Annotated in this window: 51 protein-coding genes and 1 pseudogene (1 of these 52 cut by a window edge); 27 read left to right on the forward strand and 25 right to left on the reverse strand. The window is 67.6% G+C overall.

Annotated features, from left to right (window positions below):
• Window positions 1-223 precede the first annotated feature (223 nt).
• Window positions 224-3415, reverse strand: a complete 3192-nt coding sequence (locus AC1RRV_RS20155; protein ID WP_492861438.1) for a TonB-dependent receptor — start codon at window positions 3413-3415, stop codon at window positions 224-226.
• Between the two features lie 601 nt (window positions 3416-4016).
• Here AC1RRV_RS20155 and AC1RRV_RS20160 point away from each other — a divergent pair.
• Entirely contained in the window at window positions 4017-4424 is a 408-nt protein-coding gene (locus AC1RRV_RS20160; RefSeq protein ID WP_492861439.1) for a TIGR01244 family sulfur transferase, read from the forward strand.
• A gap of 12 nt (window positions 4425-4436) precedes the next feature.
• On the opposite strand, the gene AC1RRV_RS20165 is transcribed toward AC1RRV_RS20160, so the two are convergent.
• Window positions 4437-4583 carry a hypothetical protein gene (locus AC1RRV_RS20165; protein WP_492861440.1) on the reverse strand — a complete coding sequence of 49 codons (147 nt, stop codon included), beginning with the start codon at window positions 4581-4583 and terminating at the stop codon, window positions 4437-4439.
• A 105-nt stretch (window positions 4584-4688) separates the two neighbouring features.
• Between AC1RRV_RS20165 and AC1RRV_RS20170 the strand changes: the two genes are divergently transcribed.
• The gene (locus AC1RRV_RS20170) at window positions 4689-5582 is read left to right on the forward strand and encodes an MBL fold metallo-hydrolase (RefSeq protein WP_492861441.1); all 894 of its coding nucleotides are present in this window, start codon (window positions 4689-4691) and stop codon (window positions 5580-5582) included.
• Between the two features lie 3 nt (window positions 5583-5585).
• Here AC1RRV_RS20170 and AC1RRV_RS20175 read toward each other — a convergent pair whose 3' ends face one another.
• Window positions 5586-8492, reverse strand: coding sequence for a long-chain-fatty-acid--CoA ligase (locus tag AC1RRV_RS20175; RefSeq protein ID WP_492861442.1), 2907 nt, complete (start codon window positions 8490-8492; stop codon window positions 5586-5588).
• Window positions 8493-8718: 226 nt separating this feature from the next.
• Here AC1RRV_RS20175 and AC1RRV_RS20180 point away from each other — a divergent pair, with 226 nt between their 5' ends.
• A complete protein-coding gene (locus tag AC1RRV_RS20180) occupies window positions 8719-10476 on the forward strand; it encodes a response regulator (protein WP_492861443.1) in 1758 nt (585 codons plus the stop codon).
• On the opposite strand, the gene AC1RRV_RS20185 is transcribed toward AC1RRV_RS20180, so the two are convergent.
• A complete protein-coding gene (locus tag AC1RRV_RS20185) occupies window positions 10473-11972 on the reverse strand; it encodes a bifunctional aminoglycoside phosphotransferase/ATP-binding protein (RefSeq protein WP_492861444.1) in 1500 nt (499 codons plus the stop codon). The genes AC1RRV_RS20180 and AC1RRV_RS20185 overlap by 4 nt on opposite strands.
• A 144-nt stretch (window positions 11973-12116) precedes the next feature.
• Between AC1RRV_RS20185 and AC1RRV_RS20190 the strand changes: the two genes are divergently transcribed.
• On the forward strand, window positions 12117-12743 hold the full coding sequence (locus AC1RRV_RS20190) for a TetR/AcrR family transcriptional regulator (protein WP_492861445.1): 627 nt from the start codon (window positions 12117-12119) through the stop codon (window positions 12741-12743).
• 150 nt (window positions 12744-12893) lie between these two features.
• Complete coding sequence (locus tag AC1RRV_RS20195; RefSeq protein ID WP_492861446.1) at window positions 12894-13832, forward strand: hypothetical protein; 939 nt, start codon at window positions 12894-12896, stop codon at window positions 13830-13832.
• A 69-nt stretch (window positions 13833-13901) separates the two neighbouring features.
• Here AC1RRV_RS20195 and AC1RRV_RS20200 read toward each other — a convergent pair whose 3' ends face one another.
• The 4 genes from AC1RRV_RS20200 to pdxH all read right to left on the reverse strand — a co-directional run bounded on the left by AC1RRV_RS20200 (window position 13902) and on the right by pdxH (window position 17508).
• A complete protein-coding gene (locus tag AC1RRV_RS20200; RefSeq protein ID WP_492861447.1) occupies window positions 13902-14606 on the reverse strand; it encodes a hypothetical protein in 705 nt (234 codons plus the stop codon).
• 29 nt (window positions 14607-14635) lie between these two features.
• Entirely contained in the window at window positions 14636-15907 is a 1272-nt protein-coding gene (locus AC1RRV_RS20205; protein ID WP_492861448.1) for a M24 family metallopeptidase, read from the reverse strand.
• A gap of 107 nt (window positions 15908-16014) precedes the next feature.
• Complete coding sequence (locus AC1RRV_RS20210; protein ID WP_492861449.1) at window positions 16015-16677, reverse strand: peroxiredoxin; 663 nt, start codon at window positions 16675-16677, stop codon at window positions 16015-16017.
• 162 nt (window positions 16678-16839) lie between these two features.
• Window positions 16840-17508 (reverse strand): pyridoxamine 5'-phosphate oxidase, encoded by a 669-nt coding sequence (pdxH, locus tag AC1RRV_RS20215; RefSeq protein WP_492861674.1) that lies wholly within the window; start codon window positions 17506-17508, stop codon window positions 16840-16842.
• Window positions 17509-17601: 93 nt separating this feature from the next.
• Here pdxH and AC1RRV_RS20220 point away from each other — a divergent pair, with 93 nt between their 5' ends.
• From AC1RRV_RS20220 to AC1RRV_RS20240, 5 genes are all read left to right on the forward strand, one after another.
• Window positions 17602-17943 (forward strand): hypothetical protein, encoded by a 342-nt coding sequence (locus AC1RRV_RS20220; protein WP_492861450.1) that lies wholly within the window; start codon window positions 17602-17604, stop codon window positions 17941-17943.
• Between the two features lie 47 nt (window positions 17944-17990).
• On the forward strand, window positions 17991-18692 hold the full coding sequence (locus AC1RRV_RS20225) for a DnaJ domain-containing protein (RefSeq protein WP_492861451.1): 702 nt from the start codon (window positions 17991-17993) through the stop codon (window positions 18690-18692).
• 224 nt (window positions 18693-18916) lie between these two features.
• Window positions 18917-19333, forward strand: coding sequence for an organic hydroperoxide resistance protein (locus AC1RRV_RS20230; RefSeq protein WP_047410442.1), 417 nt, complete (start codon window positions 18917-18919; stop codon window positions 19331-19333).
• Between the two features lie 11 nt (window positions 19334-19344).
• On the forward strand, window positions 19345-19794 hold the full coding sequence (locus tag AC1RRV_RS20235; protein ID WP_492861452.1) for a MarR family winged helix-turn-helix transcriptional regulator: 450 nt from the start codon (window positions 19345-19347) through the stop codon (window positions 19792-19794).
• A 106-nt stretch (window positions 19795-19900) separates the two neighbouring features.
• Window positions 19901-20845, forward strand: a complete 945-nt coding sequence (locus tag AC1RRV_RS20240) for a WcbI family polysaccharide biosynthesis putative acetyltransferase (protein WP_492861453.1) — start codon at window positions 19901-19903, stop codon at window positions 20843-20845.
• On the opposite strand, the gene AC1RRV_RS20245 is transcribed toward AC1RRV_RS20240, so the two are convergent.
• Window positions 20842-21255: a DUF4282 domain-containing protein gene (locus AC1RRV_RS20245; protein ID WP_492861454.1), complete on the reverse strand. Its 414-nt coding sequence runs from the start codon at window positions 21253-21255 to the stop codon at window positions 20842-20844. The two genes, AC1RRV_RS20240 and AC1RRV_RS20245, sit on opposite strands and share 4 nt — an antisense overlap.
• A gap of 100 nt (window positions 21256-21355) precedes the next feature.
• Window positions 21356-21916, reverse strand: coding sequence for a hypothetical protein (locus AC1RRV_RS20250; protein WP_492861455.1), 561 nt, complete (start codon window positions 21914-21916; stop codon window positions 21356-21358).
• A 153-nt stretch (window positions 21917-22069) separates the two neighbouring features.
• Between AC1RRV_RS20250 and AC1RRV_RS20255 the strand changes: the two genes are divergently transcribed.
• A complete protein-coding gene (locus AC1RRV_RS20255; protein ID WP_492861456.1) occupies window positions 22070-23395 on the forward strand; it encodes an oxygenase MpaB family protein in 1326 nt (441 codons plus the stop codon).
• 13 nt (window positions 23396-23408) lie between these two features.
• Here AC1RRV_RS20255 and flhA read toward each other — a convergent pair whose 3' ends face one another.
• The 10 genes from flhA to AC1RRV_RS20305 all read right to left on the reverse strand — a co-directional run bounded on the left by flhA (window position 23409) and on the right by AC1RRV_RS20305 (window position 36160).
• A complete protein-coding gene (gene flhA / locus AC1RRV_RS20260; RefSeq protein ID WP_492861457.1) occupies window positions 23409-25511 on the reverse strand; it encodes a flagellar biosynthesis protein FlhA in 2103 nt (700 codons plus the stop codon).
• A 138-nt stretch (window positions 25512-25649) separates the two neighbouring features.
• Window positions 25650-27023, reverse strand: coding sequence for a sigma-54-dependent transcriptional regulator FlbD (gene flbD, locus AC1RRV_RS20265; RefSeq protein ID WP_492861458.1), 1374 nt, complete (start codon window positions 27021-27023; stop codon window positions 25650-25652).
• 26 nt (window positions 27024-27049) lie between these two features.
• Window positions 27050-27382, reverse strand: coding sequence for a flagellar motor switch protein FliN (gene fliN, locus AC1RRV_RS20270; RefSeq protein WP_492861459.1), 333 nt, complete (start codon window positions 27380-27382; stop codon window positions 27050-27052).
• A 28-nt stretch (window positions 27383-27410) separates the two neighbouring features.
• Complete coding sequence (locus AC1RRV_RS20275) at window positions 27411-28046, reverse strand: FliH/SctL family protein (protein ID WP_492861460.1); 636 nt, start codon at window positions 28044-28046, stop codon at window positions 27411-27413.
• Window positions 28047-28056: 10 nt separating this feature from the next.
• Window positions 28057-29079 (reverse strand): flagellar motor switch protein FliG, encoded by a 1023-nt coding sequence (gene fliG / locus AC1RRV_RS20280; RefSeq protein ID WP_492861461.1) that lies wholly within the window; start codon window positions 29077-29079, stop codon window positions 28057-28059.
• The gene (gene fliF, locus AC1RRV_RS20285; protein ID WP_492861462.1) at window positions 29079-30731 is read right to left on the reverse strand and encodes a flagellar basal-body MS-ring/collar protein FliF; all 1653 of its coding nucleotides are present in this window, start codon (window positions 30729-30731) and stop codon (window positions 29079-29081) included. The genes fliG and fliF overlap by 1 nt, the downstream gene beginning before the upstream one ends.
• 265 nt (window positions 30732-30996) lie before the next feature.
• Complete coding sequence (sciP, locus tag AC1RRV_RS20290) at window positions 30997-31278, reverse strand: CtrA inhibitor SciP (protein ID WP_492861463.1); 282 nt, start codon at window positions 31276-31278, stop codon at window positions 30997-30999.
• A 168-nt stretch (window positions 31279-31446) separates the two neighbouring features.
• Complete coding sequence (gene flgE, locus AC1RRV_RS20295) at window positions 31447-33219, reverse strand: flagellar hook protein FlgE (RefSeq protein ID WP_492861464.1); 1773 nt, start codon at window positions 33217-33219, stop codon at window positions 31447-31449.
• Window positions 33220-33338: 119 nt separating this feature from the next.
• Complete coding sequence (locus AC1RRV_RS20300; protein WP_492861465.1) at window positions 33339-34055, reverse strand: flagellar hook assembly protein FlgD; 717 nt, start codon at window positions 34053-34055, stop codon at window positions 33339-33341.
• A 14-nt stretch (window positions 34056-34069) separates the two neighbouring features.
• Window positions 34070-36160, reverse strand: coding sequence for a flagellar hook-length control protein FliK (locus AC1RRV_RS20305; RefSeq protein WP_492861466.1), 2091 nt, complete (start codon window positions 36158-36160; stop codon window positions 34070-34072).
• A gap of 402 nt (window positions 36161-36562) precedes the next feature.
• Here AC1RRV_RS20305 and flgK point away from each other — a divergent pair, with 402 nt between their 5' ends.
• From flgK to AC1RRV_RS20335, 6 genes are all read left to right on the forward strand, one after another.
• Entirely contained in the window at window positions 36563-38674 is a 2112-nt protein-coding gene (flgK, locus tag AC1RRV_RS20310) for a flagellar hook-associated protein FlgK (RefSeq protein WP_492861467.1), read from the forward strand.
• Between the two features lie 3 nt (window positions 38675-38677).
• Window positions 38678-39601 carry a flagellin gene (locus AC1RRV_RS20315; RefSeq protein WP_492861468.1) on the forward strand — a complete coding sequence of 308 codons (924 nt, stop codon included), beginning with the start codon at window positions 38678-38680 and terminating at the stop codon, window positions 39599-39601.
• A 75-nt stretch (window positions 39602-39676) separates the two neighbouring features.
• Complete coding sequence (mnmA, locus tag AC1RRV_RS20320) at window positions 39677-40891, forward strand: tRNA 2-thiouridine(34) synthase MnmA (protein ID WP_492861469.1); 1215 nt, start codon at window positions 39677-39679, stop codon at window positions 40889-40891.
• A gap of 9 nt (window positions 40892-40900) precedes the next feature.
• Complete coding sequence (locus tag AC1RRV_RS20325; protein WP_492861470.1) at window positions 40901-41242, forward strand: gamma-glutamylcyclotransferase family protein; 342 nt, start codon at window positions 40901-40903, stop codon at window positions 41240-41242.
• A gap of 60 nt (window positions 41243-41302) precedes the next feature.
• Window positions 41303-41758: a DUF4126 family protein gene (locus AC1RRV_RS20330; RefSeq protein WP_492861471.1), complete on the forward strand. Its 456-nt coding sequence runs from the start codon at window positions 41303-41305 to the stop codon at window positions 41756-41758.
• Between the two features lie 10 nt (window positions 41759-41768).
• Window positions 41769-41912, forward strand: coding sequence for a hypothetical protein (locus AC1RRV_RS20335; RefSeq protein WP_492861472.1), 144 nt, complete (start codon window positions 41769-41771; stop codon window positions 41910-41912).
• Window positions 41913-41933: 21 nt separating this feature from the next.
• Here AC1RRV_RS20335 and AC1RRV_RS20340 read toward each other — a convergent pair whose 3' ends face one another.
• On the reverse strand, window positions 41934-42434 hold the full coding sequence (locus AC1RRV_RS20340; RefSeq protein ID WP_492861473.1) for a winged helix-turn-helix transcriptional regulator: 501 nt from the start codon (window positions 42432-42434) through the stop codon (window positions 41934-41936).
• Between the two features lie 303 nt (window positions 42435-42737).
• On the opposite strand from AC1RRV_RS20340, the gene AC1RRV_RS20345 reads away from it, so the two are divergent.
• Window positions 42738-43922, forward strand: a complete 1185-nt coding sequence (locus AC1RRV_RS20345; protein ID WP_492861474.1) for an acetyl-CoA C-acyltransferase — start codon at window positions 42738-42740, stop codon at window positions 43920-43922.
• 173 nt (window positions 43923-44095) lie between these two features.
• Entirely contained in the window at window positions 44096-44365 is a 270-nt protein-coding gene (locus AC1RRV_RS20350; RefSeq protein WP_492861475.1) for a GNAT family N-acetyltransferase, read from the forward strand.
• Here AC1RRV_RS20350 and AC1RRV_RS20355 read toward each other — a convergent pair.
• Window positions 44366-44458, reverse strand: a pseudogene (locus AC1RRV_RS20355) (hypothetical protein); the annotation flags it as partial. It lies immediately after the preceding gene.
• On the reverse strand, window positions 44459-44971 hold the full coding sequence (locus AC1RRV_RS20360) for a winged helix-turn-helix transcriptional regulator (RefSeq protein ID WP_492861476.1): 513 nt from the start codon (window positions 44969-44971) through the stop codon (window positions 44459-44461).
• Window positions 44972-45073: 102 nt separating this feature from the next.
• Between AC1RRV_RS20360 and AC1RRV_RS20365 the strand changes: the two genes are divergently transcribed.
• The gene (locus AC1RRV_RS20365; RefSeq protein WP_492861477.1) at window positions 45074-45871 is read left to right on the forward strand and encodes an SDR family NAD(P)-dependent oxidoreductase; all 798 of its coding nucleotides are present in this window, start codon (window positions 45074-45076) and stop codon (window positions 45869-45871) included.
• Between the two features lie 117 nt (window positions 45872-45988).
• Here the strand turns inward: AC1RRV_RS20365 and AC1RRV_RS20370 are convergent, their stop codons facing one another.
• Both AC1RRV_RS20370 and AC1RRV_RS20375 read right to left on the reverse strand, forming a co-directional pair.
• Window positions 45989-46558: an OmpA family protein gene (locus AC1RRV_RS20370; protein ID WP_492861478.1), complete on the reverse strand. Its 570-nt coding sequence runs from the start codon at window positions 46556-46558 to the stop codon at window positions 45989-45991.
• Between the two features lie 186 nt (window positions 46559-46744).
• Window positions 46745-47614 (reverse strand): LysR family transcriptional regulator, encoded by an 870-nt coding sequence (locus AC1RRV_RS20375; protein ID WP_492861479.1) that lies wholly within the window; start codon window positions 47612-47614, stop codon window positions 46745-46747.
• A gap of 98 nt (window positions 47615-47712) precedes the next feature.
• Here AC1RRV_RS20375 and bla point away from each other — a divergent pair, with 98 nt between their 5' ends.
• The 7 genes from bla to AC1RRV_RS20410 all read left to right on the forward strand — a co-directional run.
• Complete coding sequence (bla, locus tag AC1RRV_RS20380; protein ID WP_492861480.1) at window positions 47713-48615, forward strand: class A beta-lactamase; 903 nt, start codon at window positions 47713-47715, stop codon at window positions 48613-48615.
• Between the two features lie 155 nt (window positions 48616-48770).
• Window positions 48771-50420: a sensor histidine kinase gene (locus AC1RRV_RS20385; RefSeq protein WP_492861481.1), complete on the forward strand. Its 1650-nt coding sequence runs from the start codon at window positions 48771-48773 to the stop codon at window positions 50418-50420.
• Between the two features lie 183 nt (window positions 50421-50603).
• A complete protein-coding gene (locus tag AC1RRV_RS20390; RefSeq protein ID WP_492861482.1) occupies window positions 50604-52841 on the forward strand; it encodes a hypothetical protein in 2238 nt (745 codons plus the stop codon).
• A gap of 71 nt (window positions 52842-52912) precedes the next feature.
• A complete protein-coding gene (locus AC1RRV_RS20395; protein ID WP_492861483.1) occupies window positions 52913-55129 on the forward strand; it encodes a hypothetical protein in 2217 nt (738 codons plus the stop codon).
• Window positions 55130-55241: 112 nt separating this feature from the next.
• The gene (locus AC1RRV_RS20400; protein ID WP_492861484.1) at window positions 55242-55571 is read left to right on the forward strand and encodes an ArsR/SmtB family transcription factor; all 330 of its coding nucleotides are present in this window, start codon (window positions 55242-55244) and stop codon (window positions 55569-55571) included.
• Window positions 55568-56053 carry an SRPBCC family protein gene (locus AC1RRV_RS20405; RefSeq protein ID WP_492861485.1) on the forward strand — a complete coding sequence of 162 codons (486 nt, stop codon included), beginning with the start codon at window positions 55568-55570 and terminating at the stop codon, window positions 56051-56053. The genes AC1RRV_RS20400 and AC1RRV_RS20405 overlap by 4 nt, the downstream gene beginning before the upstream one ends.
• A gap of 74 nt (window positions 56054-56127) precedes the next feature.
• On the forward strand, window positions 56128-56515 hold the 5' portion of the coding sequence (locus AC1RRV_RS20410; protein WP_492861486.1) for a GFA family protein. The gene runs 32 nt beyond the window's last position; only the first 388 of its 420 coding nucleotides appear in the window; it begins with the start codon at window positions 56128-56130; its stop codon lies off the right edge, out of view.

The following is a 56515-nucleotide window of genomic DNA, read 5'->3' on the forward strand; positions in this document are numbered from 1 at the left end:
AGCTCGGCATAGGCCGCATAGCCCCCTCAGTCGCTCCGCGACAGCTCCCCCAGAGGGGGAGCATCCGACTTCCGACTGGGGTCGGAAGCCGACGGCACTCGCTCCAAGTTCCGGGCGGGGACCTCATCCCGGCCCGACCACCTTCCACGGCAATCCATCGCTCAAAGAAAAACGGCGGGCTCTTGCGAGCCCGCCGTCATCCGTTCGATCCGTTTTAAGCGGATTAGAACTGCAGATCGAAGCCGAAGCGGATCGAGCGCGGCGGCTGGTAGGCCATCGGCGACTGGTAGTCCAGACGCGCGGTGCCCGTAGCCGTTTCGCCGAATTCGTTACGCTCGGCGATGTTCTTCAGGTTGAACACGTTGAACACGTCGGCGCGCAGGACCAGCGAGCTGTCTTCCGAACCGATCAGCGGCAGCGACGGCACGAACTTCGCCGGGACCGTATAGCGGACCGACATGTCGAAGCGCGTGATCCAGTCACCGTCGAAGGCCGTGCCGCGGTTGACCAGCTTGCCGCCGCAGAAGCGCGAAGCCGCGCCGTAGCTGTCGTTGGCGATGCTGGCGTCCGGCGTCGAACCGGCCGGAGCCGTGCCGATGCAGCCGTACTTACGCGGCGAGATGACCGAGAGGTTGCCACCGAACAGCAGGTTGTCGGTCAAGGCGTACGAGCCGAACAGCTTCAGCTGGTGGCCACGGTGGTTCGGCAGCAGGCCGTACGAGCCCGGCACGAAGGCCAGGTGGTCGAAGTCGACGGTGATGCCGGCGTCGGTCTGACCGTTGTCCGAACGCGCTTGGCCTTCGAAGTTACCCTTCGATTCCGAGAGCACGTACGAACCTTGCAGGCCCCACTTGCCGTCGAAGGCGCGCTCGAAGTTGAACTCGAGGCCGACGTATTCGCGCTTCACCTTCGGGAAGCCCATTTGGGCCGCCGTCACGGTGATCGTGCGGATCTGGGTCTCACCCGGCAGCGGATCGAACAGGGTGATGACCGCGTCCTTGCCCGGGTTGATGATCAGATACTGGTGCTCACCGAACCAGGTCTGAGCGCAGCCCGTGCCGGCGGCGTTGTTCAGCGCGTAGCCGTTAGCCGAGCACCAGTTGCGGACGCCGTAGTCGAGCAGGGCGTCTTCCGACACGCGGCCCAGGGTGCGGTAGGTCAGGTTGACACCGGCTTTCCACAGCGGACCGAAGCGGTGCTCGTAGCCGATGATGTACTCGTCCTGGAACGTCGAACCCAGGTTGTGGGCCGCGACGGCGTCCGGATCGGGCGAGGTGCCGGCGTTACGGGTGACGCAAGCCCACGAACCGGCCGCGGCGATCGAGCCAACGGCGGCGGCGCACTGGTTCAGCGTGCCGTGAGCAGCGGCCGTACCGATGATCTGCGCGCCGAGGCCCGCGGTCGGCAGACCCGTGATGGGGCTCAGACCCGTGAAGGTCGTCGCGCCGCCGGCGGGCAGGAAGAACTGCGAGTTGTCGATGGCCGGCGAAGCCGCGCGGAACGCGGTGTTCGAAGCCACCGGCACGTACGTACGACCGTACGACCCGTAGAGCTTGTCGTTGCGGTCGCCGAAGATGTCGTAGGCGAAGCCCATCCGCAGGCCGATTTCATTGCTGAAGCTCGAGAAGACCTGACCGTTCGGGTCGGCCACCGAGAACTGGTCCTTACGCACGCCCAGGTTCAGGGTCAGGCGATCGGTCAGGTCCCAGGCGTCCTGGATGTAGTAGGCCTTGTTGACGCCGTCGAAGCCGCCGCCCGTCTGGAACTTGCGGAGTTCGACATACTGCTGACCAGCGGCGACGAGGCCGCCCAGGTTGCTGGTCGCCGTGGCCTGGCGGTAGATGTAGTTGTAGCCGCCGTTACGCACGGTGAACTCGGTCAGGGTGGTGTTTTCCTGATCGTAGCCGCCGCGGACGTGGTGCGAGCCGAACAGCTTGAAGTAGATGTCGACGTCGCCGCGATAGAATTCACGTTCGGCGAGGAACGGGAAGGTGCTGGCGGCCACGGTCTGACGGCTCAGCGTGGTGGTGGAGCCGCGGGCGTCCTGGACCAGCGGTTCGCCGATCAGGTTGCCGACGTTGGCGTTGTCGACTTCGCTGCGGCCGTAGGCGGCCGAGATGGTCAGCCAGTCGGTGAAGCTGCCGGTATAGCGAGCGACGTAGTTTTCACCGCCCTGGTACAGGGTGTTGGCGGCCGTGCGATTGCCGACGACTTGGTCGTTGTCGAGCGAGTAACGGAAGACGTCGCTCTTTTGCTTACGGCTGCTGTCGAAGTAGGTGAATTCCAGGTGCTGGCGGTCGGTGATGTAGGCGTCCAGCTTGAAGGCGTAGAACGGATCCGCCGTGCGGAAGCGCGTCAGGTTGTTCTGGGCGCCGGCCGCCGGGTTGAACGTGTTGGCCGCGGTCTGGGTCTTCAGGCTGTTGAACGAGGCCAGGCCGTAGAAGAACAGGTGGTCCGGGATGATCGGGCCGCCGGCTTCGACGATCAGGCTCTTGTCCGTGCGCTTGGAGACCGAGTTGCGGGTGGTCAGGGCGTTCGGCGGCTGCTCACGCAGCGAGTTCGGCTCATAGTTGCCGTGCAGGGCGAACGTGAAGTCGTTCGAGCCCGACTTGGTCACGGCGTTGATCATGGCGCCGGTGCCGCGGCCGAATTCGGCCGGGAAACCGCCGGTCTTCACTTCGACCGACTTGTAGAACTCGAACGGGACGGTGGTGCCACCGATGCCGTTGACGAAGTTCGTGATGTTCAGGCCGTTCACGTAGAAGACGTTTTCACCGATCGACGAACCGCCGATGGCGGCTTGCGATTGGCCCTGCTGAACGAAGGTCGCGGCCGTGTCGCCGGGGATGGCCGAGGGGGCCAGCAGCGTCAGGGCGGTCACGTTCCGGGCGATCGGAACTTGCTTCGACAGGGTTTCGACGTCGACGACCAGGCCGGTCGTGGTGTTGGCGAAGTCGAGCTGCGGGTTGGCGGTGCCGGTGATGACGACTTCCGAAACGGTCTCGCCTTCGGCGGCCAGGGTAAAGCCGTAGTTCGACGCCGCGCCGGTGCGGACGCTGACGTTGCCGTCGCTAGCCGCGACGAAGCCGGCCTTGTTGATCGAGACCGAATAGCCGCCGGTCGGAATCAGGGCCGCGCGGAAGCCACCCGACGAGTCGGTGGTCAGGTTACGCTCGAAGCCTTGAGCCAGCGACTTCACGACGACGGTCGCGCCGGCGATCGGGGCGCCCGAGGTGTCGGTGACGGTGCCGATCAGGGTGCCGCTCGAATAGTCCTGAGCGCTGGCCACGGTCGGCGCGACCATGGCGATCGTACCGATCGCCGCGGGCACGGCGATCGTCGCGAGCCCGGCGAGCAGCGTCGACGTCAGCAGGCGCGCGCGCGCGCTGCCCTTGTGGGTGGTTTTCATGCTCATCAATATCCCCTCTGCCATGGCGCATCGAACTAAGGCCGGGCAAGAACCCCTCAAGAAACTTTGCCCGACCCCGGCGGAATTCCGTCTGACGGCGCCACGAGATCACTGGTGTCCCGGAAACATTTTCCCGGTTGGGGCGACGTTAGGAGCCGGTCACGCCAGGGGTCAATTGTCATTGCAGAATTGTAATCCACATCGCGACCCCCTGTCGCATAAACGCCACAGGGTGGCCGCTTTTCGAAAGATCACCGCTCCACGGGGATACCCGCCCCCCATGTCGTGAGGGAGAATCTTAACCACTCGATTGTTTTCCTGGGGTTATTTCGTCCGCGAAGAACACGGTTTCCGAAATTCTCCTTTCGAAGAATTTTTCGCGACAATCCACCCCACCCCGATTGACATCGAGGAAATCATCCCCGCGATCGGCGCAATTATGCTAAAAGTTTTTTAATCTTCGCTACAATATCGGCACAATCTCCCCGAGTTAGCCTTTTGCCTGAGCACGGGCGTAGACACCGGTGACCATTGCCTAGGCGCCTCTCGGCCGCGAAGATGCGGCGGCGGCGGACCGCGCCGCGCGATCTTCTCTTTCGGCGAGCCCATGAGCGATTTCCGACGTGTAACCGAGTCTCTGTCCGTCAGCCCGCAGGTTACTGAGGCCGACATGGCCCGGGCGGCGGCGGAGGGATTCGTGCTGGTGATCAACAATCGCCCCGACGGCGAGGACCCCAGCCAACCGCCGGGCGCGGCCATCGAAGCCGCGGCGAGGGCCGCCGGCCTGGACTATCTGTACGTGCCGGTGCGCGGCGGGCCGACGCCCGACCAGGTCGACGCGGTGCGCGCGGCGGTCGAGGCGGCGGATGGGGCCGTGCTGGCCTTCTGTCGCTCGGGCACGCGCTCTATCGTCACCTGGTCGATCGGCCAGGCGCTGGCGGGGGAAGACCGCGAGACCCTGGTCAACCAGGGTCGTCAGGCGGGTTACGATCTCTCGGGCGTACTGCCGGGCTGAGGCCGGGTCAGCCTAGAAGGCGGCCGCCTCGCGCGCCGCCATCGGCGTCGGTTCAGCCTCGCAGCTGGCCAGGGCGAACTGAACCATGATGATACACAGAACAGCGAAGGCCGCGCGCTGGAGCCGTTTTGAGACAAAAATCGCCGCGTCCGCCGCCATGATCCGCTCTCCAAGAGTTACTGGAGAGGCACAGCGCAAGACCGGCGCCGCCACGGGATCCGCCGACAGGCCGATTCCCCATCCAAGAGCAGCGGGAACGCCCCGATGATCCCCTTCGTCCGCGAGCTGGAATTCGAACACGGCCGCTGCGACCAGGTTTCCCCCCTGATCCGGCGGGTGCTCGCGCCCAATCCGGGCCCGTTCACCTATACCGGCACCGGCGTCTACATCGTGGGCCGGGGCGAGGTGGCGGTGATCGATCCCGGTCCCGACCTGGCCGAGCACTTCGAAGCCTTGAAGACCGCCCTGGCGGGTGAACAGGTCACCCACGTCCTGGTCACCCACCACCACCTGGACCACTCCCCCCTCGCCCATCCGCTGGCCGAGGCGTTCGGGGCCAAGGTCCATGGCCTGCCAGCGCCTGGGGGTGACGGCGAGGTCTCGGCCCCTGGCCTGGAGGAAGGCGCCGATGGACGCTTCCGCCCCGATGTCGAGCTCGCGGACGGCGATGTCCTGACGGGTCCGGGTTGGACGCTGGAGGCCGTGACCACGCCAGGCCACACCTCCAACCACGTCTGCTTCGCCCTGAAGGAGGAGAACGCCTTCTTTTCGGGCGACCACATCATGGGCTGGTCGACCACGGTGATCACGCCGCCCGACGGCGACATGGGCGACTATTTCGCCAGCCTGGCCAAGGTGCGGGCGCGAAACTTCGACACCCTGTGGCCGACTCACGGCGCGCCGGTGCGCGAGGTGGGGCCGTTCATCGACGCCTATGTCGCCCACCGCCGCGCGCGGGAGGCCCAGATTCTCGAGGCGCTGGGCGCTGGCTTCACGACGATCAAGGCCATGGTGCCCAGCCTCTACGCCGCCGTGGACCCGCGCCTGCACCCGGCCGCCGCCCATTCGGTGCTGGCCCACATGATCCTGCTGGTGCGCGAGGGGCGCGTCGTCAGCGGCGGCCGGCCCGGTCTGGACACCGAATACCGGCCGGCCTGAGCCCTACCCCTTCACGGACCTGATCAGCTTCTCGATCCGCGCGCAGTTGCGGCCCTGGTCGGGGCCGGCGTCGCGGCCGATCGAGCGCATGTCCACACGCGAGCCTTGCGCGTCGGGACGCACCCGCACCGCCAGGTCGTCGGTGAGGCCATACCAGAAACTGCGCCCGGTCGCTTCGAGACGCCCCTCCATGGGCGCGTCGGTGACAAGGGTCATGCCTGAGGCCAGCACGGCGGCCTTGATCGCCGCATAGGCGTCGCCGGGCGCGCGCGCGCTGATCACCGGCTGGGCGGCCGGGCAGGTCTCGGCGTTGATTTCGGCGATCCGGCGACCCGCATAGGCGGCCGAGCCGACCGCCAGGCTCGGATCGTCGTCGACCGTCTGGGCCGAGCCGCCCCGCGCCGCCATGGCCGCATCCGAGAACGCCAGCGGCGTTTGCCAGTCCGTCGAGACATCGTGAATCGGCGGGGCCAATCCCTGCAACGCCTTGGCCCCCGACATCACCACCAGGGTGACGCCCGTCACCAGCAAGGCCAGCACCGCCGCCCGCCACAGACGCGAGAAGCCGCCGATCAGCGCGACGATCAGGCCAATGAGCGCGGTCGCGACGCTGAGCAGGGCGGCCTTCGGCGCCCAGTCGAGGGTCATCAGGGTGTAGCCCAGCGGCCGGCCGATCGCTTCCAGCTTCACGCCCAGCGCGCCGCCGCCGACCAGGATGGCGGGGACCAGGGCGATCAGGAGCGCCACGTCCAGATACAGCCGAGCCCAGCTTGGGGACTTGCTCGCCCTGGCGCCTTTGCCCCCCTTTTGGGCCTTGCGAGCCGGCGCGATCGGCACGGCGAACGGCAGGACCTCCGGCGCCTCCCCGGCGACTGGCGCGGCGACCGGCGCGGCGACCGGCGCGGCGATTGGCGGCTCGGGCGATTCGGGCTCGTTCAGCCGCAACGGGGCGTCCGGCTCGGGCGCGGGCGCGGGTTCAGGTTCAGCCGCAACGACCGGAACCTCGGTCGCCACCGGTTCGGCGGCTTCAAGGCTCTCGACGGGCTCGGGTTCGGGCGCCGCTTCGATCGCGGCGACTTCAGCGCTGGCCGTGTCGGTCGCCGAGTCGGGCTGAGCTTGCTCGGCCTCGGCCTCAACGACCGACTGGGGCTCCCCCAGCGCGGTCTCCGCCTCCACCTCCTCGACGGCCTCGGGCGCGTAGATCACTTCCGTCTGGCCTCCGTCGGCGGCGGCCAGGGTCGGCGCGGGCGCCGGCGCGGTCGGCAGTTCGTAGCCCTGGTCGGCGAGCCCCTTGCGGATCAGCTTCTTGTCGATCTTGCCGGTCGAGCCCAGCGGGATCTCGTCGACGAACAACACGTCGTCGGGCGTCCACCACTTGGCGATCTTGCCCTGGAGGAATTCCAGGAACTCCTCCTTGGTCGCGGTCTCGCCGTCCTTCAGCTTGACCAGCAGCACCGGGCGCTCATCCCACTTGGGATGCGGCACGCCGACCACCGCGGCCAGCGCGGCCTTGGGATGGCCGACGGCGATGTTCTCGATCTCGATCGTGCTGATCCACTCGCCGCCGGACTTCACCACGTCCTTGGCGCGGTCGGTGATCTGCATGAAGCCATGGTCGTCGATCGTGGCGACGTCGCCGGTGTCGAAGAAGCCCTCGTCATCCAGGATCTTGCCGCCGGCCCCCCGGAAGTATTCGGCGGCGATGATCGGGCCTCGGATCTTGAGGTTGCCGAACGCCTTGCCGTCGTGCGGCAGCGGGCCGCCGGCGTCGTCGCGCAGGCAGATCTCGACCCCCAGCGGCGGCCGGCCCTGCTTCAGGCGATAGGGCATCTGCTGATCGTAGGGCAGCTTCTCGATCTCGGCGGTCATCACCGAAAGGGTCCCGACCGGCGAGGTCTCGGTCATGCCCCAGGCGTGGACCACCTCGACGTCGTACTTCTCGTGGAAGGCGCGGATGATGCTCTCGGGACAGGCCGCGCCGCCGATCACCACCTTCTTCAGCATCGGCAGCGTCGCGCCGGTGGCCTCCAGGTGCTGCAACAGCATCTGCCAGACGGTCGGCACGGCGGCCGAGAAGGTCACACCCTCGGTGTCCAGCAGCTCATAGATCGAGGCGCCGTCCATTTTGGCGCCGGGCATCACCATCTTGGCCCCCGTACCCGGAGCCGAGAACGCCACGCCCCAGGCGTTGGCGTGGAACATCGGCACCACCGGCAGGATCACGTCCTTCTGCGACAGGCCCATCACGTCGGGCTGCAGTGTGATCAGCGTGTGCAGGAAGTTCGAGCGGTGCGAGTACATGACCCCCTTGGGGTCGCCCGTCGTGCCCGAGGTGTAGCAAAGGCCCGCCGCCGTGCCCTCGTCGAACCCACCCCAGGCGCACTCGGCGTGGTGTTGCTCGACCAGGTCCTCGAAGGCCAACAGGCCCTTGAAGTGCGGCGCCTCGCCGGCCGGGGCGAAGTCGGCCGGCATGTGGTCGCGGTCGGTCAGGACGACGACATGCTCGACGTTCGGCAGACGCGGAATGATCGCGGCGATGATCGGCAGGAAGCTGAGATCGGTGAAGATCAGCCGGTCGCCGCCATGGTCGGCGATCCAGGCGATCTGTTCGGGGAAGAGGCGCGGGTTCAGGGTGTGGCAGACCGCCCCGATGCCCATGATCCCATACCAGGCCTCCATGTGGCGGCCGGTGTTCCAGGCCAGGGTGCCGACGCGGTCGCCGGGCTTGACCCCCAGGGCCAGCAGGGCGTTGGAGACACGCTTGGCGCGATCGCGGATCTGGGCGTAGGTCGTGCGCACGATCTGCCCCTCGACCGATCGGCTGACCACCTCGCGATCACCATGCCACTTGGCCGCGTGGTCGATGATCTTGTCGAGGGTCAGCGCCCCATGCTGCATCAGCCCCTGCATCAAAGCCCCGCTCTCCCGATTGATTATCGTTGTTCACGCGAGGCTATCGGTGTGCGGCGCGACACGCAACGCGCAGCGCCCGAGGCGGGAAAAGCGTCGATCTGTCGGGTAGGCCACGCACGCGCTAATCGGTCGCAGGCGCGGTAAGGAGACTCTTGGTTGCGATCAGCGGATAGTCCTCGCCTGAGCGAACGCAGTTCGATGGCTGGAGACGACCTTGGGCTGGGTGGCCAAGACACTCGCGGACGAGCGACTGGACGAGGTCGCCGGCGATATCCGCCGGCTCAGCCTGTCGCGCGTGATCTCGGGCTTTTTCGCCGCCGCGATCATCGGCCTGGCGTTGGGCTACACGGTCTCGCTCACCTGGCTGGCCGCCTTTCTCGTCGCCGAGGGCCTGGCGTTCCTGGCCACGCGGCGCTTTGGTCGAGGCCAACCGGGCCCGCTTCACGATCGCGCGGCCTTCATCCTGGCGTCGATCCCGGTGAACGGCAGCTGGGCGGCCCTGGCGGCGCTGCTCTGGCTGAACGGTCCCGAGAAACTGAAGATCGCCGCCGTGGCCATCTGGTGCGGGCAGCTGGTCTTCACCCAGAATTATCGCCACCAGCCGCTGGCCCTGCTGATCATCAGCGGCCTGGCCCCGGCCGTCTGCCTGATCGTATTTCCCTTCTTCTTCATGCCTGGGAACGACCCGGTGACCCACGCCACGCGCTGGTCGCTGGTCCTGCTGATCGGCGCCACCCTGAACGTGGCGCTGCGCAACCGCGCGGCGGCTCAGCGCATGGACGAACTGACCCGTGGCCTCCGCGAGGAACGCGAGCGCGCCCTCGCCGCCAACCGCGCCAAGTCGACGTTCATCGCCGTCACCAGCCACGAGTTGCGCACCCCGATGAACGGCCTGCTCGGCATGGCCCATGCGCTGTCCCGCTCGAACCTGGACCGCGCCCAGCGTGAACAGATCGACCTGATGATCAAGTCGGGCGACAGCCTGATGCAATTGCTGAACGACGTGCTGGACCTCTCGCGCATCGAAGCCGGCAAGGTCGAGTTGGCGCCCGCGGCGATTGATCCGCGGACCATCGTCACCGAGGTGGTGGACGCCTGGCGCGACGCCGCCGAGGCCAAGGGCCTGTCGCTGTTCGCGAACTACGAAACCGACCTCCCGGCCTGGATCTCGGCCGACCCCCTGCGCATCCGCCAGGTGCTGACCAATCTGGTGTCCAACGCCGTGAAATTCACCCGCCGAGGCCACGTGCGCATCTCGGCTGGGGCCGAACCGCAAGACGGCGGCGGCTGGCTGGTGCGGTTCACCGTCTCGGACACGGGTCCCGGCGTGCCGATCGAGGCGGCCGAGCGGATTTTCAGCAGCTTCACCCAGGCCGATCAGACCATCTCGCGCAGCCATGGCGGCGCCGGCCTGGGCCTGACCATCTCGCGCGCCCTGGCCCGCCGGCTGGGGGGCGACCTTGTGCTGCGCCCTGGCGTCAGCGGGGCCTGTTTCGTGTTCAGCATCCAGGCGGGGACGGCCGAGGCCCCCGTCGCGGTCATCGTGGACGCGACCCTCCAGGACGACACGCTGGGCCAGATCCACGTGCTGATGGCCGAGGACAACGCCATCAACCAGCTGGTGGTGCGCACCATGCTTGAGCCCGCCGGCGTCGCCCTCACCATCGTCGAGAACGGCCGCGACGCGCTCGAGGCCATGTCCCAGCAGCACTACGACTGCGTGCTGATGGACATCAACATGCCCGTGATGGACGGCATCACCGCGCTGGAAGCCATCCGCCAAGGCAAGGCGGGCAATCCCGCCCTGCCCGTCATCGCCCTGACCGCCTCGGCCATGGCCGGCGATCGCGAACGGTTCCTGGGCCTGGGCTTCGACGACCACCTGGGCAAGCCGGTCAAGCCGATCGACCTGATCATGGCCATCGCGCGGGCCGTGAACCCGGAGCCGCCCGACGAAGGGCTGCTGCGCGGAGCGGCCTAGCCCATCGTCTCCGCCAGGGCCCGGGCCTCGTCCTCGAAGGCGTTGACCGTGTCGACCTTGCGCCAGGCGATCTCGCCGGTGTCGCGGGTCAGCTGGGTCTCCAGGACCGCCACGTCGGCGTCGGACGCGTCGTTGATCCGAGCGGCCACGCGGGCGCGCAGCACCTCCGGCGGCGCCTCCAGCCAGACGCCCAGGAAGCCGACGTCCAGGCTCTTGGCCAGGGCCTCGGCGCGGGCGCGCTCCTCGGGCTTCAGGAACACCGCGTCCAGCACCACCGAGCGCTTGGCCTTCAGGCACAGCTCGGCGTCATGGAACAGCTGGTCATAGACCTTGGCGCTCATCTCCGGCGTATAGGCCTCGCGCGGCAGGCGCTGCAGGGACGGCACGCCCCACAGGCGCTTGCGGATCTCGTCGGTGCGCAGGACCACCGCGCCGGGGGCCGAGCCCAGGCCCGGCGCGCAGACGCGCGAGAAGGTCGACTTGCCCGAGCCTGACAGGCCGCCGGCCGCCACCAGGCTGACCGGCTTGGGGGCCAGGTGCTCAAGGGCTGTGTTGAGGTAAGCCCGGGCGGCCTCGTCATCGCCGGTGTAGGCCCAGACGTGGGTGCGCACGGCGGCGCGGACGCTGAGCATCAACGGCAGGGCCGCCAGCCCCGTCCACAGGCCTTCGCCAAACGTGCGGGCGGCCTCGTCCAGATAGGCGTTCAGCACCCGCCCGGCCGCGTCGCGGCGACGGCGGAAATCCAGGTCCATCAGCAGGAACGCCAGGTCGTACTGCACATCGATGTCCGACAGCGTGTCGTTGAACTCGATGCAGTCGAACAGGATCGGCTGGCCGTTCTCGATCAGGATGTTCCCCAGGTGCAGGTCGCCGTGGCAGTGGCGGGCGAAGCCCTCCTTGGCGCGGCCGTCCAGCAGGGGGCCGAGGCGCTCGAGGGCGATGTCCGTCTCCTGCACCAGGCGCTCGACCGCCTGCTTGCCCAGGCGCGAGGACAGGCCGCGCAGCAGGTTGGCGTTCGAGCGGATCGTGTAGCCCAGAGCCGAGACCCCGCCGCCTTGCGGACGCAAGCTGGAGCCGGCGTGGAAGCGGGCCACCGTGCGGCCCAGCGAATCCTCCAGCTCGTCGTCGATCGCCCAGGGCTGGGTGGCCAGCACGCCGTTCTGGTCGAAGCGGCGCATCTCCAGCAGGTACTCGACGATCTCGCCCTGGCCGTCGATCTCAAGACCGCCGTCGGCCAAGCGGGTCAGGCAGCGGACCTCGCGATAGATGTCGGGCGCGGCGGCGCGGTTGAAGGTCAGCTCGCGCTCCAGCGCCCAGCGGCGCAGCTCCAGCGTCGAGTAGTCCAGGAAGCCGAAATCGACCGGGCGTTTCACCTTGAAGGCCGAGTCGCCGATCAGGAACACCCGGGCGCACGACGTCTCGATCGTGTTTTCCGCTCGCTCGCCGAACCAGGCGGCCACTTCCTGCTCGCGCGCGGCTTCCGCGTCCTTGATCACGCCGAAAATCCCATCTCTGCACGCACGAAAACCGGCGCCGGCGCTGCATAGCCGAAACCAAGGCGGGAGTCGCCTCGCGCGGCCCTTGCTACAGTCAAGTTTTCGCGGTTAGATTGTATCGAAGCCAGTCAACGCGAGTTTCCCATGCTTATCGGCGCGGGTTTGAAACGGTCGGGACAGAAGCGCGAGGAGATCCTCGCCTCGGCCAGGGCCCTGTTCCTGCGGCAGGGCTACGCCGACTCGGGGATGGAGGTGGTGGCCCGCGCGGCCGGGGTCTCGACGGCCACCCTGTACGCCTACTTCCCGGGCAAGGCGGATCTGTTCAAGGCCATCGTCATGGAGACGGTCAGCGTCATCGCCGCCCCCGTGCGCGAGGCGGCGCGGACCAAGGGCGACGCCCGCACCCGCCTGACCGCCCTGGCCACGGCCTACGCCACCTTCTTCTCGCGCCCCGACACCCGGGCGATGTTCCGGATGGTGACCGCCGAGCGTCGCCGCTTCGAGGACGTCGCCGAATACTTCCTGCAGAGCGCCCGTGACGAGCTGGGCGGCGCGGCGATCGCGGTGATCAACGACCTGGTCAAGACCGGCGAACTTCGCGTCGCGAAAACCTCCTGGGCCGCCGGCCAGCTGATGGGAATGCTTGACCACGTGACCCTGGTCCTGGGCCTGTCGGCGGGCGACGAGGCCCAGTCCCGACGGCCGGTGCGGGATATCGCCGAGGACGCGGTGGAGACGTTCCTGGCGCGGTACGGGGCGCGGGCGGGTTAGGGGCGGAGGATTTTGAGGTCGGTTGTGGGTGGAAAGGGCCGCTCGACACGTTCTTCTGGAGCTACGCCTTCGGGGACGCCTCCAACCTACCGCTCTTGCGTCCTAGGAGGCAGCCTGTAGCCTAATTTGTGGAAATCTTGGGGCGAGACCGTGTCGCAGGACGTAGCCGACGAATACCTTGAGGAGGTCCTGAAGGACAGCTTCGAACGCGAGCTAGACGTCGACGAGAATGTGGCTCGCACATTACCGTTTTTCGCGGCGGCTTTTGCTTTCGCGGGCCCGATGTTCACCTACATTATCGCGAAGCTGCCCCCGTCCGGTGGGGTGCTCGGCGTCGTCCTTCGGTTCATGCTGGCAGCCGCAGCGGTATCGGCTTGCATCGTGCTAGGCAATTTATTCAAAGCTGTCCGCCGTCGCGATTACAGAATCCCCCCTTCCGAGCCCGATCTCGTCAACTACGTTCAGGAGTTGAAGAGCGCGTATAGGCTGACCGGCCTGACGCCCAAGTTTGTACAGCTTCGAACCAAGGAGAAGTTGAGCGAGCTGATGGTCCGCCACTATGCCGAGGACACGGCTCACAATCGGTTGGTCAATGCCCCTAAGCTCACGGCTCGCGCCGAAGGCTTCACGTGGCTTGTGATCATGTTGAGCATCGCTTTTTCGATGATTGGCATTATGTTTGTCACTGATGAGGTGACTAAGCTTCGTAAGTTGGAAAGCAACAATGTCGCTGACAGCAACGCCAAGGTCCGCCCCCAAGGCCGAGGGCAAGACGAAGGCCAAGACCGGCGCGAAGGCGCGGGCGCCGCTTCAGGTCAAGACGTACAGCAAGCTGGCCAAGGGCGCGGCGCTGAAGACCGAGGTCAAACTGCCGAGGGAGCCGCAGGGTCAAACGTTGACGCTCGGCGCCGAGCCCCCGCTAACAACGCTCTGGAACCTCGTGCAGCTGAAAGGTCTCATCAAGTGAGCGACGCTGAAAAGGGCAATGGCGGCCAGCAGCCGGCCCCGTCACCGCCGCCAGTTCAACCCGCGCCGGCGACGAGCCTGCCTCAGCCTCCTGCCGGCCAGGTTCTCAAGAAGAACTTCTGAGCTACCGGCCGCGTGATTGAGCCCATACCTCCGTCGCAACTCAATGCCTGAACGGGTGGGACGGCGGACCTACTGGCTAATCGCCGGCACCAGCAATCGCCAACCGTTGGGCGCATCCTCCCAAAAACTAATGCTTGGTAACTCGCTTGACGCCAGGGACTTGGCATACCGTTCCCTGATCGCCGCTCTTACGGGAGTAGCGGCCGGCGCTAGCAGGCGAGCCAGCCACGGCGCAAGGTCGAGATCGGCTCGTGCAGCCCCGCAAAGCAGGGCTTCGGTTTCCGAACCGACCTGCCACTCGTCCGCATGAAGCAGATCGCGAGCGAGGACGTGGTCGAACCACAGATCAATCAGCTCTTCGATGGCGGCGCGCTCGGTCGGCGCCCAAGTGTTCCAACGGGCGAGCCGCAGTTTGCCCAGGACAATCTCCACGTCGGGCAATGAGCCGGGATCGTGGAAGGCCAAATCCAAGATGCGCGGTAACAGATAGCGGAAGTCGCGATCGCCACCGACTGTTAGAAACGCCCCAGTCACGTAGCGCCACAGCATCGGACCGTCGAGATCGCGAAGTGGCGTGGCGAGCAGCAAGTCGACACGGCGTGTTCCAACGCAGCACGGACAGCCCTCAATCGACGTAGGCGTTGGTGCCGCGAAAAGATCGTAGACCTTCTCAATCATCGCTTGGGCGGACTCTTCAATCGATGTCAGCAGCGGTGTGCCCATAGAAACGTGGTGCATCTCCTCGATGCAAAGTGCAACGGCAACGTCTGTCATGGGTCAATAGCGGACTACACCAAGCCCCCTCACCCCATCGGCTTGTCCAGCGACGTCGGCGGAAGGCTGAACCACTTCGGCCCCTGCGGCGTCATGTGGAGACAGTCCTCCAGCCGCACGCCGAACTCGCCGGGGATGTAGATGCCGGGCTCGTCGGAGAAGCACATGCCGGGCGCCAGCTTGGTGGTTTCCGACATGACGAAGTTCACCGGCTCGTGGCCGTCCATGCCGATACCGTGGCCGGTGCGGTGCGACAGGCCCGGCAGCTTGTAGCGCGGGCCCCAGCCCAGGGTTTCGTAATAGGCGCGTACGGCGCGATCGACCGCGCCGGCCTCCACGCCGATCTGGGCGGCCTCGAAGGCGATCTGCTGACCGCGCGCGACGTCGGTCCAGACCTTGCGCTGGCGGGCGGTGGCCTCGCCAAACACGAAGGTCCGCGAGATGTCCGACTCGTAGCCGCCGACATTGCAGCCGCAATCCATCAGCACGACCTGGCCTTCACCCAGCACCTGGGGCTGGCGCGAGCCGTGCGGATAGGCGCTGGCCTCGCCGATCAGGATCAGGTTGAAGCTGACCCGCCCGCCCAGCGCCGTCGTGCGCTCGGCCATCAGGGCGGCGATGTCGCGTGGCCCCATGCCGGCCCGGACATTGGCGTGGGTATGGCGCAGGGCCGCGACCGTGATGTCGGCCGCGACCTGCATCAGGGCGATCTCGGCGGGGGTCTTGATCATCCGGCAGCCCCGGAAGACGGCCGCCCCCGAGACGACCTTCGCCGACGGCAGCGCCGCGGCCAGGCCGTCGACGATAAAGGTCCGGATCGTCTCCTCGACGCCGATCTTGCCGGACGCCAGCTTGCGGTCGGCCAGCAGGCCGGCGGCGATCGCATAGGGATTTTCGTCCTCTTCCCAGGGACGGATCTCGGCCGGAACGCCGAGGCTCTGGCGGATCGACGGCTCCTCGAACTTCGGCATCACCATGCCGACCTGGCCTTCACGCGGGATGATCGCCAGGGTCGGCCGCTCGCTACGGCTCCACTGCACGCCGGTGAAGTAGTCCATCGACGACCCGGCCTCAGTGATGATCGCCGACAGGCCCAGCTTGGCCATCAGCGCCTGGGCGCGCTCCAACCGCGACTGCCGCTCGGCGGGTCCGATCAGGGCGAGGCCGTCGGTCAGCTTCTTGACGCCGTCCTGCCGGGCCCAGGCCGGAGCGCTCACCGCGACCGCGCCGGCCGCGGCGGCCGCGGCGGCCGCCGCGGCCGCCAGGAAGCCGCGTCGGCCGAGGGTTTGAAAAGCCGTCATGTCGATCCTCGAAACCAGGGCGTCACATCAGTGTTGGGCGACCGGCGGCAACCTCCACCGTCCGGTCACCGCCGAAAACCCATTTTCCCGCTGCCCAGCGCGGCAGCTCAGCCCTTGGGCTGTGCCACGACCCGCAGGTATGGCTTCAGGGTCTTCCAGCCGTCCGGATACTTGGCGGCGGCGGCCTCGTCGCTGACGCTGGGCGGGATGATCACGTCGTCGCCCGGACGCCAGTTCACCGGCGTGGCCACTGTGTGCCGAGCCGTCAGCTGGCAGGAATCCAGCAGGCGCAGCACTTCGTTGAAGTCGCGGCCCGAGGTCATCGGATAGATCAGCATCGCCTTGATCTTCTTGTCAGGGCCGATGATGAACACCGCGCGGACCGTGGCGTTGTCGGCGGCCGTGCGGCCGTCCGAGGTGTCGCCCGCGCCTTCCGGCAGCATGTCATAGAGCTTGGCGACCGCCAGGTCGGTGTCGCCGATCATCGGATAGTTGACCGCGTGACCTTGAGTTTCCTCGATGTCGGCGGCCCACTTGGCGTGGTTCTCGACCGGGTCGACCGACAGGCCGATGACCTTGGTGTTGCGCTTGTCGAACTCGGGCTTCAGGCCCGCCATGTAGCCCAGCTCGGTCGTGCAGACCGGGGTGAAGTCTTTCGGGTGCGAGAACAGGATCGCCCAGCCGTCGCCGATCCAGTCGTGGAAGGTGATCTCGCCCTGGGTGGTCTTGGCCGTGAAGTTCGGGGCCTCGGAATTGATCCGCAACGACATGAGGTCGGTCTCCGGTCCTGGTCGGCCTACGGGCCGGCCCTGTGGCAATGGGGTTGCTCACGCGCTGCGATGGCCCATCTCGCGCTAACGTTTAGCGCGCTAGGCTTAGCGGCCCGCGCCGACTTCCGAAAGGTGCGGTAGGGCGGTCGATGCGAACCCTGTTCACGGAAACAGCCGCTTGGTGGTCCAGCCGCCGTCGGCGCGGTCGAACACCAGGCGCTCGTGCAGGCGAAAGGGGCGGTCGCGCCAGAACTCGATCGACACCGGCACGATGCGGTAGCCCGACCAGTGCGGCGGACGCGGCACCTTTCCCAGGCCGAACTTCAAGCCCATCTCGGCGACCCGCTTCTCCAGGGCCAGACGGTCGGGCAGCGGACGCGACTGGTCGCTGGCCCAGGCGCCGAGCTGGCTGTGGCGGGCGCGGCTGGCGAAATAGGCGTCGGCCTCGGCCTCGGTCACCGGCTCGACCACGCCCCGGATCCGCACCTGGCGTCGCAGCGACTTCCAGTGGAACAGCAGGGCGGCCTTGGGCTGGCCATCGAGCTCCCGCCCCTTGGCGCTGTGGGTGTTGGTGTAGAAGACGAAACCGCGCTGATCGAAATCCTTCAGCAGCACCATGCGCGAGTCCGGCATGCCGTCGGCGTCGACCGTCGAGACGGTCATGGCGTTGGGATCGCTGGGCTCCTTCTTGCCCGCCTCCTCCAGCCATTCGGCGAACAGGGCCAGCGGGTCCTCTTCCGACAGCAGGGGCGGCGGCGTCGCCTGGGTCACCTGGCGGACATAGTCGTCCTCGCTGGGCGAGGCGGGGATCAGGGTCGGGTCGGCGCTCATGAAGTTGATATAGGCCCGCCGAGCGACGTGGGCCACCTTGACGGCGAGGCTTGCCGTCTCAATCTTTGGGAGACCACACTGAGAGCTTGCCCCATGAAGTTGAAGACGCGTCTGACCCTGGCCTATGCCGAGCTCACCTTGGCGGCTGGCGCGCTGATCGGAATGGTGGCGATAGACCTGACCCAGCCGCGCGGCGTGCTGGGCTTGGCCGGCGCTGGAGTTGGCGCCCTGCTGAGCGTGCTCATCCTTGGCCCGCTTTGCTACGCCTCGTGGAAGCGCCTGGGCAGGACGCGCGCTGAAATCGTCGCCCTCGGTCCCGACGCTGCGCCATCGGCCACGCTCTGGGTCGCGCCGCGCGTTTCCGGCGCGCTTGGCGTGATGATCCTGGTCGCGGCCCTCGCGGTCGCCCTTGTCCCCGCGCTGCTGCTGGGTTGAAGTCTTAACTTAACCCGCCGTTGACCATCCTGCGGCAGGGTCGCCGGATGACTGCCCGCGCCTCCGCCTTGACCCTCGCGGCCGCCCGCGCCCTTCTGGGCGTGGCGCCGGGCGCGGACGAGCGTGAGCTGCGCAAGGCCTATCGCGAGACCGCCAAGCGGGCCCATCCCGATCGCCCGACCGGCGACGCGGCCCTGTTCCGTGACGTGCTGGCGGCCTACCGCCTGCTGCAGGACACCCCGCCCGTCCAGCACAACTTCCCACCGGCCGTGACCAATGCGGTCCCGATCGTCGACCGCGTGTTCCTGGACATCGACATCGCCACGGCCGTGACCGGCGGCGCGGAAGACCTGACGATCGACGGCCGTCACCTGCGCCTGAAGCTGCCCGCCGGCCTGCGCGAAGGCGACAAGGTCCGGGTCGAAGGCGTGATGTTCGAGGTCCGGATTCGCGCCCAGGACGGCGCCCTGGTGCGCGGCGACGACCTGTGGCTGACCGGCAAGGTCGATCCGCGCGTCCTGTCCGAGGGCGGCCGAGTCGACGCCGACACCCCGCTGGGCCCGCGCCCCGCCTGGATCTCGACCAAGGCCGCCGAGCGCGGTCTGGTTCGCCTGCCCGGCCAGGGCCTGCCCGCCCGCGCGGCGCACAAGGCCGGAGACCTGTTCCTGCGCCTGGAAGCCGCCGAGACCGGCGCGGAAAGTCCCGCCCGTTCGCTGCTGAAGCGGTTCGCGGCGGCCTGGGCGGCTTAGGCGATTCCTCCAAAATCCTCCCCCTAGCGGGGGAGGTGTCGGCGCGCAGCGGCGACGGAGGGGGAAGAGGCAACCTCGGCGGAACTTCCCCCTCCGGCGCTTCGCGCCACCTCCCCCGCTAGGGGGAGGATTAGTCGCGCACGATCTTTTTTCTGACCCTACCCTTGAAGTTATATCGCGCACGATTAAATCGTTCACATCACTGCAAGCCAAGGAGCTTCCCGATGACCACCCTCTACACCACCCGCGCCACCGTCGTCGGCGGCCGTGACGGCCATGCCCGCAGCGAGGACGGCCTGCTGGACGTCCAGCTGTCGATGCCCAAGGCCCTGGGCGGCAAGGAGACCGGCACCAACCCCGAGCAGCTGTTCGCCGCCGGCTACGCCGCCTGTTTCCAGAGCGCCATGGCCCACGTCGCCCGCACCCAGAAGATCGCCCTCACCGGCTCGACCGTGACCGGCCAGGTCGGCCTCGCCACCCAGGAGGTCGGTTTCAAGTTGGAAGTCGCGCTGGAAGTCGAAACCCAGGGTCTGAGCCAGGCCGACGCCGAAGCCCTGGTTGCGACCGCTCACCAGGTCTGCCCCTATTCGAACGCCACGCGCGGCAATGTCGACGTGGCCATCACCGTGAAGGCCGCCTAAGCAGTCGTGTCATGACCCAGAAGAAGCCCGCGCCGTCCGATGCTCCGATCGAGGTCCTGCGCCTCGACAACCAGCTGTGCTTCGCCCTCTACGGCGCGGCCAATCGGATGACGCGGCTCTACCGGCCGATGCTGGACGCCCTGGGGCTGACCTATCCGCAGTATCTGGCCATGCTGGTGCTGTGGGAGGCCAGTCCCCGGACGGTCGGGGCCCTGGGCGACGCCCTGGACCTCGATTCCAGCACCTTGACCCCGCTGCTCAAGCGCCTGGAAGCCGGCGGCCTCGTCGAGCGCACCCGCGATCCGGAGGATGAGCGGCGGGTCATCGTGGCCCTGACCGACAAGGGGCACGCCCTGCGCGACCAGGCCGCGACCATACCCGAGAAGCTGTTCTGCGCCCTCGACATGCCGCTCGAGGCGATGGGGAGCTTGCGCGAACGGCTGAAGACCGTGGCGCGCTAGAGCGCGATAGCCGAAAGTGTGAGCGGTTTCGGCGGTCATCGCGCTCCAGGTGCAAGTTGTCGTCGGCCGAGCGACCGCCTAAAGCAGAACCCCTGTCGAGGGTCTCATGCCGCGTAACAAACCGATCCGCGCCGCCATCTACGGCGCCTGCCACGCCAACGCCTTGCTCAAGCTGCTGCAGGGCATTCCGGGCCTGAAGGGCAAGATCCAGTTTACGCCGATCCCGGCGACCATGAACATCACCGCCGAGGAAATGGACGCGTTCATCGCCTCCGTCCCCGACCTGGATGTGGTGCTCTACCAGCCGATCTCGGCCAATTATCGCGGCCCGCAATTCGCTTCGGCCCGCATTGTCGAGGCCGCCGGCGCGAACACCACCCTGATCAGCTTCGCCTACTACCATTTCGAGGTCTACACGCCGTTCATCACCTCGGCCCTGCCCGGCCTGCCCGAGCCGCCGACCGAGTATATGGACTATCTGCTGGGGGCCCTGATCGCCCGGGGCTTCTCCGACGAGACGATCGTCGACCGCCTGCAGCACCTCAAAGGGCTGGCGCCCTATGTCGAGGGCATGGTCGGGGCGGCGTTCTACGAGTTCGGGGTGCGCGAGGAGCGGGTGCTGGACGGCGACCGGCCGCTGGACATCCGCATCTCCGACCGCGTGCGGGCGCTCTACAAGGACAAGCGCCTGGGTCACACGCCCAACCACCCCTCGATCCTGCCGATGCGCTGGATCGCCGACGACATCCTCGCGCGGCTGGAGCCGATGATCGGCAAGACCTTGGGCGCGCGCTGGTCGCTGAAGGGCGATCCGTTGGACGAGATCCAGTTCTTCGCCGCGCCGTTCGTGCGCGAGGCGTTCGGCATGACCTTCCAGGACAAGCCGATCACTATGACCAAGACCCACGGCCGCCAGACTCTGGCCGACTACGTGAAGGGCCAGCGGCCGTTCTACGAGGCGATTCCGCGCGAGCAGTTCATCCAGGCGGTCGAGACCATGGCCCAGCCGACGGCCAGGCCCTGGTACACGCCACTGCTGACGACGGACTAGACGAGCGGCGGCTGCTGGGCTTGCTGCTGCGCCGTCTGGCGGGCGCGATGCGCCGCGTGGTCGGCGTCGCTGGTCTGGCGAAGGGCCCGCAGGTCCTCGCTGATTCGAAAGACGGCGACATAGAACTCGCAGAAGGCGCGCCACAGCAGCACCAGGGCGCCGGCAACCAGCAGGCCGGCGATCAGCACCGGGAAGGCCAGCAGCAGCGAGCCGACGCCCGGCTCCTTCAGCGCCAGGCCGACGGCGGCGCCGACGACCGAGAAGCCGAACAGGGCCACGACCCCGAGGCCAGCCCAATAGATGAAGTGGATCACCGGCCCGGTAACCAGACGATCGAACGTCAGCAGATCCCAGAGCAGCGAGTTGGACCCGCGCTTAGTCTTTTTGGCCGGAGGCATACTGGACCCCAAGTCGGCGACAAACGCCCCTTTGGGCCATCGCTACCAGTGACGAGCCCGCTCGGCAATGCCGGGCGGGCTCGTGGTTGAATCGGCGTGGACCGTGCGTGGCCTACTGCGGCTTGGCGCCGGCGACCGTGGCGTCGATCTGGGCCTTGGTCGCCGTGGTCTGGACACTGCCGTCCACGGTGGCGCTGAGGCTGTTGGCCGGCAGGGCGAATTTCACGCCGCCATTGGTCACGATCACGTTGGTCGAGCCATCGGCGCCGGTGCTGGTGCCGGTGATCTGGCCGACGGACACGCCGGCGGCGTCCTTCACGGCCGAACCAACCTTGAAGCTGGCGACGGTGGCCGAGCTGGGCGTGGCGGCGCTATCGGCCGTGCTGGCCGACGGCGGCGTCGCCGGCGTGGCCGGGGTCGCCGAGCTCACGCCCGGATTGGCCGGCGTGGCGGGATTGGCCGGGAGGGCGCCGGGCTTGGTCGTCGACTGACCAGGCGCGGTCAACTGGCCTGGGGCCGTGGCCGAGTGGCCCGGCGCGGTCGTGGCGGCCGGCGGCATCGCGCCCGTCGGGTTGGGCGGCGCGGTCGTGGTGGTCGTGGTGCTTTGTGCGAAGGCGGCGCCGGCGAACGTCAGGGACGCGGCGGCGGTGAGCAGGGCAAGCTTGTGGGTCATCTGTACTCTCCGTCGAGGGCCCCTCCCTTGCCGGAAACAACGTCACCTTGCGGCCGGGGTTCCGTCGGCGAGTCGACGCGAGCACGCCTTGCGCTTGCATTGACTTGGCGTCCGCATGAGGATCGCGGCGGTTCCGCAGCGCCCGAGGACGAGATGCAAACGCCGCTGGATCAGGTCCGGGCCAAGGTCGCTTCACAGAAGACCGCCCTGCCCGCGCTGTATGGCGAAGTCGACTTCGACCTGACGCCGGAGCGCTTCACGGACGATCCGGCCAACAGCGTCGCGCCGCGCCTGGCGAAGAGCGGGCTTGATCCCGACAAGGCCGCCCTGATCAAGGCCTACACGATGCTGGGCGACGTCGTGGCCGACGCCTATGCGGCCCTGATGCCGAAATACGGCTTCCGTCCGCTGATCGCCATGCTGACCAAGGCCTGCGACGATGGCGTCGAGGCCGTCGCCGACGCGCCGCCGGAGCTGGTCGCCTTCATCGCCGACATGGAGACCACGCCCGACTGGGTCGACATGGACCTGGTCCGCGAAGGTCAACGACTGGACCGCAACGCCGCCGCCAATCTCGGCCCGTTCGCGATCCGGGGCGCGTTCATCGCCACCTTCATGAACAAGTACGCCGCCCTGCCGATGGCCCTGACCGGCGCCCTGTCGAGCGACACGGCCGCCCGGCGGGTCAACGAGACGGCGACCTTCTTCACCACCACCTTGCTGCCCGGCGCGCTGGAGCGCCACGGCGCCGGCTTCAAGGCCGCCGCCATGGTGCGACTGATGCATTCGATGGTGCGGTTCAACGCCCTGAAGCGCTCGGACCGCTGGGATGTCGGCGTCTATGGGATCCCGATCCCGCAGGTCGACCAGATGCCGGCCGGCCTGATCCCCATCTTCCTGATGAGCTACAAGATCGTCGCCACGGGCCGGATGGTCTTCACGCCCGAGGAGCGCGCCCGCGTCGAGCTGGCCCGCTACCGCTGCTTCCTGCTGGGCCTGCCCGAGGACCTGCTGGCCGACACGCCACAGGGGGTCGTGGACACCATGAACGCCCGCAGCGGCTCCCTGCGCGCCGGCTTCGACGACGCCACCTGCGGGGAACTGGTCCGCGCCACCTTGAACGCCTACCTGCCGCCCGACGAGAGTCTGGCCAACCGACTGTTCGACGGCGTCGAGCGCGGTTTCGCCAAGGTGTTCTTCCTGCGCAACTTCCTGAACGGCGACCACGCGGCGGCCCGGCGAATGGGCGTCGAGATCGGCGCTTTCGACCTCGCCCTGTTCGGCGTGATCGCGCTGATTGTGACCAGCAAGCTGCTGGCCTATCGGCTCGCGAGGAATGTCCCAGGCCTATCGGATGTCGCCGACCGCCGGCTGGTGGCCAAGCTGAGGAAGCAGCTCGCGCGCTACGGCCACGCGGAGTTCACGTCGGACGCCGAGACATACCGGCCCACGGGCGGAGCCAGAACAGCGACGGCCTAGACGGCTCCAGCCGCTAGACCATCCCCACCGTCTTCAGACGGGCGCGGGGGTGGATTTCGTTCTGGCTCATCACCACGGTCTGGCCCCGGAAGCGCTCGATGATCGAGCGGACATAGGGGCGGATGCCGGGGCTGGTCAGCAGCACGGCGGCCTCGCCGGCCAGGGCGGCGCGCTCGAAGGCGTCGCGGACGCCGCGGATGAAGTCCTGCAGGCGCGAGGGCGGCAGGGCCAGTTGCTTGTCGTCGCCGGGCCCGATCAGGGCTTCGGCGAAGGCCTGCTCCCAGTCGGCCGACAGGGTGATGATCGGCAGGGCGCCGTCGTCGCCGCGATTGGCCCAGCACAGCTGGCGGGCCAGGCGCGCGCGGACCTGCTCGACCAGCTGGGTGACCGAGGCGGTGTGAGGCGCGGCTTCGCCGATGCCTTCCAGGATCTGCGGCAGATCGCGGATCGAGACCCGCTCGCGCAGCAGCGACTGCAGCACGCGCTGGACCGTGGCGGCCGTGGCGGTGCCCGGGATCAGGTCGTCGACCAGCTTGCGCTGCGCCTCGGGCAGCTCCTTCAGGAGCTTCTGGACCTCGGCGTAGGACAGCAGGTCGGCCATGTTCTCCTTGAGGATCTCGGTCAGGTGCGTGGTCAGCACCGTGGCCGGATCAACGACCGTATAGCCGCGGAAGGTGGCTTCCTCGCGCAGGTCGTCGGCGATCCAGGTGGCCGGCAGGCCGAAGGCGGGCTCGCGCACGTGCTCGCCGGGCAGCTCGACCTGGCCGCCGCGCGGGTCCATGGCCATCAGGCTGCCCAGGCGGACTTCGCCGGCCCCGGCTTCCATTTCCTTGATGCGGATCGCGTAGCCCTGGTTGGCCAGGCGCATGTTGTCGAGGATCCGCACCGGCGGCATGACGAAGCCGAACTCGCCGGCCAGGGTCTTGCGCAGGGCGCGGATCTGGTCGGTCAGCTTGCGGCCGTCCAGGTCGTTGATCAGGGTCAGCAGGCCGTAGCCCAGCTCGATCTTGACGTCGTCGATGGCCAGCGAAGCGCTGATCGGCTCTTCCTCGGCCTCGGCGGGCGCCGCGGCCTCGAGGTCGGAGACGTCTATCTGCTTGGGCTTCTTGGCGTCCTGGATGCGCTTGTAGGCCAGGGCGCCGGCGCCCAGGGACAGCACCGCGAACGGAATGATCGGCATGCCCGGGATCAGGGCGATGATGCCCGACGAAGCCGAGACCATGCCCAAGCCGGCCGGGTTCATGCCCAGCTGGGTCATCAGGGCCTTGTCGGCCGAGCCTTCGACACCGGCCTTCGACACCACCATGCCGGCGGCGATCGAGATGATCAGGGCCGGGATCTGGCTGACCAGGCCGTCGCCGATGGTCATGATCGTGTACGAGGACGCGGCCTCGCCGATCGGGATCTTGTGCTGCACGACACCGATGATGATGCCGCCGACGATGTTGATGCCGGTGATGATCAGGCCGGCGATCGCGTCGCCCTTCACGAACTTGCTGGCGCCGTCCATGGCGCCGAAGAACGTGCTTTCCTGCTCAAGCTCCTTGCGGCGCAGCTTGGCCTGTTCCTGGTCGATCAGGCCGGTCGACAGGTCGGCGTCGATGGCCATCTGCTTGCCGGGCATGGAGTCCAGGGTGAAGCGGGCCGCGACTTCCGCGATCCGGCCCGAACCCTTGGTGACGACCATGAAGTTCACCACCACCAGGATGATGAAGATGATCACGCCGATGACGAAGTTGCCCTGCATCATCAGGTGACCGAAGGCCTCGATGACCGCGCCGGCCCCGCCGGTGCCTTCCTGGCCGTGGCCGAGGATCAGCCGGGTCGAGGCGACGTTCAGGCCCAGGCGGTACAGGGTCGCCACGAGCAGGACGGTCGGGAACGAGGTGAATTCCAGCGGGCGCTTGATCAGCACCGCCGTCATCAGGATCAGCACGGAGCCGGTCAGCGAGATGGCCAGCAGCAGGTCCAGCAGGACCGGCGGAACGGGCAGGATCAGCAGGACGATGATGCCCACGACGCCCAGGGCCAGGCCCATTTCGCCGCGCAGGAACCCGTCCAGCAGCGAACGGGCGCTGGGCATGGAACTCGCGGTCGGGGCGGCGGCGTCGGCCATTCTGAACCTTGAACCGTTGATGTCGACAGACCAGCGCTTGAAGCGATTTGCGGTCGGCCGCCATCTCCTTAACCAAAATTAGCCATGTTCGGCGCCGGACGGATGGTCGCGGCGCCGAGCCATGTCGTCGCAGGCTCCTTAGGCGGCGGCGGTCACCCCGCCCTGCGGCGGCGGGACCGGCACGCCGGCGTCCGAATATTCCTTCAGCTTGTTGCGAAGGGTGCGGATCGAGATGCCCAGGATGTTGGCGGCGTGCGTGCGGTTGCCCAAGCAATGCTCCAGCGTGTCGATGATCAGCTGTTGTTCGACCTCGGCGACGGTCGAACCGACGAAGGTGCGCGAGACGGCGTCGGCGGCCATCTGGGCGCCGCGGGCGACCGCGACATCCGGCGACGGGGCCGGAGCCAGTTGCTGGCCGTCCGGCAGGCGGATGGCGAATTCCTCGATTTCCGGACCGGTCGACAGCAGCACCGCGCGGTGCATGGCGTTTTCCAGTTCGCGGACGTTGCCCGGCCAGCGGTGGGCGATCAGGCGGCGCTTGGCCTCGGCCGAGATCGGCTTTTCCGGCACGCCGTTGGCGGCCGAGTACTTCTTCACGAAGAACTCGCACAGGCTGAGCACGTCGCCCGGACGCTCGCGCAGCGGCGGCAGGCGCAGGTTCACGACGTTCAGGCGGTAGAGCAGGTCTTCGCGGAACACGCCGTCCTTCACGGACTGGGCGAGGTCGCGGTTCGACGTGGCCAGGATGCGGATATTGACCTTGACCGGCTTGGAGCCGCCGACGCGGTCGATCTCGCGCTCCTGGATGGCGCGCAGCAGCTTGGCCTGCAGGCGGACGTCCATTTCGCTGATTTCGTCCAGCAGCAGGGTGCCGCCGTCGGCTTCCTCGAACTTGCCGATGCGGCGGGCCATGGCGCCGGTGAAGGCGCCCTTCTCGTGGCCGAACAGCTCGCTTTCCAGCAGGTTCTCGGGGATGGCGGCGCAGTTGACGCTGATGAACGGCGCCTTGGCCCGGCGGGACTTGCCGTGGACGTAGCGGGCCATGACCTCCTTACCCGAACCGCTTTCGCCGGTGATCAGGATCGAGGCTTCGGACGGAGCGACCTGGTCGGCCAGCTTGAGGACCGATTCCATGGCCGGGTCGCGGACGACCATCGGCTTTTCGTCGTCGGTCACCGCGGCCAGGACGGCGGCGATCAGCTCGGCGTCCGGCGGCAGCGGGATGAATTCCTTGGCGCCGGCCTTGATGGCGGCGGCGGCGCGGATCGGATCGGCGTCGACGCCGCAGGCCACCACCGGCACCCGCATCCGCTCGGCTTCGTTGGCCGCGATCAGGGCCGCGATGTCGAGCGAGTAGTCGACCATCAACAGGTCGGCGCCCTGCCCCGCGCGCAGCGCGTTGGTCGCCTGTTCCGCCGTTTCGACGTGCGAGACCTTCGCGCCCGCGTTCATCGCCATCTTCACGGCGACCGAGAGCTGCCCGTTCAGTTTTCCGACGACAAGAAGCCGCATAACTTACTCTCCCATCGACTAGAGCCTTAGCTCTGGTCGCCGTCCTTGATGATTTCCGTCATGGTCACGCCCAGGCGTTCGTCGACGACGACGACCTCGCCCCGGGCGACCAGGCGGTTATTGACGTAGATGTCGATCGCCTCGCCGACCTTGCGGTCCAGCTCCAGGATCGAGCCCTGGCCCAGCTGCAGCAGCTGCGCCACCGACATGTGGGCGCGTCCCAGCACGGCCGAGATATTGACCGGCACGTCGAAGACCGGCGCCAGGTCGGAGGCGGTCTTGTCGCTCAGCTCGACCGGCATTTCGGAGGCCAGCATGGCGCCTCCGAATTCGTCGAGCGGGAGATTGTCTTCGGCCATCTTGGTCAGCCTTCGCTAGGTCGTCTTGCTAAGTGAACAGGGGTTCGGCGTGGAGGCCTTCGGCGGCGATGGCCGCTTCCAGCGCTTCGGCGACGCGCTGGGCGGCGCCTTCTGGATCGAAGGCCGCTCGGCCGTCGCCCCAGTCGAAAGTGAAGGCCGCGGGGGCCATGGCGCCGTCGGCGCGGGCGACGATCTGGCCTTGGAAACCGATCTGCGTCGCCACGTTCTCCAGCGCCTGCTGGGTGCGCTCCTCAAGCTCCGGGGAGACCCGGACGAAGATGCGCGGTTGGGCCTCGACCTCACGGGCCAGGGCTTCGAGCGCCGCCACGATGGGCGCCTCGGGGAAATGGGTCAGGGCCGCGTCGGCGATCTTGCGGCCGCAGGCCAAGGCCAGCATGGCCGAACCTTCACGGTGCTCGTGCGCCACGTGGGTCAGAGCGCTGAACGCCTGCTGCACCGCGTGAGCCACCTCGCCCAGGGCGTGGGCGGCTTCCTGCTCGGCGCGAGCCACGGCCGAGCGCTCGCCTTCTTGATAGGCCATGGCCTTGGCCGCCTCGACCTCTTCGATCGTGAAGTTCTTCTTCACCTTCGGCGGCGTGTAGGAGCCACCGCGGTCGTCGAAGACCGTGTCGAAGCCAAATCTGCGGTGAGGGGTGTCGTTCATGCCATCCTCCTCAGTAGATCAGTTCGTCGTCGCCGCCGGAGCCGGCCAGCATGATCTCGCCCTTGGCGGCCAGGTCCTTGGCGACCTGCACCATGCCCACCTGGGCGGCGTCGACGTCCTTCAGGCGCACGGGGCCCATGCTCTCCATGTCCTCGCGCATGATCTTGGCGGCGCGTTCCGACATGTTCGAGAAGAACAGGTCGCGCAGCTTGTCCGAGGCGCCCTTCAGGGCCAGGGCCAGCTGTTCCTTGCTCGTGGCGCGCAGCAGGGTCTGGATGCCGCCCGGGTCCAGCTTCGAAAGATCCTCGAACACGAACATCAGGGCGCGGATGCGCTCGGCGGCCTCGCGATTGCGCTCTTCCAGGGCCGCGATGAAGCGGGCCTCGGTCTGGCGATCGAAGTTGTTGAAGATCTCGGCCATCATCTCGTGGCTGTCGCGCTTGGACGTGCGCGCCAGGTTCGACATGAATTCGGTGCGCAGGGTCATCTCGATCTTGTCGAGGATCTCGCGTTGCACCGGCTCCATCCGCAGCATGCGGGTGACGCATTCCAGGGCGAAGTCTTCCGGCAGGCAGGCCAGCACGCGGGCGGCGTGGTCGCTCTTCACCTTCGACAGCACCACCGCGACGGTCTGCGGGTATTCGTTCTTCAGATAGTTGGCGAGCACCGCCTCGTTCACGTTGCCGAGCTTGTCCCACATGGTTCGACCCGCGGGACCGCGGATCTCTTCCATCAGGGCGTCGACCTTCTCGGGCGGCATGAACGAGTTCAGCAGGCGCTGGGTCTGTTCGTACGAACCCATGATCGCGCCCGTCGAGCTCATGCCCGAGACGAACTCGACCAGCAGCTCTTCCACGACCGAGGCGGAAACCGTGCCCAGACCGGCCATGGCCTGGGAGACTTCCTTGATCTCCTCGTCGTCCAGGGCTTCCCAGATCTTGGTGTGATCCTCGCCGAGGGCGAGCAGAACGATCGCGGCCTTTTCCGGCCCCGACAGGTTCTTCACATCATTGACGGCGGCTTTCATGGCCATCAGGTCGACTCGTGCAGCCAGTTACGGAGGATCGCGACGGACTCGTCGGGATGCTTTTCGACGAACTCCGACACACGCTTGATCGACGAGGCCTTAACCTGACCCTCGATCTTGGCGATGTCGATACGGGTGTCGATGTCGCTGGGGGCCGGACCGGCGATGGCGATCGGCTCGCCCGCCTGGTCGACTACGACCTGCTGCTGGGTGCCGTCCGACAGGGTGACCAGGCGGGTCACCGGCTGGCCGGGACCGGCCAGGGCCATCGGGGTGGGCGTCGACAGGTTCTTGATGAACGGACGGACCGCGAACAGCAGGATCAGCAGGGCCACGAAGCCCAGGATGCCCAGCTCGGCGAAGCGCATGATGTCGTTCTTGTCGAAGCCCGACAGCAGGCCTTGCTTCTCCAGGCCCTGATCCTCGGGCTGCGGGAACTTGATGTTGGTGACCTTGACCTGGTCGCCACGGGCGGCGTCGAAGCCGACGGCGGTCTTCACCAGCTCTTCGATCTGCGCGATCTCCTGGGCGGTGCGCGGGGTATAGGCGCCCGGCTTGCCGTCCTTGCCGGCCGGCGCGGTGATCCCGTCGATGGCCACGGCCACGGCGACCTTGCTGATCTTGCCCGGCTCCTGGACCGTGGTCGTCACGGACTTGGAGATCTCGTAGTTGGTGACGCTCTCGTTCTGGTTCGAACGCGAGCCCAGCTGCTGGAACCCGCCATTGGCGCTCTGGCCGGGGACGTTCGAGGTGGCGGTGACGCCCGAGGTGTCGTCGTTCTTGGTTTCGCTGTTGCCCGCTTCGTTGGTGCTTTCCGAGCGGATGACCTGGCCGTCCGGATCGAACTTCTCTTCCTGGGTGGTGACGCGGTTCAGGTCGAGATCGGCGGTGACGTTGACGCGCGCCTTGCCCGGGCCGAGCACGCCTTCGATCATGTCCTTGACCGTCTTGGCGATACGGGCCTCGGCCTCGGTGCGGCGGTCGGCGGCTTCCTTGCCGGCCAGGCTGTCGTCGCTCGGGGCCGACAGGGTCTTGCCGTGCTGGTCGATGACCGCGACCTTTTCGGCCTTCATGTTCGGAACCGACGAGGAGACCAGGTTCTGGATGGCGCGGACCATGTCGGTGGCCGGCTCGCGCTGGCCGACGCCGATGGTGACGGCGGCCGACGGTTGCTCGGCGTCTTCCTCGAACAGCTGGCGCTTGGGCAGGACCAGGTGGACGCGGACGCTGTTGACGCCCTGCATGGCCTTGATGGTGCGTTCCAGTTCGCCCTGCAGGGCGCGCTGGCGGTTCAGCTGCTGCACGAAGTCGGTCTGGCCGAGCGCGCTGCTGCCGTCGAAAATTTCGTAGCCGATGGAGCCGGAGCTCACCAGGCCCTTGCCGGCGACCATCAGACGGGCGCTGGCGACCTTGTCGCGCGCCACCATGATCGTCGAGCCGTCGCCCTTGGTCTCGTACTTGATGCCGGCCTGGTCGAGCGCCTGGGTGACTTCCGAGGCTTCCTTCAGGTCCAGGTTCGAATAGAGCAGCTCATTGGGCTCCTTGCCCATGAACATGACCAGGGCCACCAGCACGGCCACAACGCCCGCGCCGACGCCAAGCATCGCGGCCAACCGCCCGACGCCAAAACGCTGAATTGAACCCAGAAAGCTTTCCACGAAGCCCCATCCCCTGATCAACGACCCCGATGGGGACGCCCGACGAACGAACGAGAACCGTCCGTCGGTAGGCAGGATTTACCCAGTTCAAGGTAAACGAGGCGTTTATATTTGGCGGCCGGAAGGGCTTCCATAGGCGCCAAAACGTCGCGGCCGCCCCCTCTCGGGAGCGGCCGCTGAACGTCTTCGAACCCTTGTGGCGCAAGGCCGGCGGGGTTTTCGGGGCGACGGAGGGTGGTCACATTAACGCACCCCCGCATCGGTCTTAACGGTACTGCTGGATCCTGGTGGTCCGCAGGCCCGCCATACCGTGGCGTTCGATCGATTGCTGCCAGCTGAGGAACTCATCGTTCGTCAACTTGTAGCGATCGCAAGCCTCGTCGAGCGAGAGCAAGCCCCCGCGGACGGCGGCCACGACCTCGGCCTTACGGCGGATAACCCAACGTTGGGTCTCCGGCGGCGGCAGATCGGACAGGGTCAAAGGCGCACCGGTCGGACCGATAACGTACTTTTCACCCCGGCTGTTCGTTCGCTGCTGTTGCAACATGGCTTTACGCCTTTCCCACAACCATCACTGTTGAAGGCCACTATAGGCGCCGCCCAATAACAGCGGCTTAATTCCAATAGTAAAGAAGGCCTAAACAGGGATGGCTCTATAGCAGTTCCTAGTGTCTCAGAGTGAAACACAAGAATTAAAGAACGTTAAAACCTATGATCAGCGCTTAATGTTCAGAAGCTCTTCAAGCATCTGATCAGCAGTCGTGATGATCTTCGACGATGCTGAGTAAGCACGTTGGGTCGTGATCAGGCCCGTGAACTCCGTCGACAGGTCGACGGTCGAAGCTTCCAAGGTCGACGGCGCGATATAACCGGCCCCGCCTTGCCCCGGCGCCTTCAGGCTGTACGTGCCGCTTTCGTTGGTGACGCGGTAAGCGTTGCCGTTGACGCCCTTCAACCCATTCGGGTTCGAGAACGTGGCGATGGCGGCCTGGGCGATCTTGCGGGTCACGCCGTTGTCGAAGATGGCCGAGACATAGCCGTCTTCATCCACTTCGATGTTGGTCAGGTTACCGAAGGCCGTACCGTTGGTGTTCACCGACTGGACGACCGACTGGCTGTTGTACTGGGTCAGGCCGCCGGCGGCGCTGGCCAGATCGATCTGGACTTCCTGCGTGTCGATGCCCAGGCCGTCGGCCCAGGTCGGCGGCTGCGGGGTGACCGGCACGGTCACCGGCACGACATAACCCGAGTTCATGACCGTGATCGAGGTCGGGATCGTCGTGCCGAACAGGTTGCCGGTGTTGGCCAGCTTGCCGTCGGTGGTGAAGGTGATGGTGCCCGAGCTGATCAGGCCGTTGGCGTTGTTGGCCAGATCGCCCGGCTTGGCGCGAAGTTCGGCGTACCACTGGTTCGGGCCCGGGGCCTTCAGCAGCGACACGGTGACGGTGCGCTGGCCGCCCTTGGAGTCCGACAGCGGGATCTGGATTTCAAAGTCCGGCTTCACGCCCGTGGCGCTGTCCAGGGCGTAGTCCGACATCGACCAGGTGGCCGGATCGTACAGCTTGCCGGCCTTGGCGTCGGCGTCGTCGGTGGCGCCGCCCACGATGCCCAGGGCCGAGAGGTTCACGGTATCGCCCGCGGCGTTGATGCGGACGGTGGTCGTGTTGCCCGTCGGGGTCGGCGAGCCCTTGTAGTCGAGGTCCGACGTGGCGACCGCGCCCGTCGCCGGGTTGTAGCCGATCGTGCCGGTGGCGACGATGACGCCGTTTTCCTTGATGTCGACCCGGTACTCGTTGTTGCCCGAGGCGGCCGGGTTGGCGACGCCGGTCGAGCTGTAGACGACGTCGTAGTCGTGGTTGACCGGGGGCGTGGCCGTGTCCGGCACGTTGGTGAACGACGGCGTGGTGCCGCCGCCGACCTTGTACGAGACCGCCGCGGCGACCGGCTGTTCCGAGCGCAGGTTGGCGTTGACGCCGACGCGGGTGGTCTTCTCGGCGGTGCCGCCGACGGTGCCGACGTTGATCGAGGACAGCTGCATCAGGTCCGACGGATCGGGCGTGATCGTGCCGGTGACCGGATCGGCCAGCCAGCCTTGCAGGTACAGGCCGGCGTCGTTGCGCAGGTAGCCCAGGCTATCCAGCTGGAACGAACCGGCGCGGGTGAACGAGCGGGTGTCGGCGGCGGTGAGGCCTTCCGGCTTCTCGGTGGTGACGAAGAAGCCCGAACCCGAGATCGACAGGTCGAGGTTCGACGTCGTCGACTGGGTCAGACCCTGCTGGCTGATGAACTGGTGCGTCTGGGCCTTCACGCCGCCGGCGCTGTAGGTCGAGTTCTTGCTGCCGGAGGTGACCAGGGTCGAGAAGTTCGAGGTCGAGCGCTTGAAGCCGACCGTGTTGACGTTCGCGATGTTGTCCGAGATCGCGGCGAGAGCCGAGGAGTTCGCGATCAGGCCGGAAACCCCGGCGAGCATGGCGCTGTTGATGCTCATAACTGAATTCCTGCGTTGAATGGTTTCGAGGGTTCAGCGCTGTTTGCGTTTGGGTCCGTGGGAAGACCGTCTTCCGGGGACCGCGTCGGCGTCGTTCTGACGCCCTTTCGATAGGTGGATCAGGCGGCTTGTGAGTTCGCCTGGGTGTTGGAATTGGCGGCGGCGGCGGTGACGCCGATGACGCTGTCGATCGGAACAGACACGCCGTCGACGATGACGTGCGGTTGGCCGGTGGAGTTGTCGACCGCCGTGACCGTGCCTTCGGCGCGGCCCTTGACGTTCGTCGCCTTGAGGTCCTTGCCGTCGCCGCCCTTGGCGTTGACGGCGATGGTGTAGACGCCGCCGTCGGGCAGCTGGGCGCCGCTGTCGTCCTTGCCGTCCCAGGTGATGACGTGGTCGCCGCTGCGCTGGTCGTCCGAGGTCAGGGTGCGGACGACCTTGCCGGCGGCGTTCTTGACTTCGATGCTCAGCGAGCTCGAGGCGCCCGGCTGGGTCCAGGAGAAGGTCGCCTTGCCGTTCTTCAGGGTCGAGTTGTCGGTGATGGCCGCGACCTGTTTGCCGATCATGGCGACGCCTTCCTGCAGGCCCGTGCCCGTGTTCATGCCGACCAGGGCGGCCAGCAGGTCGTTGGTGACCAGCTGCTGCTCGACGCCCGTCATCGACGTGATCTGCTGGGTCATCTGGGCCGTATCGGTCGGGGCCAGCGGATCCTGGTTCTTCAGCTGCGTGGTCAGCAGCTTCAGGAACGTCTCCTTGTTGGTGGCCAGCGACGTGCGGGAGTTGCTGATCTTATCAAGGACCGACGAGGTGTTCTGCGACGAGACGGCGGTAGCCATGGCTCGGCCCTTCCTTAGATACGGATGTCCAAACCACTGTCCGAGACCGTCTTCAGGCCGGGCAGCAGTTCGGGGGTGATGGCGATCTCTTCTTCGGCGGTCATGGCGGCCTTGAACGCGCGGCCGGAGAAGGCGCGCTGTCCTTGGTCGTTCCAACCTTCGAAGGCGAAGAAGGGGTTCTGGCTCTGGCCGTTGTTCTGGCTGGAGACGTCGAAGCTCAGACCGTTGTCGGCGACGTTGAAGCCGGCGTCGGTCAGGGCCTGGCGCAGTTCGCTGGCCTTGCCGCGCAGTTCCTGGGCGGCGTGGATGGTGTCGAACCGCATCGAGGCGGTCATGACGCCGTCCCGGCCGATTTCGATGCGCACGTCGACCTTGCCCAGGCCGTCCGGCGTCAGGGCGACGTCGAAACGGGTGGTCTTGTCGGCGCGCTTGAGGATTTCGGCCGACAGGGCCGCGACGGTCTCGGGCGAACCCCGGACCGGCGCCGGAGCGGCGGCGGGAGCCGGAGCGCTGGCGGCCTGGGCCTGAGCCGCGGGAGCCGTAGCGGCCAGGGCGTTGGTGTCGATGGGGGCGGCCGCGGCGGCCGGCGCGTCGATCGAGACGACAGCGGCGGTGTCCGAGCCCTTGGCGTCGGTGAAGGTCTCGCCCTTGGCGCCCTGTTCGGCGGCGACGGCGGTCACGGCCTGGGCGGTTTCCACGGCGACGGCGTCGGCGACCTTGGCTTGGATGGCCTGCGGCGTCGACGCGGCCTTGGGAGCCTCGGCGGTCTTGGTGGTGGAAGCGGCGTCCGAAGCGACGGCCTCGGCGGCGACGGCGACCTCAGCGGCCTCCGGCGGCACCGTCTCGACGACGACCGCCTGGACGGCGACCGGCACGGCCTGCGCCACGGCGGCGGCGACGGGGGCCGGGGCGACCGGAGCGGCGGCCGGGGTCGGCGCCTGGACACTGGCCTGGGCCACGGCGGTCTTCGGAGCTTCGGCCGGCTTGGCGGCTTCAGCGGTGTTGGTGGCGGCGACCGGAGCGTCGGTGGTCTTCGGCGCGGCCAGTTCGCTGGTAACGACGGGCGCGGCCTCGTCGACGGCCAGTTGGGCCAGGGCTTCCAGAGCGGCGGCGTCGACGGCCTGACCTTCCGGCGCGGCGGCCTGGACGGTTTGAGCAGTTTGGGTCGCCGGTTGCGCCACGGCGGCCGGAGCCGACTTGGCCTGGGCGGCCGGCGCGGGGGCCGTGGCCGTGACCGTGGCCTGAGCCAGAACCGGGGTCGATTGAACGTCGGTGTCGACGGTCTCTTCGAGCGGCGCGGCGACGGGCGCCTGGGTCGATTGGACCGTCGAGGCCATCGCGGCGGCCTGGACGGCGGCCGGAGCGGTCGGCTGGGCGACGGTCGGCTCGACCTGAACCTGAACCTGAGCTTGGGCCTGAACCTGAGCCAGGACTTCAGCGGTCGGGGCCGCCTGCGCCGTCGGAGCGGTCTCGACGACCGTCTCGGCGACAGTCTCGGCGACCGGCTCGGCGGCGACCGGAGCGGCCTGGGCGGTTTCCACCGCGGCGGCGAACTCGGCGACCTGGTCGACGGCGGTCGGCTCAACGGCGACTTCGGCGTCCGTCATGGCGATCACCTGGACCGGCGCTTGCACGGGAACGGTCATGGCGGCGATCAGCGTGGCGGCGGCCTGGGCCGCGGCCTCGGTCGTGACGACCTCGTCCGAAGCCTTGTCGTCGTCGGCGCCGGTCTTGGCTTCCGTCTTGGCGGCGGCCTTGTCCGACTTGTCGGCGGCGGCGGTCGACTTGGTCTCGGCCTTGTCCTCGACCTTGGCGTCCTTGTCGGCGGCGCGGTCGTCGGCCTTGTCGGCGCGAGCGGAGGCCTTGGCGTCGGCCTTGTCGGTCTTGGTGGCGGCCTTGTCGGTCGCCTTGGCGTCACGGGCGTCGTCGCGGGCGTCGCTCTTGGACTCCTTACGCGACGCGGCCTGAGCGCGGGGAGCGGGCGTGTCGTCGTTCTTGCCGGCGACGGCCAGCAGGGCGTCGAAGGCGTCGTTGGACGCCTTGGCGCCACCGGCCGAAATCGGCGCGGCGGGAAGAGCGGCGGTGGATGCGGCGATCGCGGTCATTCGCAGTCGTTGCTCGGTTGGCTTGGCGGTCCATGACGAACGCGCCCTTGTCGGAACTTCCTAGAGCAACGGTCGGGCCAACTCGGAAAATCCGCACAACATATTGATTATACTCATTTTAATGGCTTGTTTACGAAGAAAAATAGGCCTTGTGCGGCGCTTTTTGCCGAGTCCTTCCGGTCGTGAGGGACGGGGTTTGCCGCGTCGGCGCGTCGCGGGGCCAGTTGGCGCCGTCCTTGCGCATAGCCAGTTGTCGAATTTCCGACCACCGGAACATATCGCCATGAATTTCAATGGCTTGGCACAAATCAGGGGCTTGACCCCCTCCCCCGCCCGGCAAGTTTCGCCGGGCAAGGGCGCGTCATGTGTTGCGCGGTTTGCCGGGCTTAAGGGAGTCTCCGCATGTCGCTAAACGCGATCATGAACACGGCGACGTCCGGCATGATGGCCGCGCAGACGGGTCTGCGCGTCACGTCGGACAACATCGCCAACGTCAATACCAAGGGTTACGTCCGCAAGACGATCGCCCAGTCGAACCTGCTGTCCGCGGGCATGGGCGTCGGCGTCAGCATCGACGCTATCAAGCGCGCGACCGACCGCTTCCTGCAGTCGGCCAGCCTGAACTCCGGTTCGGATCTCGGCCGGGCCTCCGTCCTGTCCGAGGCGCTGAACAACGCCCAGCAGCTGTTCGGCGACCCCAGCGGCGACACCAGCTTCTTCTCGACCCTCGACGACATCTTCGCCGCCTTCTCCTCGGCCCAGGACGATCCTTCCTCCACCCTGCTGCGCACCCAGGCGCTCACGCGCATCGACGACTTCCTCGCCGAGTCGAGCCGGATCACCTCGTCGCTGTCCAAGCTGGGCAAGGACGCCGACACCCGCATCTCGGCCGATGTCGACCGGGTCAATGACCTGCTGAGCCAGATCGACGCGCTGAACACCGACATCACCCGCGCAAAGGTGGCCGGAGCCGACGCCACCGGCGCCGAAAACGTCCAGAGCGGCCTGATCGACGAGCTGTCCCAGCTCATGAACGTTCAGATCGGCCCCCGCAATACGGGCGGCGTGGTCGTGCGTTCGACCGAAGGCCTGAACCTGGCCGGCGACGGCGCCGCCCGGATCACCTACCAGACCTCGCCGACCGCCACGGGCTACCTGACCGTGCAACTGGCCAACGGCTCGGTGATGCCGACGCCGCTGAACATCTCCAGCGGCGAGATCCGCGGCTTGATGGAGGCGCGCAACACCGATCTGGTCAATCTCTCCGACCAGCTGGGCGAATTCACCTCGCGCGCGGCCGAGGAAATCAACCGCGCCGCCAACGCCGCGTCGTCGGTGCCGGCGCCCGCGCTGATGAGCGGCCGCAACACCGGCCTGGATTCGGAGGCGGCGGTCACCGGCTTCACCGGCAAGACGACCATCACCCTGACCGACAGCAGCGGCGTCATCCAGCGCCGGATCGACGTCGACTTCGACACCGGGGCCATGACCGTCAACGGCGTGGCCGCCCCGTCCTTCACCCCGGCCGACTTCGTGTCCAGGCTGAACACCGCCATGGGCGGCCAGGGCACCGCGGGCTTCTCGACCGGCGCCCTGACCCTGACCGGCAACGGCGGCCTGGGCGTCGCGATCGCCGACGACGCCACCACGCCGGCGACCAAGGCCGGCAAGGGCTTCAGCCACTATTTCGGCCTGAACGACATCATCCGCACCAATAGCTTCTCGCCCTACGAGACGGGCCTGACCGCGGGCGATCCGAACGGCTTCACCGCGGGCGAGATGACCATCCGCCTGACGGACGTCGAAGGCGGCCGCATCCGCGACGTCGTCGTGACCCCGCCGCTCGGCGGCAACATGCAGGACCTGCTCGACGCCCTGAACTCGCGCGCCTCGGGCGTGGGCCTCTACGGCCAGTTCTCCATGAACAACAAGGGTCAGATCAGCTTCGCCTCGAACTCCACCACGCCGGTGAACATGTCGATCGTCGCCGACACGACCGAGCGCGGCCTCAACGGCCCCTCGGCCAGCCGGCTCTTCGGCATCGGTCCCGCCGAGCGCAGCACGCGCGGCGAGAAGTTCTTCGTCAATACGGCGATGAACCAGAACCCCAAGCTGCTTCCCTTCGCCAAGCTTGACCTGAGCCAGGCGGTCGGCGGCCTTCCGGCCCTGGCCATCGGCGATGGTCGCGGGGCCCTGGCCCTGGCCAAGGCCAGCGAGAACACCACCAATTTCTCCGCCGCCGGCGACGCCACGGCCGTGACCATGAGCCTGTCGCGCTACGCCGCGGACTTCAGCGGCTCGATCGGCCGTAAGGCGAACACCGCTGAAAGCCGCAAGGACGCCGCCGATGCGGTGTCCAGCGAGGTCAACAGCCAGCGCCAGTCGGAAGAGGGCGTGAACCTCGACGAAGAACTGATCAACCTGACCACCTATCAGCAAGCGTTCAACGCCTCGGCCCGCCTGATCCAGGCGACCAAGGACATGTTCGACGTGCTCACCGGAATTCTGGGGTAAGCCATGACCCGCGTCTCGACCGTCCAGAACTACAACATCATGACGACCAACCTCATGAAGGCGCAGATCCGCCAGAATGACGTCGGCGGACAGGTGTCCAGCCAGAAGGTGGCCACGGACCTCAAGGGCTACGCCAAGAACGCCGAGGTCCTGACCGCCATGCGCGGCACCCAGACCCGGATCAACGGCCTGCTCGACCAGACCAAGCTGGTCAGCAACCGCCTCGAAATGCAGAACACCGGCATCGGCCGCGTCGCCGACGCGACCAAGGAGGCGCGCGAGGCCATCGCCAACTCCTTGGCCGCCGGCAGCGCCGCCACCCTGATGCAGCAGCTGACGGCCAGCTTCGGCGAGGTCGTCCAGGGCGTGAACACCAAGTCCAACGGCCTCTATGTCTTCTCCGGGGCCCAGACCGAAACGGCCACCACCTCGGCCGCCACCATGGCCGACCTGACCCTGGCCCCCTCGACGGCCTCGCTGTTCCACAACGACCAGTACATCACCAGCAACCGGGTCGACGAGCATACCAGCGCCGACACCGGCATCCTGGGCGACAACCTGGGCACGGCCGTCTTCGACGCCTTCAAGCAGGTGCAGGCCTATGTCGACGCCAACGGCCCGTTCACCGGAAACCTGACCGACACCCAGGTCAATTTCCTCAAGGGCCTGCTGCCGACCTTCGACCTGGCCTACAAGGACGTGATCGACGTCCAGGGCAAGAACGGCGTCACTCAGAAGCGCTTCGAGTCCGCCGAGAGCGACCTGTCGAACCAGGCCGACACCCTGACCACCATGGTCGGCGGCATCACCGACGTCGACATGGCCGACGCGGTCACCCGCCTGGAAGCCGCCAAGCTGGCCGTCCAGGCCTCGGCCCAGGTGTTCAGCAGCCTGCAGGCCTCGTCGCTGCTGAACGTGCTGAAGTAAGGCGCGGACGCCAGCGTCACCGCGCCGCTGCGTCCGAACCTCGCAAAGCCGCTCCCTAACCGCTATATGGCGGCGATGAACGCCGAGCTGCTGACCTCCCCCGCCCCTCAAGACGCCGACACGCTCATCGCGCGCGCGGTCGAACAGGTGCGCGCGGCCGTCGGCCTGCCGGAGGGTACGCGGATCGTCGCGGCGATGTCCGGCGGTGTGGACTCCACCGTCACCGCCGCCCTGCTGGCTCGCGCCGGCTACGACGTCGTCGGCGTGACCCTGCAGCTCTACGACCACGGCGCGGCGATCTCGCGCAAGGGCGCCTGCTGCGCGGGCCAGGACATCCTGGACGCCCGCCAGGCGGCCGAGCGCATCGGCATCCCGCACTACGTGCTCGACTACGAAAGCCGCTTCCGCGAGCAGGTCATCGAGGAGTTCGCCGACGCCTATCTGCGCGGCGAGACGCCGATCCCGTGCGTGCGCTGCAACCAGACCGTCAAGTTCCGCGACCTGCTGGACGTGGCCCGTGACCTGGGCGCCGAGGCCATGGCCACCGGTCACTATGTGCAACGCGCCTTCGCCGGTGGCGGCAACCGCCCGCAGCTGCGCCGCGCGGCCGATCCGGCGAAGGACCAGAGCTACTTCCTGTTCGCCACCACGCGCGACCAGCTGGACTTCCTGCGCTTCCCGCTGGGCGGCATGGACAAGCCGACCGTGCGCGCCGTCGCGACGGGCCTGGGCCTGGCCATCGCCGACAAGCCCGACAGCCAGGACATCTGCTTCGTGCCCGAGGGCAAGTACACCACGGTCATCGACCGCATCCGCCCGCAAGGCGCGGAGGCCGGCGACGTCGTGCACCTGGACGGCCGGGTGCTGGGCCGCCACGAGGGCGTGACCCGCTACACCATCGGCCAGCGCCGGGGCCTGAACATCGCCGTCGGCGACCCGCTGTTCGTCGTCAAGATCGACGCCGACAAGCGCCAGGTCATCGTTGGCCCGCGCGAGGCCCTGCTGACCGCCGCCCTGACCCTCAAGGAAGGCAGCTGGCTGGGCGGGCAGGACAGCCTGGAAGCGGCCGCCGCCGAAGGTCAGCCCGTGCTGGCCCGCGTCCGTTCGACCCGTGAACCCGTTTCCGGCCGCCTGGCCGTGAAGGACGGCGCGATCGCGGTCCTGTTCGACGGCGCCGAGGAGGGCGTGGCGCCGGGCCAGGCCTGCGTGCTCTACGATCCGGCCGATCCCGAGCGCGTGCTGGGCGGCGGATTCATCGCCGGCACGGTCCGACAGATGGACCTCACCTAGGAGCCCTCGATGTCCGAAGCGATCCGCCTCTTCTCCTACGGCACTTTGCAACAGGAGAGCGTCCAGATCGAAACCTTCGGACGGCTCCTGAACGGACAGGCCGACACCCTGCCCGGCTTCAGAAAGACCATGGTGCGGATCACCGATCCGGCGGTGCTGGCCGCGAGTGGTCAGGAATTCCACCCGATCGTCACCCCCAGCGACGACCCGGCCGACGCCGTCGCCGGCGCCGTCTTCGAGATCACCGCCCAGGAGCTGGCCGCCGCCGACGATTACGAGGTCGCCGACTACAAGCGCATCGCCGTCGTCCTGGGCTCGGGCCTGGACGCTTTCGTCTACGTGAAGGCCTAGGCGTCGGATCGAACCGGCACGTCCAGGGTTCTGAATGAGAACCCTAGACGGAAGACCCGCATGCTTCGATCCCTCCTCATCGGCCTCTCGGCCGGATCCCGCTCCATGACGCCGCTGGCCGCCGTCAGCGAGGCCGCGCACAGCGGCCACCTCGCCGCCGACAACCGCGCCGCGCGCTGGCTGGCCAAGCCCTGGGTCGCGGCCGGCTCCAAGGCCCTCGCGGCCGGGGAGCTGTGGGGCGACAAGCTGCCCTCCGCGCCGGACCGGATCGTACCGGCGGGCATCGCCGCGCGTGTCGTCACCGGCGGTCTGGCCGGCGCGGCCCTGGCGCCGCGCAAATGGTTGGTGCTGGGCGCCGTGGTCGGCGCGACGGCGGCGGTCGCTGCGGCCTACCTCACCTTCGGCGCGCGCATGAAGGCCATGCGCCGGTTCGGCCAGACGTCGACGGGCCTCGTCGAGGACGCCCTGACCGTCGGCGCGGCCCAGCTGGTTACTCGCGCCCTGCCCCCTCGCTGAGGACGCCGTCATGGATTTGAAGAAGCCCGCGCCCGAACCCAAGCCACCGGAAAAGCCGGAGCCCAAGGTCACGGCCGAGGGCGTGCGGCGTCAGCGCCGGCACATCAAGGACCTGACCGGCGAGGATCCGCTGCGGGGCGGGATCGCCGACTAGGCGGCGCGAGCGGTCGAAGGGCTATTCGGCCGCGATGCGAGAGGCTTCGAGAGCCTCGCCGACGGTGGGCATGAGCTCGGGCTGCGGCGCGCGCTCAAGGTCGCCGCGCTGCACGACCGCGCTGCATTCCTCGCAGGCCAGCACCGGATGGAACGCGCAGCCGCAGGACTTGTGGCGGAACAGCGCCGGCGACTTGTCGCGCCCATAGACGTGGCGATCGCCCCACTCGGCCATGGTCAGCAGCACCGGCGACAGCGCCAGGCCCTTCTGGGTCAGCCAGTATTCGTGGCGCGGCGGGCGCTCGGAATAGCGCTTCGTCTCCATGACCCCATGACCCACCAGGGTCTTGAGCCGCGCGGCCAGGACGTTGCGGGCCACGCCCAACCGCTCCTGCCATTGCTCGAAGCGTTTCACCCCGGCGAAGGCGTCGCGAAGGATCAGCAAGGTCCACGGATCACCCACGACCTCAAGGGTGGCGGCGACCGAGCAACGTTCGTTCGTATAGTCAGCAGTGCGGCCCATTTTGGCAGGGTGCGGCGTTCCGCGGGGGAAAGCAAGAGACCGTTGCGTTTGAAGATGAACCATAGTAGGTTTTTATTCGCAATTGACTCTCTCGGTTATTGCACACTGGGATCTGTCCGGCCTGCCGGCGGATCCCATTTTTCTAAGGATGGAGCGTCTTCGCGACGTTCCGCGAGGCCGAGTCGGCGATCCCCCGTCGACGAGGCCTCGCCCCTAGCCCATCACATTCTCGCAAGCCTCTTGCGCGCGAGCGGCTGATGAAGGCCTATCTCACCGCAAAATCTGCCCCAGGGAGCCTAATCCATGTCCGCCGATCCCGTCGTCATCGTCTCTTTCGCTCGCACGCCGATGGGCGGTTTTCAGGGCGCCTTGGGCGGGGTGAAGGCGACGGATCTGGGCGCGGCGGCGGTCAAGGCGGCCATCGAGCGGGCCGGCGTTTCGGGCGACAAGGTCGAGCAGATCATCATGGGCTGCGTGCTGCCGGCCGGCCTGGGCCAGGCCCCGGCCCGCCAGGCGGCGCTGGGCGCGGGCCTGCCGCTCTCCGTCGAAGCCACCACGGTCAACAAGATGTGCGGCAGCGGCATGCAGGCCGCGATCATGGCGCACGACGCCCTGGCGGCGGGCTCCGTTGACGTCGTCGTGGCCGGCGGCATGGAGAGCATGACGGGCGCGCCGTACCTGATGTCCAAGCACCGCGGCGGAGCCCGCATCGGCCACGACCAGATGTGGGATTCCATGTATCTGGACGGGCTTGAGGACGCCTACACGCCCGGCAAGCTGATGGGCGCCTTCGCCGAGGACTCCGCCGCCCAATACCAGTTCAGCCGCGAGGCCATGGACGACTACGCGACCCGAGGCCTGGCCAAGGCCAAGCACGCCATCGAGAGCGGCGCCTTCAAGGCCGAGATCACCCCGGTGACGGTGACCTCCCGCAAGGGGACCGAGGTCGTCGACACCGACGAGCAGCCGCTGAAGGCCGATCCGGCCAAGATCCCGACCCTGCGTCCGGCCTTCAGCCGCGACGGCGGCATCACGGCCGCCAACAGCTCCTCGATCAGCGACGGCGCGGCCGCCCTGGTCATGACGCGCGAGAGCGTCGCCAAGGCCCTCGGCCTGCCGATCGTCGCCAAGGTCGTCGGCCACGCCGCCCACGCCCACGAGCCGAGCCTGTTCACCACCGCCCCGGTCCCGGCCATGCGCAAGGCGCTGAAGAAGGCCGGCTGGGAGGTCGCCGACGTCGACCTGTTCGAAGTCAACGAAGCCTTCGCCGTGGTCGCCATGATCGCCCAGCAGGAACTGGGCATCGATCCGGCCAAGCTGAACGTCAACGGCGGCGCCTGCGCCCTGGGCCACCCGATCGGCGCCTCGGGCGCGCGGATCCTCTGCACCCTGATCTCGGCCCTGCAGGCGCGGGGTAAAAAGAAGGGGCTGGCGAGCCTGTGCATCGGCGGCGGCGAAGCCACGGCGATGGCGATCGAGCTGGTTTAGGGCTCAGCTACACAAATCCTCCCCCTAGCGGGGGAGGTGGCGCGAAGCGCCGGTGGGGGAAGTTCTGCTGACCCGGCCTTCTCCCCCTCCGTCGGCTCCGCCGACACCTCCCCCGCTGGGGGGAGGATCCCTATGTTTCGCAACGCCTCCCGCCGGCCCGCGTTGGAAAACCCATGACCGACACCTTCCGCCACAACCCCGAACACAGCCGCTACGAACTGGAGGTCGACGGCGCGCTCGCCTGGGCCGACTACCAGCGCTCGGGCCACCGCCTGGTGATCCCGCACGTCGAGGCCGACATGGCCCTGCGCGGCACGGGCGCCGCCGGGCGGCTGATGAGCAAGGTCGCCGAGGCCGCGCGAACCGAGGGCATGCGGATCACCCCGCTATGCTCCTACGCGGCCGCCTGGCTGAGGCGGAACGATCCGGACCTGATCGCCTAGCTACTTGGGCGCGACCGACGCCGCCGGTGGCGGGCTCTCGAAGCTGCCCGCCACGCCCGGGAACACCACCGGGCTTTCCCAGCCGTCGGCGGATCAGCCCTCCGTGGCGGCCTTGGCCTGGCGCTCGGCGATGTAGGCCACCCGGTTCAGAACCTCGGCCCCCGCCGCCGGTCCCGGCGCATAGGCAAAGTCGGCCTCCGTGATCGGCTTGCCGCTGACCCGGTCGACCAGGATCGGTTCGGCGGGCTTACCCGTCTCCCGATCGACCAGTTGGCCCGCCGCTCCCTCGGGCGCGAAGTGGCGGTTGCCGAAGGCCAGCATGGCCGTCAGCACGCCGCCGAAGTCGCGCCCGAGGTCGGTGAGCACATACTCGTGGCGCGGCGGCCGCTGGCTGTAGGCGCGCTTCTCCAACAGCCCGTTCTCGACAAGGGTGGCCAAGCGCTTGGTCAAGATGTTGGACGCCACGCCCAGGCTCTTCTCGAACTGGTCGAAGCGGGTCAGCCCGTGGGACGCGTCGCGCAGGATCAGGAAAGTCCAGCCATCACCCACCCGCTCCAGCGTGCGGCCGACCGGACATTGGGTGGGAGCGCGTTCAGCTTTGCTCATGACGAATAATCTGGTGAGTCACTTGCGATTTGCAAGTTACATCATAGCTAGAGGACACGCCGGACCGCTGGGGCCTCGGCAAGAGAACTGAGGACTACCACGATGAGCGACAGCGACGCCAAAGGCACGGCTCTGATCACCGGCGCCTCGGCCGGCATCGGCGCGGTCTATGCCGATCGCCTGGCCAAGCGCGGCCACGACCTGATTCTGGCGGCCCGTGACGAGACCCGCCTGAACGCCCTGGCCGAACGCCTGCGCGCCGAGACCGGCGTCAAGGTCGAGGTGATCAAGGCCGACCTGACGAACAGGGCGGACCTCGTGAAACTGGAGGAGCGACTGGCCACCGATCAGGCCATCGACATCCTGGTCAACAACGCCGGGGCGGCCGGCTTCGCGGACTTCGCCAAGGGGGATCGCGAGGCGATCGACCGCCTGATTCAGCTAAACGTCACCGCCGTCGCGCGCCTGGCCCAGGCGGCCTCGTCGGCGTTCGTGCCGCGCGATCGCGGGACGATCATCAACCTGGCCTCGGTCGTCGGCCTGATGCCCGAGTTCCGCTCGCCGGTATACGGCGCGACCAAGGCCTTCGTGCTGTATCTGACCCAGGCCCTGCGCGAGGAGTTCCCCGCCGGCGTGCGGCTGCAGGCCGTGCTGCCGGGCGCGACCCGCACGGAGATCTGGGAGCGGGCCGGCCGCGACGTGAACGAGCTGGACCCGAACATGGTGATGGACGTCGACGACCTGGTCGACGCGGCGCTGGCGGGACTGGATCAGGGGGAACTGGTCACCATCCCGTCGCTGCCGGATCCGGCAGACTGGGACGCCTACCAAGGCGCGCGAGGCAAGCTGGCCCCGAACCTGTCACGCCGCTATCCGGCCGACAGGTTCAAGACCGCCTGACGCTACCGCGGGCGGAAAGCTCGCCGGCGCGGCGCTCACTCCCGCGCCGGCGAGTTCGCCCTGGAGGCCTTTCACTGGGTTGATGCCGGCCAGTGAAAGACGTCCTGGAACGCGAAACTAGCTGAGCACCATCACGACGACGCGGCGGTTCTGAGCCCGGCCTTCGCGCGTGTCGTTCGGCGCCACGGGGGCGTCTTCGCCGTACGAGATCGTGGCCATGCGGTTCAGGGCCACGCCATGCTGGCTGAGGAACTTGCGCACGGTTTCCGCGCGCTTCTCGCCCAGTTCCTCGTTGTAGGTCGGGGCGCCGGAGTTGTCGGTGTGGCCCTGGATTTCCAGGTACACGTTCTTGTTGTCGTTCTTCAGCTTGTCCGTGAATTCGGCCAGGCGTTGCTCGGCTTCCGGCGAGAGGTTCGCGGCGTTGACCGGGAACTTCACCGAATCATCGCTGAGCACCAGGGCGTACTGGAACTTGCCCTCGGCCAGCTTGCCGGCCGCCGTGGCGCGCTCGAGAGCGTCCTTGGCGGTCTTGTCCAGCTCGCCGATCTGGGTGTCGTGGGCGCTGACCCGCGCATCGACTTGACCGACCTGCTGGTTGACGAACTTCTTGGTCGCGCAGCCGCTGACCGAGAGGCCGCCCATCACCAGGGCGGCGGCGACCATCATGGTCTTCGTGCTTGCTATCATCTTAGGGTCTCGTTTGGAGTAGGGGATGCGAGGCGTCCTGCAACGCTCGCCGTTGCATTTCGTCAAGCGGAACTTGGCCAAAGATGGGCGCGATTCCGGCACTTCCGGGTCAAGCTATACCGTTGATCCGGCTACGCTTTATACCGCGCGCGAGCGCTTCCTTTTTGAATTGGTTCCGAACAATTTTTATTCGTTCGAAGCCCCCAAAAGCCACGTTTCGAAGGTTCGAAGGGCCGAGCTGGGGGCTTTGGACTTCAGCCAGGTCAGCCAATATCGCCCCGCGCTGACCTGAGTCGGGAACGGTCGAACCAGCCGCCCCTGCCGCAGATCGCGCTCGAACATCATGGGGGGCGCGAGGGCCACGCCGACCCCTTGAACGGCCGCCTCGACCATCACCCAGGAGCTGTCGAAGACCGGCCCCCGGATCGGCGGCGGCGACAATCCGGCGGCGGCGAACCAGTCGGGCCAGTCGGCGGCGCGATAGCTGCGCAGCAGGGTCTCGCCGAACAGCGCGGTCGGATCGGTCAGCCGCTCGGCCACCACCGGGGCGCACAGCGGGCTCATCGGCGCTTCGAACAGCGGCGAGGCCTCGGTGCCGTGCCAGGCCCCGTCGCCGAAGCGCACCGCGCAGTCCAACCCCTCCCCTGCCAAGTCGGTGCGGTTGTTGTTGGTGAAGATCCGCAGGTCGATGAACGGATGGGCCTCACGGAAGGCTGGCAGACGCGGCAGCAGCCAGCCGACGGCGAAGGTGCCCACGACCCCGACGCTCAGCACCTCCAGCACCCGGCCGCCCTCGAAGCGGGCCAGGGTGTCGCCCAGCCGGTCGAACGAGTCGCGCACCGATGGCAGCAGGGCCAGGCCTTCATCGGTCAGGGCCAGGCCCCGCGGCAGGCGGCGGAACAGGGCCGCGCCCAGCCGGGCCTCCAGCCCCTTCACCTGGTGGCTGACCGCGGCCTGGGTCACGCACAGCTCGATGGCCGCTCGCGTGAACGACAGATGGCGGGCCGAGACCTCGAAGGCGCGCAGGGCATTCAGGGGCAATTGGGCGCGGCTCACGGGCAAGACCCTAATTCAGCTAATGGCTCCGCCAAGGTATCGTCGTTTGTGACCGAGACCAGCCCCAGGCAGGTTCGGCGGGCAAGGAGACCTTATCAATGCTCGATCGCAGAACGCTTCTCACGGCCCTGGCGGCCACGCCCGCCGCGCTGCCCGCCGCTTCCCTCGCGACGCGAGCCAGCGCCAGCACGACGCCTGACCTTAGTTCACGTATTAACGAATTGGAGAAGCGCAGCGGCGGCCGCCTTGGGGTGGCCGTTCTCGACACGCAGACGGGCCGTCGCTTCGCCTGGCGCGACGACCAGCGCTTCCGCATGTGCAGCACCTTCAAGATGCCGCTGGCCGCCTTCGCCCTGCGCCGGGTGGACCAGGGCCGCGAGCGCCTGGACCGCAAGATCATCTACGGCCGCGACGTGCTGCTGGGCAATTCCCCCGTCACCGAGAAGCATGTCGGCGTCGGCATGACCGTCGGCGAGCTCTGCGAAGCGACCATCACCTGGAGTGACAACGCGGCGGCCAATCTCCTGCTCGACGCGCTGGGCGGCGTGGGCGGCGGCCCCGCCAGCCTGACCCGCTTCCTGAGAGCGATCGGCGACGGCGTGACCCGGTCGGACCGCTACGAGCCCGCGATGAACGGCGGCGCGCCCGACGACCCTCGCGACACCACGACGCCCGCCGCGATCCTGGCCACCTGGAAGACTCTGTTGCTGGGCGACGCGCTCACGCCGGCCTCGCGCAAGCAACTGACCGACTGGGTGGTGGCCAACAGGACCGGGGACAAGCGGCTGCGCGCCGGGCTCCCGCGCGACTGGCGGATCGGCGACAAGACCGGCAACAACGGCCGGGACACCACCAACGACATCGCCATCGCCTGGCCGCCCGGCCGCAAGCCGGTCCTGATCGCCGCCTTCCATGACGGCGGCTCGTCCGACGACGACGCCCGTAGCGCCGTGCATGCACAGCTTGCCCGCGCGATCGTGGCGGCGGGCTTCGGGACGTAGTTCCGCACTGGATCCTTGGGCCAGCCGGATCCTTAGGTCAGAATGTCGCACCCCGGCTCGTCCTAACCATGCTGAAACGCTGAGGCTCTATCCTGTCACGGACTATTCTGAACTCCCGAGCCGGCAGCGGCGCGGGAGGAGGCCGAGGATACGCATTGCCGAAGGATCCGGAACACCACGCCTCCAAGGCGGAGCTCGCCGTCGCGCGCTCCGCCGCCGGGCGTCGTCACCGGCCCTGGCTGGACTATGCCGAGCTGAAGCTCGAAGCCCTCCTGTTCCTGCTGGTCGCCATCACCTTCGCGGCCGTGCTGGGCAAGACCGCCATCACCAGCCAGAGCCTGGTGCTGTCGCCGGACTCCGGCCGGTTCCAGGGCTACGTCTTTACCGACGCGGAGGACGGCGGCCGCTCGACCGGAACGGTCGATCCCCAGAAGCCGCTAGCCTGGTCGTGCGAGATCAAGGATGGCGTCGCCTATCCCTATTGCGGCTACGGCCTGCGGCTGATCACCGGGTCCAAGACCGTGGGGCAGGACTTCTCCCATCTCGACACGGTGACCCTGCGCTTCACCTATCACGGCCGCGCCGATCATCTGAGGCTGCTGGTCAAGACCGCGCCCGTCGCGGCCATCTGGGAAAAGGCCCAAGGCGAGTTGCCCCTGGCCGCGGACTTTCCCGTTCGGCAAGGCGTCAACGAGATCCGCCTGCCGATGAGCCAGCTGGTGGCCGAGGAGTGGTGGGTGGTCAACCACGGCCTCACCGCCGAGGAAGCTCAACCGGACTTCAGCCGCGCCAACGCGGTGGCCATCACCACCAGCGGCGCCAAGGCCGGCGACCGGCTGTCGGTTACCGTCGACGCCCTGACCTTCCGCGGCGACTACCTGTCGACCGAGCAGTTCTACCTGATCATCCTTGGCCTGTGGCTGGTGCTGAGCGCTGCCTTCCTGGTCTACCGCTTCCTGCGGATGCGCGGCCAGTACGAGATCCGCCAGCGACGCCACGCCCATGAGGCCCTGCTGCTGGCCAGCGCCCACGCCGAGGCCGAAGCGGCCAGCAGCGCCAAGTCGCGGTTCCTGGGCAATATGAGCCACGAGCTGCGCACGCCGCTCAACGCCGTCATCGGCTATGCCTACTGGCTGGCCGGCACCGAGCTCGATCCCCGGCAGCGCGAGGCGGTGAAGACCGTCCAGGCCAGCGGCGAACACCTTCTGGCGATGATCAGCGACATCCTGGACGTGGCCAAGATCGAGGCGGGCAAGTTCGAGTTGCTGCCCGCGCCGTTCGACCTGAACGACTGCGTCGCCAGCGTCGGCGAGATGTTCCGCCTGGCCGCGCACGAGAAGGGCCTGGCCTTCACGGTCGACGTCGGCCCCACGATCCCGCGCGCGGTCATCGCCGACCAGAAGCGCCTGCGCCAGGTGCTGATCAACCTGCTGGGCAACGCCATCAAGTTCACCGAGACGGGCGAGGTCACTCTGCGCGTCTCGCGAGTCGAGTCGGATAACGAAACGGCGCGGCTACTGTTCGTCGTCGAAGACACTGGCGTCGGCGTCGCGCCCGACCGGATCGAAGCCATCTTCCGCCCGTTCGAGCAGGCCGGCGACGCCCTGGGCCGCAACGAAGGCACGGGCCTGGGCCTCAGCATCAGCCGCCAGATCGTCGACCTGATGGACGGCCGCATCGACGCGGAAAGCACCCCGGGCCAGGGTAGCCGCTTCACGGTGGAAGCCACGCTTCCGATCGCGGCCCCACTGGCGGCGCCGCCCGAACTGCGCGCCCTGCCGCGCCCCCGCAGGCTGAGCGTCTAGCACCGCCTCCCCTCCGCTCCCTCTCGGCGCGAAAGCTACCCTGGCGACCTTTTTGCCCCGCCCTAAACCTTCGGACGCGGAGATTGCAAAGGCTCAGCTTGAGGGTGTTTAGCAAACTCTATATAGGGGTTTCACCGGGGGGTAGTTTCGCCGCGAGGCGAGGGATTTGGGAGCACGCGTATCATGGCCACAACCCTTCAGGCCCTTAAGACCTACTACAGCAACATCATGCGGGCGGATTTCGCCCACATCCCGACGGCGCATCAGACGCTGCTGGCCAATCTGTCGACCCAGGTCGATGGCGGCGCCCTGACCACAGCGGCCGCCCAGGCTCAGATCGCCAAGCTGGCGATCGCGAGCACCTCGGTGGCCAGCCTGTCCTACAGCTTCTTCACCCCGGGCATCCCGTCGAACGGCGGCTTCGACTATCTGATCTCGCCGACCGGGCCGAACCCGACCAATCTGAATTCGAGCTACTACACGACGTTCAACGTCGAGAACCGCTTCATCAACTTCGCCATGAACCTGGGCAAGGCTGGTGAAGGCGCGACCTGGTTCGCCGCCAACTACGGGTCCCTGACCACCCGCCAGGCGCTGATCAAGGCCTATACCGAGATCTTCGGGACCGTGCCTAGCGACACCAAGGTCGACGGCCTGCTGGGCGACATGGTGCCGGACGGCCAGGGCGGGACTTTCACGCGCCAAGCCTACTTCGCCGCCTTCAGCCGTGACGGCCTCGAAGGCCAGGGCACCAAGGCCGCGATCGTCGGCTGGCTGCTGTCGGTCGCCGCCAAGGAAGACATCGGCCCCTACGCCACGGCCAATGACGCCTTCCTGGCCGACCTGGGCGACGACGGCGTGGCCCACTTCCGCAGCGACCTGGACGTCGCCTACGGCCCGCCGCCGCCGGCGGGCGTGACGGGCGCGACCATCACGGCCGCCAATGGCGCCTCGGTCTCGCCGACCGCCACGGACCCGGCTCTCAGGTCGACCGCCAACAACGACACCATCACCGTGACGGGCGACCTGGTCGCCAGCCAGGTCATCGACGCGGGCGCGGGCCGCGACACGGTCAATGTCGCGCTCGGCACCTTCGGGAAGATCACCACCACCGACGGCGGCGACACCCTGACCCTCGGCCACCTGCTGTCCACGACCCCGACCTTGGGCGTGCCCACCCAGTACGGCGCCGTTACGCTGGGCGCGAACAACAACACCGTCTACCTCAAGGGCAGCATGGCCCAGGGCACGAGCCTGACGGCGGCCGGCACCAACAACGTGCTGCACATTGACCGGACTGGCGCGACCGACGTGACCTTCTACGAGGGCACGATCAGCGGCTTCCAGGAGGTGTACTACCACTCGTCGCGGACCGCGGCCGTGACCGGCGCGGCGGTGCTCTACAGCGTCGTCGACAACGCCGCCGATACGAATACGGTCAACTTCGGCGTTCAGAACAACGAAGTCATCGTCCTGCGGAACACGCCCAACGCCGTCATCGTCCACACACCGGCCCTGGCCAGTGGCGAAGCCAAGGTCGACGTGCACCTGCAGAACTTCAAGGGCGCGGTCACGACCGTCGCCACCCCCACCATGGGGGGCGGGTTCTCCGTGGACGGCGGTTCGATCGGCCTCGGGATCAACGCCACCAGCGGGTCGGTGAACAGGAATGGCACCCTGGTGCTGCACGTCGATTCCAACAGCACGGCCGGCCTGATCTACGGCTGGTCCACCGGTGTGGCCGCCCCCACCTTCCGCGATACCCTGCCCAACCTGACGATCGTGGGCACGGGCAAGCTGACCGCGCAGATCTACAACAACTTCACCAATGTGGACGCGACCCAGGCCGGCGATCTGGACCTGACCTATCGCATCATCGTCGGCTCGACCGCCCAGACCGTGCGCCTGGGTGACGGGACCAACGACCTGAAGCTGGTCTTCCTGACGCCCGGCGTGGGCAACTACACCCCGACCGCCGCCAAGGTGTATCTGGGCGCCGGTGTGGACACGATCACCCTGTCCAAGGGCCTGCTCGGGAGCAACGCCGAAACGTCGACGCTGTCGAACCTGCACATCAAGGACGGCGCGACGCTCAGCGCCCCGCCCGAGATCATCGGCTTCCAGAAGGGCGTCGACCACCTGGTGCTGGATTCGGTCATCCACGCGGTCACGGGGAACGTGCAGTCCTACGCCGACGGCAAGGCCTCGCTGCAGGACGCCCTCGTCGCGGTCTCGGCCAATGTGGCGGCCAACACCTCGGCCGTCTTCAGCTGGAACGGCGACACCTACATCTACAGCCAGGACAGCATCGTCGGCGTCAATATGAACGCCAACGTCGGTGACGGTCTGATCAAGCTCGTGGGCGTCACCGGCCTCACGGTCGGAACCGGCGCCGGCAGCTTCGACGTTCACTACGCCTAAAGCAGACGACGGCGGCCGCTTCATCGCGGCCGCCGATCCGTCGACGCGAGTAGAGAGTAGCGAGTAACCCCATGGCCTCGACCCTGCTGGTTCTGAAGACCTATTACGGCAACGTCCTGCGGTCTGACTTCGCCCACATCCCGACGGCGCATCAGAGTCTGCTGGCCAACCTCTCCGTCCAGGTCGACGGCGGATCGCTGAGCCTGGCGGCGGCGGAGACCGAGATCCGCAAACTGGCGACCCCCACCACCTCGGTGGCCAGCCTGGCCTACAGCTTCTTCACCAACGGGACGCCGTACGCGGGCGGCTTCGACTACCTGATCTCGGCCGGCGGCTCGAACCCGACCAACCTCAATTCCAGCTACTACCAGGCGTTCAACGTCGAGAACCGCTTCATCAACTTCGCCATGAACCTGGGCAAGGCCGGCGAAGGCGCGACCTGGTTCGCCGCCAACTACGGGTCCCTGACCACCCGCCAGGCGCTGATCAAGGCCTATACCGAGATCTTCGGGACCGTGCCCAGCGACACCAAGGTCGACGGCCTGCTGGGCGACATGGTGCCGGACGGCCAGGGCGGGACTTTCACGCGCCAAGCCTATTTCGCCGCCTTCAGCCGTGACGGCCTCGAAGGCCAGGGCACCAAGGCCGCGATCGTCGGCTGGCTGCTATCGGTCGCCGCCAAGGAGGATCTTGGCCCCTACGCCAAGGCCAACGACGCCTTCCTCCTCGACCTGGGCGACGACGGCGTGGCCCATTTCCGCAGCGACCTACTCGACGCCTACGGGACGCCCTCGGCCGGCTCGCCGGGCGCGACCATCACGGTGTCCGCCGACCAGTCGGTGTCGCCTGTCGCGACCAACGCCGCGCTGAGGTCGACCGCCGGCAACGACACCATCACCGGAACCGCCGGCCTCGCCGCCGGCCAGATCATCGACGGCGGCGCGGGGAACGACACGATCAACCTGACCGGCGCGATCTACGGCAAGATCGTCGAGGGCGACGGCGCCAATACCCTCACCCTGGGCCGCCTGAGCGCCACGACCGCCAGCCTGGGCGTCCCCGCCCAGTACGGCTCCGTTACCTTGGGCGGCGGCGCCAACACCGTCACCCTGAAGGACGGCCTAGCCGCCGGGACCAGCCTGACGGCCGCCGGCACGAACAACGTACTGCACGTCATGCCGGGCGGTACGTACGAGGGCACGATCAGCGGCTTCCAGACGGTCTATGTGCATGCCAACGGCAATCCAATCATCGCCGGCGCGGCGGTGATCTACGACGTCGTCAAGGCGTCCGACTATGCTGGCACGGTCAGCCTCTCCGCCCGCGGCAGCGAGGTGGTGGTGCTGAAGGACACGTCCAACGCGGTCGACATCTACACCACGGCGCGGGCGGACGGCCGCAAGCTGGACGTCCACCTGCAGAACTTCCAGGGCGGCCCCACGACCGACACCTCGTTTGGCGGCGCGATCGCCATGTACAACCACTCGCCCTCCGACGGTCCCTTTGATCCGAACGGCAGCCTGGTCCTGCATGTCGACACCGACAGCACGGCCGGCCTGATCTACGGCTGGACCACCTCCTCGGCGCTCGGCCCCAACTACAAGGGCGCCCTGCCGAACCTGACCATCATCGGTCCTGGCAAGCTGACGGCCCAGCTGGCGGTGTTCACCAACATCGACGCCACCCAGGCCGGCGACCTGACCATCGCCTACCAAGTGGACTCCAGCGTCGATCAACACACCCTGCGCCTGGGCGACGGGACCAACACGGTGAAGCTGAACTTCACCCCCGCCACGTCGCAAGGCTGGCTGACCCTGAGTCCGACCAAGATCTATCTGGGCGCCGGGACCGACAATCTGATCCTGGCGGGCAAATATCTGGAGAACCCGACCACCGGGCCGCAGTTCTCGACCGCCACCCTGTCGAACCTGCATATCAAGGACGGTACCACCCTGGGCTCGCCACCCGAGATCATCAACTTCCAGAAGGGCGTCGACCACCTGGTGCTGGACGCCATGATCCACACGCTGACCGCCAATGTTCAGCAGTACGCCGACGGCAAGGCTTCGCTGCAGGCGGCGGTGATCGACGTCTCGGCCCATGTGGCCGCCAACACCACGGCGATCTTCACCTGGAACGGCGACACCTATGTCTACAGCCAGGACGGCCTGGCCGGGGTGAACATGAGCGATGGCGCGACCGCGGGCGACGGCCTGATCAGATTGGTCGGCGTCACGGGCCTCTCCGTCGGGACCGGCGCGGGCAGCTACGATATCCACTACGGGTAGACCTCGCTCTCCCAGGCGAGCCGTGATCGGGCGCTTCCCATGTGGAGCGCCCTTTCTTTTGCCCACACCAATTAGTGTTGACTAATGCATTAGCCATTGCTAATTGATTCACATGATCGACACCGCCCCCATCGACAGCGTCATGCGCGCCCTCGCCGACCCGACGCGGCGAGCCGTCTACGAGCGCATCACGCGCGTCCCCGAGATCACCGTCGCCGAGCTGACCCAGGGCAGCGGCGTCAGCCAGGGCGCGGTTTCGCAACACCTGAAGTCCCTGAAGACCGCCGGCCTGGTCGCCGAACGGCCCGAGGGCCGCAAGGTCTACTACCGCGCCCAGCCCGAGGGCCTGGCGCCGCTTTTCGACTGGATGAGCTTCTACGGCGTCTTCTGGCGCGACCGCCTCGACACCCTGCGCAACCTCCTCAAGGACATCGACCAATGAGCACCGCCGCCACCGCGCCAATGAGCCAAGGTGAAGACACCCACGACATCGTGCTCGACGAGGTCTTCCCGCACGCGCCCTCGGTGGTCTGGAAGGCCCTGACCACCGGCGACCTGATCGCTCGCTGGCTGATGCCGCCGACCGACTTCGCCCCGGTCGAGGGTCACCGCTTCACCTTCAAGACCACACCGGCCGGCGAGTGGGACGGGCTCATTCGCTGCCAGGTCCTGGAGGTGATCGAGAACCAGCGTTTCGCCTATGCCTGGACCGGTGGCCATCCGGCCAATATCGGCTACGGCTCGCGGCTGGAGACGGTGGTCACTTGGACCCTGGCCCCCACCGAGGCCGGCACGCGGCTAAGGCTGGTCCACTCCGGATTCGTCCTGCCGCGCAACGACAGCGCCTACCGCAACATGAGCGACGGCTGGAAGACCGTCGTCCAGCGCCTCGACGGCGTGTTGGGCAGCGAGACCCAGCACTAGCCGCCACGCCTTTCCGACAATCGACCTGAAGCCAGGCCGGCGCCGCGCGCCGGTCCACGCGAGACCTTTGCCCCATGACCTCGACGAACAAGCCCTTCACCGGCGGCTGCGCCTGCGGCGCGGTGCGCTACACCGTCGTCGGCGAGCCGATCGCCATGAGCGACTGCCAGTGCCGCCATTGCCAACAGCGCAGCGGCACCGGCCACGGCTCGTACCTGACCTTCAAGGACGCGGCGGTGACGGTGTCGGGCCAGGCGTCGACGTGGGAGATCACCGGCGACCTGGGCACGGTGAAGGGTCACGCCTTCTGCCCGACCTGCGGGACGCCGACGCACCTGACCTTTCCGGCCATGCCGGAGCTCTTCATCGTCCACGCCGGCGGCCTGGACGAGCCGGAGCGCTACCAGCCTGCCATGACGATGTTCACCGCCAGCGGCCAGCCCTGGGACGCGGTGGCCGCCG

This window comes from Caulobacter sp. GW821-FHT11E10 (assembly GCF_058808375.1).

Coding starts and splice junctions, on each gene's coding strand:
- pdxH (WP_492861674.1), bottom strand. CDS start 17,508: ATGAGCGCCGACCCGACCCTGATCCCCGCCTCGCCCAGCGAGGACGAC.
- sciP (WP_492861463.1), bottom strand. CDS start 31,278: ATGTTGCAACAGCAGCGAACGAACAGCCGGGGTGAAAAGTACGTTATC.
- AC1RRV_RS20175 (WP_492861442.1), bottom strand. CDS start 8,492: ATGCAGGGGCTGATGCAGCATGGGGCGCTGACCCTCGACAAGATCATC.
- AC1RRV_RS20235 (WP_492861452.1), top strand. CDS start 19,345: ATGACCCAGAAGAAGCCCGCGCCGTCCGATGCTCCGATCGAGGTCCTG.
- AC1RRV_RS20305 (WP_492861466.1), bottom strand. CDS start 36,160: ATGACCGCGATCGCCGCATCCACCGCCGCTCTTCCCGCCGCGCCGATT.
- AC1RRV_RS20325 (WP_492861470.1), top strand. CDS start 40,901: ATGTCCGAAGCGATCCGCCTCTTCTCCTACGGCACTTTGCAACAGGAG.
- bla (WP_492861480.1), top strand. CDS start 47,713: ATGCTCGATCGCAGAACGCTTCTCACGGCCCTGGCGGCCACGCCCGCC.
- fliN (WP_492861459.1), bottom strand. CDS start 27,382: ATGGCCGAAGACAATCTCCCGCTCGACGAATTCGGAGGCGCCATGCTG.
- flgK (WP_492861467.1), top strand. CDS start 36,563: ATGTCGCTAAACGCGATCATGAACACGGCGACGTCCGGCATGATGGCC.
- AC1RRV_RS20225 (WP_492861451.1), top strand. CDS start 17,991: ATGACTGCCCGCGCCTCCGCCTTGACCCTCGCGGCCGCCCGCGCCCTT.
- AC1RRV_RS20330 (WP_492861471.1), top strand. CDS start 41,303: ATGCTTCGATCCCTCCTCATCGGCCTCTCGGCCGGATCCCGCTCCATG.
- AC1RRV_RS20345 (WP_492861474.1), top strand. CDS start 42,738: ATGTCCGCCGATCCCGTCGTCATCGTCTCTTTCGCTCGCACGCCGATG.
- AC1RRV_RS20275 (WP_492861460.1), bottom strand. CDS start 28,046: ATGAACGACACCCCTCACCGCAGATTTGGCTTCGACACGGTCTTCGAC.
- AC1RRV_RS20400 (WP_492861484.1), top strand. CDS start 55,242: ATGATCGACACCGCCCCCATCGACAGCGTCATGCGCGCCCTCGCCGAC.
- AC1RRV_RS20300 (WP_492861465.1), bottom strand. CDS start 34,055: ATGGCTACCGCCGTCTCGTCGCAGAACACCTCGTCGGTCCTTGATAAG.
- AC1RRV_RS20240 (WP_492861453.1), top strand. CDS start 19,901: ATGCCGCGTAACAAACCGATCCGCGCCGCCATCTACGGCGCCTGCCAC.
- AC1RRV_RS20220 (WP_492861450.1), top strand. CDS start 17,602: ATGAAGTTGAAGACGCGTCTGACCCTGGCCTATGCCGAGCTCACCTTG.
- AC1RRV_RS20255 (WP_492861456.1), top strand. CDS start 22,070: ATGCAAACGCCGCTGGATCAGGTCCGGGCCAAGGTCGCTTCACAGAAG.
- AC1RRV_RS20205 (WP_492861448.1), bottom strand. CDS start 15,907: ATGACGGCTTTTCAAACCCTCGGCCGACGCGGCTTCCTGGCGGCCGCG.
- AC1RRV_RS20160 (WP_492861439.1), top strand. CDS start 4,017: ATGAGCGATTTCCGACGTGTAACCGAGTCTCTGTCCGTCAGCCCGCAG.
- flgE (WP_492861464.1), bottom strand. CDS start 33,219: ATGAGCATCAACAGCGCCATGCTCGCCGGGGTTTCCGGCCTGATCGCG.
- AC1RRV_RS20165 (WP_492861440.1), bottom strand. CDS start 4,583: ATGGCGGCGGACGCGGCGATTTTTGTCTCAAAACGGCTCCAGCGCGCG.
- AC1RRV_RS20340 (WP_492861473.1), bottom strand. CDS start 42,434: ATGGGCCGCACTGCTGACTATACGAACGAACGTTGCTCGGTCGCCGCC.
- flhA (WP_492861457.1), bottom strand. CDS start 25,511: ATGGCCGACGCCGCCGCCCCGACCGCGAGTTCCATGCCCAGCGCCCGT.
- AC1RRV_RS20350 (WP_492861475.1), top strand. CDS start 44,096: ATGACCGACACCTTCCGCCACAACCCCGAACACAGCCGCTACGAACTG.
- AC1RRV_RS20315 (WP_492861468.1), top strand. CDS start 38,678: ATGACCCGCGTCTCGACCGTCCAGAACTACAACATCATGACGACCAAC.
- AC1RRV_RS20210 (WP_492861449.1), bottom strand. CDS start 16,677: ATGTCGTTGCGGATCAATTCCGAGGCCCCGAACTTCACGGCCAAGACC.
- AC1RRV_RS20190 (WP_492861445.1), top strand. CDS start 12,117: ATGCTTATCGGCGCGGGTTTGAAACGGTCGGGACAGAAGCGCGAGGAG.
- AC1RRV_RS20250 (WP_492861455.1), bottom strand. CDS start 21,916: ATGACCCACAAGCTTGCCCTGCTCACCGCCGCCGCGTCCCTGACGTTC.
- AC1RRV_RS20395 (WP_492861483.1), top strand. CDS start 52,913: ATGGCCTCGACCCTGCTGGTTCTGAAGACCTATTACGGCAACGTCCTG.
- flbD (WP_492861458.1), bottom strand. CDS start 27,023: ATGCGGCTTCTTGTCGTCGGAAAACTGAACGGGCAGCTCTCGGTCGCC.
- AC1RRV_RS20360 (WP_492861476.1), bottom strand. CDS start 44,971: ATGAGCAAAGCTGAACGCGCTCCCACCCAATGTCCGGTCGGCCGCACG.
- AC1RRV_RS20405 (WP_492861485.1), top strand. CDS start 55,568: ATGAGCACCGCCGCCACCGCGCCAATGAGCCAAGGTGAAGACACCCAC.
- AC1RRV_RS20335 (WP_492861472.1), top strand. CDS start 41,769: ATGGATTTGAAGAAGCCCGCGCCCGAACCCAAGCCACCGGAAAAGCCG.
- AC1RRV_RS20170 (WP_492861441.1), top strand. CDS start 4,689: ATGATCCCCTTCGTCCGCGAGCTGGAATTCGAACACGGCCGCTGCGAC.
- AC1RRV_RS20390 (WP_492861482.1), top strand. CDS start 50,604: ATGGCCACAACCCTTCAGGCCCTTAAGACCTACTACAGCAACATCATG.
- mnmA (WP_492861469.1), top strand. CDS start 39,677: ATGAACGCCGAGCTGCTGACCTCCCCCGCCCCTCAAGACGCCGACACG.
- fliG (WP_492861461.1), bottom strand. CDS start 29,079: ATGGCCATGAAAGCCGCCGTCAATGATGTGAAGAACCTGTCGGGGCCG.
- AC1RRV_RS20230 (WP_047410442.1), top strand. CDS start 18,917: ATGACCACCCTCTACACCACCCGCGCCACCGTCGTCGGCGGCCGTGAC.
- AC1RRV_RS20370 (WP_492861478.1), bottom strand. CDS start 46,558: ATGATAGCAAGCACGAAGACCATGATGGTCGCCGCCGCCCTGGTGATG.
- AC1RRV_RS20200 (WP_492861447.1), bottom strand. CDS start 14,606: ATGACAGACGTTGCCGTTGCACTTTGCATCGAGGAGATGCACCACGTT.
- AC1RRV_RS20365 (WP_492861477.1), top strand. CDS start 45,074: ATGAGCGACAGCGACGCCAAAGGCACGGCTCTGATCACCGGCGCCTCG.
- AC1RRV_RS20155 (WP_492861438.1), bottom strand. CDS start 3,415: ATGAGCATGAAAACCACCCACAAGGGCAGCGCGCGCGCGCGCCTGCTG.